Consider the following 55664-nt stretch of genomic DNA (forward strand, 5'->3'; position numbering starts at 1 on the left):
TGGCCTACGGGCGGGCGATGTTGGAGTGCAACGAGAACACGTGGTGCCTGCCGTCCGATCTCACCGATGTCGCGGCGACGCTGGAGACGGCCGGGCGTTATCTCGATCTGCGGGAGCCGGTCGGGGCCCTTTTCGGCGCGGTGCTGCACCATATCTCCGACGAGCAGTGCCCGGCGGCGATTGTCTCCCGCTATATCGACCTGTTGCCCGCCGGGTCGTATGTGGCGATCAGCCACTACTGCGATCCCGGTACCGCACGCCCTGAGCTGCACGCGCTGGCCCGCCGGCTCGAAGGTGCGCATCTGGAAGCGGGTGTGGGGTCGGTACGGTTCCGGAGCTCGGAGGAGATCCGTGATCTGTTCGGATCGCTCGAACTCGTCGAGCCGGGATTGACCGAGCTCGACGATTGGTGGCCGCCGGGACCACCGAGCGGGATCCGGGCACCCGAAGCGCAGCTCATGCTCGGTGGGCTCGGCCGGAAAACGCGGCCGGGGATCGTGCGGGCGCTGCCGTCGCGGCGCTGAACCCGGTTGTTGCTCTCTCGCTTCGAGCAGAATCAGGGAAGACCGAAGGCCAGCAGGACATTGCCCGGCATACCGGTGGTGATCTGCCGGCCGTAACCGGAATTGGTGAACAGCATTCCGTTCGCGACGACGGCGCCGTGCCCGTTGATACCGCCGCCGGCGCCCGGCACCCCGTTCACGGTGTGGAAGTGCCGTGCCGTGTTGTATTCCCAGAGAATGGCACCGGTCTCGGCGGAGAAGACGCGCATCTTGCCGTCCAGGCTGCCCTCGTAGACCAGGCCGGGTGTCGACGAGACAGCGTTCGGCATGGCGAGCTGGCACAGCGGAAGCATCGGTAGCGGCGGTGGATCGAACAGGCAACCGTGGGCGGGGTTCGGCGTGCTCCAGATGACCTCGCCGGTCGCCGGGTGCAACGCGAAGAGTGTGCCCGGCGTGCCCTGGTAAGTGGCGACATACAGGCGGTGGCCGTCATAGCTGGCGCCCCATTGAATGCCTTGCAGCGATTCCGAGCCGGGGATGGGCAGCACCGGAACCGGCGTGTTCAACCTGGTCTGCCAGATGATCTCGCCGGTGACGGCGTCGAGTAGATGGTAGACACCGCTCTTCTGGCCCGCGCCGACGACCGACCGGTCACCTATCTCGAAAATGTTCGGCTGCGAACCGAAGTCGAAATCGTGGCCCGGCTCGGGGCAGTTACCGCCCGGTGGCGGGTAGGTGCAGCGGCCGTTCCAGGGGGCTTCCCCGGGAGTCATCCGCCGGACCCACCGGGCGGTTCCGCTGTCGACGTCCAGCGCGCCGATCGCTTCCGCACCCTCGGGATAGCCGGTGTAGGCGTTGCCGGCGGTGTAGTACAGCGTGCGCGACTCGGGATCGACCGTGGGTGAGGACCACACCGGCGCACCGCTGGGAGCAAACGGCGGCGACCCACTGGGGGTCGGTTCCGGTGCCGGGATCGTGTGGTGCTGCCATTGCACCTCGCCGGTCGCGGAGTCGAGCGCCACAACACTTCCCCGGAAGGTGCAACACGGGTACAGGTCGCTGGTGGCGGCACCCAGCTCTTGACTGGACACACCGACATAGACGTGACCCTCGAACACGAGGGGCGAACCGGTGATGATCGCGTAACGATGGTTGTCCAGTTGCCGAACCCAGCGCTGGGCACCGGTCTTCGCGTCGAGGGCCCACATCCTGGCCGAGTTGTCGCCGAAGTAGACCGTTCCGTCGACGACCGCGGGCCCGTTGCGCAGCCCGTACGTCGGGAGGTTTCCGCCGAGGGGCGTCTCGGCTCGGAACGACCACCGGGTCGCACCCGTGTACGCGTCCAGCGCATAGAACGTCCCGTTGCGACCACCGACGTAAACGGTTCCGTCGACGACCGCCGGCTGGCTGGACGCCGCGATCGAGTCGGGAAACGCGAACGCCCACTTCAACTGCAACGAGGACACTGTGGCCGGCGTGAGGGCGGTCTCGTGGGGGTTGTACCGGGAACCGGCGAGGTCGAACTGCCACATCGGCCAGTCGCCGTCGGCGCCGGCAGCGGGAGCGGCGTTCCCTACGCCGGACATCGGCAACAGCAAGGAAGCAACGGCCACGAAGATCACTGAACGCAGGAACGATTTCTTCCGAAGTCCGAATGCCCGAGCCGCGAAGATCATCGCCAGAGTCTTTCCGTTTATGGTGATGAAATCGTCCCACTCGGGAGGCCGGGAATTCTCGGACCGGAGGCGAATTGTCGAAAATGTTATCCGGCGGCCCCGCGCGGCAGGGAGGGCGGCGCCGAATCATGGGAGCGCAGTCGGAGCTTCAACACCAAGGAGCTCGCAAGTAGCGCCAGAGCGACGGCGCACCACGGCACGGCGAGCCCCCAGCCGGTGGCCGGCAACAGGTCGATCAAGACTCCGGTGAGCACCGAGCCGACCAGGACGGCGAGTCCGCCGATCGAGGCGAAAAGCCCATAATAGGTCCCGAGACGGCGTTCAGCGGCCATGCGTGGCACCAGGTCTCGGGCGAGGGGCATGGTAGTCATCTGACCCAGTGTCAGGAGGAGAGTGAATACGGCGGGCGGGATGAGTGCGGGCACGCCGTGGAGTTGCCGCGGGGCCAGGAGAGCCATCACGACGAATGCGGCAGCCGTCACGAGCAGACCCCCGGGCAGGGCCGCGGCGGTGCGCACCCGCCGGGTGATGGGTAGCTGGGCGATGACGACGAATATCGACGCCAGGGCGAAGTACCAGCCCAGCGGCGCCTGCGACCCCCAGGTGCGGTCGAGCTCCAGCGGTAACAGCAGGTACAGCTGGTTGTACGCCACCAACTGAGAGCTCATCGCCACCGCGAACAGCAGAAAGGTTCTGTTCCCGGCCACTTCCCGCCAGCCGTCGAGCCATCCTTCGGCAGCGTGGGCGCCGGGCTGTGTGGGGAGCCGTCGCAGATGGACGACCAGGATTACCGCGAAGACACCGGCCGCAACCAGGCAGGCGGCGGAAAAGCCGACCGCCAGCAGGAGCGATCCGAGCAGCGGGCCGATGAACGTGCCGATCTGGCCGTACGCGGCGAAGAGCGCGAAAACGTCCTTTCTGGACTGGCCGCCGTCCTCGGCGCTTCCGGCGGCGGTAGCGAGGGCGGACTCGACTGCCGGGGAGAACAGCGCGCCGGCGAATCCGGTCAGGACGGTCGCCACCACGATTCCGGGCACCGACCCGGCGAAGGCCAACCCGGCGAAGCCGAGGATCCGGCACACACAACCGGCGACGACCACGGGTTTCACACCCCACCGATCCGCGAGCGAGCCTCCGATGAAGAACAGGCCCTGCTGGGAGAACGTGCGGAGCCCGAGTACCACGCCGACGAACGCCGCCCGCAGGCCGAGGTCCTCCGTCAGATGCACCGACAGGTACGGCAACACCATGAAAAAGCCGATATTGAACGCGAGTTGGGTCAGAACGAGTAGCCGGACGGTCTGGGTCGCGGCCGTGAGGCCGGTCAGCAGCGACCATCGGCGGCCGAGCGCCCGGGGAGCACGTGCCGCCGCGCCGGGCGGTGGCGAGGCCGGCCGGCCGCTACCGCGCGGGGACGGCAACAGGCCCCGGTTCGAACAGGATCGAGAGCCGCCCCTTCGACTCGTCGACAAGAACCTCGGCGCGGACGTTGTATACCTGGGCGATCAGTTCGGAGGTCAGCACCTCCGCGGGTTTTCCGCCGGCCACGACCCGGCCCTCTTTCAAAACGACGACGGTATCGCAGAACATGGCCGCGAGGTTGAGGTCGTGCAGGGCGATCACACTGGTGACGGGCAGCCGGGTGACCAGCGCCAGCAACTCCAGTTGATGATGGATGTCCAAATGATTGGTCGGCTCGTCCAGCAGGAGCTCACGCGGCTCCTGAGCGAGGGCGCGGGCGATCTGGACACGTTGCTTCTCCCCACCGGAAAGCCGGTGCCAGAGCCGGTTCGCTTTCGCGGTGAGGCCGGTGTGCTCGAGCGCGGCCGCCACCGCGGCGTCGTCGGTGGTGGGGTTCCCGCCGAATGTCGTCCGGTGCGGGATGCGCCCGAGGCGTACGACGTCACCGACCGTGATGTCGAGGTCGGTGTCGGCGTGCTGGGCGACGACGGCCACCGCGCGCGCGATCTCTTTGCGCCGCATGGTGGACAGGTCGTCGCCGTCGAGGGTGACAACACCCGCGGTGGGGCGTACGACACCGTTGAGCAGATGCAGCAGGGAGGATTTCCCGGACCCGTTCGGACCGAGCAGGCCCACGGTCTCGCCCGGTGCCGGAGTCACCGTGACTCCGTCGACAACGAGCGCACCGCCGCGGTTCCAGCTGACGGTATCGGCGTGCAGGGTCACCGGACTCTCCTCCTGCGCGACAGAATGACGATGAACGCGGGCACGCCGACCAGTGCGGTGCCCACACCCACCGGCAGCGGGGTGGGCGCGAAGGCGACGCGGGACACGGCATCCACCCACACCATGAAGACCGCCCCCAGTAACGCTGTCGCGGGAACCAGCCGGCTGTGCCGGGGCCCCAGTAGGAATCGCGCCGCGTGGGGGAGCACCAGCCCGACGAACCCGATGGCACCGGCGACACTGACGAGGGTCGCGGTGATGATCGCCGTGCACACCAGGAGCATGAGCCGGAACTTCCCGACCGAGATGCCGAGCGATGCCGCGACCTCGTCGCCGAACGAGAACGCATCGAGGACGTGCGCGTAGTACAGGCACACCGCCGTCCCGGCGAATACCACCACCGCGCACAGCCGGACGTCGTCCCAGCGGACGCCTTCGAGCGAGCCGAGGAGCCAGAACATCACACCGCGGGTCTCGTCGGAGTCCGCGAACGCGAAGATGACGAACGAGGTCAGCGCCGAGAACAGCTGCGTACTGGCAACACCGGCGAGGATGACCCGGTCGTTGCTGCCGCCGGAGAGGCGGGCCAGCAGCAGCACCAGCCCGAACGCGATCAGCGCTCCGATGAACGCCCCGCCGGACAAACCGAGCGCGGCGCTGCCCACGCCGAGAACACCGACGATGACGGCACCTGTCGACGCGCCCGACGAGATGCCCAGGACGAACGGGTCCGCCAGCGGGTTGCGCAGTAGCGACTGCATGATCACGCCGCAGATTCCGAGCCCCGCGCCGCACGCGGCAGCCACCAGCGCGCGCGGGAGCCGCTCCTCCCAGACGATCGCGTTCTTCGCCGCCCGCACCGGAATATCGGTGAGACCGAGGTGATTGAGCAGGACGTCACGGACGTTCACCAGTGAGATGTCCGCCGGGCCCAGGGTGACGGCGACGAGGACCGACAGAGTGAGCGCGACGACCCCGCCGACTGCGATCAGCGACCCGGCGACCCATTGTCGCCGCCGAGCCCGTTCGGGGACGACGGTGCCGGCGCGGTCGCGGGTGGCGGTCAGTTGGGCACCTGCCCGTCGCGAAGCCCGGCGACGATCTTCTCGAGTCCGTCGACGGCCCGGATGGACGGGTTCATCTCGGCGCCGTGCAGGGCGATGTACCGCTTGTTGCGCACGGCGTCGAGGTTGCGCGTGACGGGATCGGATTCGAGGAAAGCGATCTTGTCGGCCAGCAGGTCCCCGGGAAAGCGGTTGCGCAGCAGATCGCCGAGGACGAGGACATCCGGATTGCGTTCGACAACGGTTTCCCAGCCGACCGCGGGCCAGTCGTCGGTCAGCTCCGCGAAAGAGTTGGTCGCACCGACCGAGGTGGCGAGCAGGTTCGCCGAACCCAGCCCCCCGGCCACGTACGGGCTCTTGGTATCGGCGAACCAGAACGCCATCGACACCTTCGACTTCTCTAGGTCGGCCAGGGCCGCGGTCTCGCGGCTCTTCAGTTCGTCGATGAGTTGCGCGCCCCGGTCGTTCACATCGAAGACCGCGGCGAGCTCACGGATCTCCTGATACAGGGAATCCATCGTCAGTGGTGTGGTGCGCTTCCCGCCACCGTTGACGCTCACACCGTTATCGCAGTCGGTCGGCGACAGATACGTCCCGATCCCGGTCTCTTCGAAACGGTTCCGCTCCGCGACGCCGCCCTGTGCGAAATGCCGGCCGAACGATGCGGTGACGAAGTCGGGATCGGCGCCCAGGACGACCTCGTAGGTCGGTGCGTTCTCCGCGAGGCGCGGAACCGACGCGTTCGCTGCGGCCAGGTTCTCGCGAATGGGGTCCGTCCACGACGCGGTTCCTGCTATGCGGTCGCCGAGCCCGAGCGACAGCAGGATCTCGGTCGAACCCTGATCCAGTGACACGACCCGCTGCGGTGCAGCGTCGACGGTGACTGTCTCACCACAGTTGTCGAGGACTACCGGGTAGGTGGTACTGCCTTCTCCGGCGGATACGGTGCCGCGGTCGTCGACCTGCTCGGATTGGCCGCAGGCGACGAGTGTGCTCGCCAGCACGGCGGCGACGGCCACGAGACCGATCCGGCTCACGAAAGATTTCACGTTCGTCACGGCTTTCTGCTTCTCGGCGACAGGTGGTGCTCCGCGCGATCACTGTGAGGCGGAAACCGCAACCTGAACCGAGCAAGCAAGCGAACGCTAGCATAGTAAACCTATCCTAAGTATCGGGGTGTGGCCGCTGTTCGAAGTCGATCGGCTGCGGATCGGGCATCGGTGGCCGGTGTCGCATGGATGCGTATCGCCCCTGGTCCACTCGGGGCAGGGTGCGAGACAATGGGGAGTCGTCGATCAACGGATCGATCAGACCGATAAGGCGCACGGCTATGGGCTCTCGGACAGCTGGTAGTACCCGGTCGGACCCCAGGACGGCCCCGGTGTCCTGCTTCGACCTCCCCGCAGGAAAGGACCGGCGGAGATGACCGAGTTGCAGCCGCTGGATACGGGCTTCATCGAACTGGAGGATGCCGATCCCCGGGTCAGCCTGGGTATCGCCGTCGTCGCGATCATGGCCGGCGAGCCGCCGCCGCGGCACCGGCTGGCGGAAACGCTGAATCGGCGGTTGTCCGCCGTGCCGCGGTTGCGGCAGCGGGTGCGCCGGACACCCTTGGATCTGACCGCACCGGTGTGGGAGGACGACCCCCGGTTCGATATCGCGCACCATCTTCGGTGGACCGCGCTGCCCTCCCCGGCCGACGAGACGACACTGTGGGAGCTGGTGGCCGCGGAAATCGAAGAGCGCCTGGATCGCGACCGTCCGCTCTGGTCCTGCACCGTGGTGGAGGGGCTGGCCGGCGACCGCTGGGCACTGCTGATGAAGGCCCATCACAGTCTGGTCGACGGGGTGTCGGGCGTCGGTGTGTTCGAGAAGCTCTGCGATCCGTGGCCCGCGGCCACCCCGAGCGATGCGCCCGCTGTCCGCCGTGAACGTCGACGGCCGGGGATTTCGCGGATGCTGACGTTGCCGATGGCGGTGCCGGGGGCGGTGCTCGGCACGGTTCGTAGCCTCGTTCCGGTCGGAGCTGCCGTGGTCGGGCCCGGCCCGGAGTCGTCGCTGAACGGGCCGATCGGTCACCAGCGCCGATACGTCGCGGTGCGGTTACCGCTGCGGTCGGTGCGAGAGATCGGCAGCGCCTACGAGGTCACCGTCAACGATGTGGTCCTGGCGGTACTCGCCGCCGGGTACCGCGAGCTGTTGCTACGCCGCGGCGAGGAAACCGGCGCACCCGGATTACGAATCCTGGTGCCGGTATCCATGCGGGCCGAGCATGCGAAATACGTTATGGACAATCGCGTTTCGGCGGTACTGCCGTATCTGCCGGTCGACCGGGCCGACCCGGTGGAGCGTCTGCGCACCGTGCACCAGCGGATGCGGCACGAGAAGTCCGGCGGGGCGGCGGGCGCCGAGCACACGGTTCTGGGGCTGGCACATCTGCTGCCGTTCGCCGCCGTGGCCTGGACTCTGCGCGCGGTGGCCCGGTTTCCGCAGCGCGGTGTCGCCGCGCTGGCAACCAATGTGCCGGGGCCGCGACACCAGCTCGGGCTGGACGGGCGACCGGTGCTGGAACTGCTGCCCGCGGTCCCGATCGCCATGCGGCTGCGCACCGCGATCGCCATACTCAGCTACCACGACCAGTTGGTATTCGGGATCACCGGTGACTACGACACGACCCCCGATATCGAAACCCTCGCCGAAGGGATCCAGCGGGCCATAAGCGAACTCGCCGATCGCGCCGGCTGATGGAGCTACTGTCGCGGGCAATCGAATTCGAGTGGGTGTTCTACCGCGACTCGGTCAGGCACTCAGCCCAGCCCGGTCACGATCGGAGGGGCCTCGGGGCTCAGCCGCAGCGACTCGAGGAACAGCACGATCGTCGCCGCGACGGAGCGGTGCGCGACATCGTTGAGCACATCGTGGCGGCCGCCCTGCACGAGGCGGACATCGGTGCGCGCGGCCCGCGCGTACACCTCGAGCGCCGGAGCGAGCGGGGTGACGCGGTCGTCGGTGCCGTGCAGGGCGAGCGTCGGCCGGTCCTGCGCGCCGATGGCGATCGTTTCCCACGGCAGCGGCGAAGCTATTGCGCCGCGGGCGAACTCCTCGTCCGTCGCGAGCACGGCACGGTGCACCGGGCAGGCCGTGCGGGCGTCGACTTCGTCCGCCCAGTCGGCCCCGACTTCGCCGTGCGCGGATCCCGGGAGGGCGATCGCCGCCAGCACAGCGCCGTCCACCGGCAGCTCCGCGACGAACTGCCCCGCGAGCGCGGCCCCGCTGTCCGAGCCGAGCAGGACTCGGGGCGCCGGCAGCGATTCGTCGGCCAGCAGCTCTTCGACGGCGGCGCGGGCGTCGGCGATGTCATCGAGCGTCACGGGCACATACCGCACCCGGTACCCGTCGGCGGCGAGCCGACGGCCCAGGCGCGCGTATGATGCGGCGGTTTCACCGCGTCCGGGGAGCAGTGCGACGGTGCCGCGCGGTGTGGCCCCCTCGGGCTCGTTCCAGGCGCCGGTGGCCGCGTATTTCTGCGTGGTTGTCATTCGGTCGTTCCTCCTGCCCAGGCAGAGGTGAACCAGTGCACCGCACCGGTTTCCGGGTTGTAGGACCGGCGCGGGAGAGTTCCGATATCCGCGCCGTACACGTGTATTCCGATCACCGGTTCGTCGCCGCCGCAGCGCACCTGGTGGATATCGTCGTCGGTGGTGCAGCACACCGTCACCTGGCCGGTTGTCCACTCCGAGGTGCCCGCCTCGACGAGGGGAGCTCCCTCGGCCGGCGGCTTCCGGAACCGGGTCTCGATCTCGGTACCGCGGTGGATCCCCACGACTCCCCATGTTTCGTGGCCGTGGGCCGGGGTCCCCTGACCGACATTCCATACAGCGCTGGCGATCGAGAAAGCGCCGTCCGGGGCGACGTGCAGCGGGTACATGACGTAGTGGTCGGGGTCGGGTCGCGTCTTCTCCGCCGGCAGGTCGAATCCGGCGGCCAGGACCGCGGCGAGCTCGTCGCGGATGGCGGCGGCCAGCGCGCGCTCGCCGGGTATATCGCGGATGAGCTGTGCGACGGTGTCGGCGAACGCCGCCAACTCGGGTACGTCGGTCTGGACCGAGACGATCGGGGGTCGGGTCATGACGGCTCCTTACTCGGAGTTCGGGACGATAGGACGCGGTGCCGGTATGCGGTCAGGCGTTCGTGCAGACCGGGCGCGGTGACGGATCGGGTGAGGGCGGCGAGTGCGGCGTCGGTGCTGTGCACCGGACGCGCCGCCGCCAGCAACGCGGGGCGGGTCTCCGGATCGGTTCGCGCCCAGGCGTCGAGGATCCCGGGTAGCTCGCCGGGTGCGCCGGTCACCAGTCCCCGGGCATCTCGGGCGGCGACCGTATCGCCGCCCAGGAACATCAGAGGATCGGTGATGCTGCCCAGGCGGGCGGTTCCGAGGACCACACCGAACCGCGCCCCCGGGAAGGCGAAGCGGGCATCCGGTCCGGCGAGCCGGTGATCGCAGGCGGCGACCAGATCCGCCCCGGCCCCGATCGCGCTGCCCTCCACCACGGCCACCGTGAGATACGGCGCGGTGGACAGCTTTTCGAGTAACAATCCGATCCGCAGGAACCGGCAGGCGAGCGAGGCGTCCGATTCGCGGGACAGGCCGGTCAGATCGAACCCGGCGGCGAAGTGCCGCCGATTCCCGGTGAGTATCAGGGCTTCCGGGCGGGCTGTCGCCGCCTCGTCGAGTACCTCGTGCAGGGCGTCGACGAGCGCGGGCGACAGTGCATTGGCCGCCGCCGGGCGATCGAGGCGGACCTCCCAGACGGCACCGCGCTGCACGACGAGGGTCATGCGCCGCACCACTCGTCGAAGACCTCGTCGTCGCCGCCCAAGCGCGGTGCCGCCCGGTCGAGGCGTGCGTCCTGGCCCTCGATCCGCACCGGGAAGACGACGGTCGGGGTGGGCCCGGCGACCGGGACATCGAGTGAACCGACCAACCCGGCGCTGCGCACGTGCTCGTCGGACAAGATGTCGCCGAAGGAGTTGACCGGCCCGCACGGCACTCCGCGCGCGCGGAGTTCGGTGATCCAATGGTCGCGTTTCTCGGTCGCGAACCGGCGCTGGAGGATTGCCGCCAGTTCGGCGTGGTGCGCGACCCGGTCCAGCTGGGTCACGAAGCGTGGATCGTCGACCAGCTCGGGTGCCCCGACCACCTCGGCGACCGCGGCCCACAGCCGATCGTTGCCCGCGGCGACGGTGAAATCACCGTCTACGGCGGTGAATCCCTGGTACGGCGCATTGCGGGGATGCGCGGTGCCCAGCCGCGCCGGCTCCACCCCCGACCCCCAGTACTCGCTGGTCTGCAGCGCCGAAACACCGATCAGGCAGTCGAGCATCGGGCAGTCCAGTCGCACGGACCGGCCTTCGGCGCGGGCCTGGGGCAGTACGGCGGCGATACTGTAGGCGGCGTACAGCCCGGCGGTGAAATCACCCACCGGGATCCCTGCCTTCACCGGCCCGCCGTCCGGCTCGCCGGTTACGCTCATCAGTCCCGACATCCCCTGGATGACTACGTCGTAGGCGCCGTGGTCGACGTAGGGGCTGGTCAGGCCGTAGCCGGAGATCGAGCAGTACACGAACCCGGGATGGCGCACCCGGTCGTAGCCGACGCCGAGGCGGTCCAGCACCCCCGGCCGGTAGTTCTCCACCAGCACATCGGCGGCGGCGACCAGGTCGCGGACCCGCGCCAGGTCGGCCGGGTCGCGCAGGTCGGCGACCACCGACCGTTTGTTGCGGTTGACCGAGGCGAAATTGTGGCTGAACCGCTCGTCGCCGTTGTCGGCGAAGGGCGGCCACGCGCGCATCTGATCGCCCGTGGGCGGTTCGATCTTGACCACATCGGCGCCGAGATCGGCGAGCAGCATTCCCGCGAACGGGCCGGCCGCGACGTGGGCGAACTCCACGACGCGCACACCGTGCAATGGGCGCATCCGCTAGACCGCCGCCCGGTCGGTACGGGTTGCCTTGCGGTGGGCCAGCTCCTGGCGCACCAGTGGCAGCAGATCGCGGCCGTAGTCGATCGCGTCCTGCAGTGGTTCGTATCCGCGGATCAGAACGGCATCCACCCCGATCTCGATGTAGTCGAGGAGGGCGGCCGCCACCGTCTCGGGCGAACCCACCAGCGCGGTGGAGTTCCCCCCACCCCCGACCGCCTTGGCGGTGGGGGTCCACAGGCAGCGGTCGTGCAACTCGCCCTTCTCGGCGACGGCCAGCAGCCGCTGTGAGCCCGCGTTCTGCGGTTCGGCGCCACGCGGGTGAAGTTGGGCGGCACGCGTGTTGTGTGCGCCGCCGACGCCGGCGGTGAGGGTGTCGAGAATGCGGTGTGCCCGTTCCCAGGCGGCGGCGTCGGTGGCGCCGAGGATCGGCCGGAACGACACCGAGATCCGGGGCCGGCGCTCGCGGCCCGCCGCCACCGCGCGGTCGGTGATGGTCGCGATCTGCTCGGCCGTCTCGCGCAGGGGTTCACCCCAGAGCATGTAGGTGTCGGCGTGCCGGGCACCGACGGCGTAGGCCGCCGGGGAGCTGCCGCCGAAGAAGAGTTCGAGGTGCCTGCCCTCGTAGGGATGGACCTGCGGGTGGTAGCCGTCGAATCGGTAGTAGTCGCCCGCGAAGTCGCGGGGCCCGGTGGTATCCCAGGCGGCACGCAGGATCTGGAGGTATTCGTCGGTACGGGCGTACCGCTCGTCATGGGGGAGATAGTCCCCCTCGCGCCGCTGTTCCGCGTCGGTGCCCCCGGTGACGATGTTGAGAGCCACGCGGCCACCGGAGAACTGGTCGAGAGTGGTGAACAGGCGCGAGGCCAGAGTGGGGTGCACGACCCCGGGCCGGTGCGCCACGAGCAGACCGAGTTGTTCGGTGTGGGCGGCCACGGCGGCCGCCACCTGGGAGCCCTCGGGCCAGCCGGAGCCGTACCCGATCAGCACCCGGTCGAATCCGCCGTCCTCGTGGGCGCGGGCGAACCTGATCGTGTAGTCGGGGTCGATCACGGTTCCGTCGCCCGGCCGTGTTTCGGAGGCGTCGGCGGTGCCGATCATGCCCAGGATCTCGACGTCGTCGTAGCTCATCGGTCGCCCTTCTCGAGTGTGCCGGTGTCACCCGGCGGGGTGTGCGTTTTGTCCGGTGACCCGGGCCACCGGGCGGCGAGATGGCAGGCGGCGGACCACCGCTCACCCACCTCGAGCAGTGGCGGCTCCGTGGCGCAGCCGGCGAAGGCGAACCGGCACCGGTCGGCGAACACGCATCCGCCGGGATCCGGTGTCCCGGCGGTACCGCGGTCGACGCGGACGTCTTCGGGCCGGATCGCGGACTGTTCGCCGAGGCTCGGCGCGGAGGCGACCAGCAGGGCCGTGTACGGGTGGGCCGGCCGCGTCAGGACTTCGTGCAGATCTCCCTGCTCGACCAGCCGGCTCCGGTAGAACACGGCCACCCGGTCGCCGATACCGGCCAGCGAGGAGAGGTCGTGCGCGATGATCACGACCGCCAGGCCGAGGTCGCGCCGTAGCCGGTCGAGCAGGTTCAGCACCAGGTTGCGGTTGGAGACGTCGAGCGCACTGACCGGCTCGTCGCAGATGAGCAGCCGGGGTTCGGTCACGATGGCGCGCGCGAGGGACACCCGCTGCCGCTGGCCTCCCGACAGTTCCCGCGGGCGGCGATCACGCACCGCCGCCGGATCCAGCCCGACCTCACGTTGCGCGCGGTCGATCCGCTCGCGGCGGGCCGTGGTGCCGAGACCGCCCGCCACCTCGAGCGGTTCGCCGACCAGCCGCGCGACCGTGAGGTCGGGGTCGAGCGAGCGGAGCGGGTCCTGGAACACCAGCTGGATCCGGCCCTCCCGCCGGAAGGTGCGCAGCGCGCGGCCGCGCAGCTCGGTCAGATCCCGGCCGTCGAATTCGATGGTGCCGGCCGCCGGAGCCGTCAGCCCGACGGTGGCGCGGGCCAAAGTCGTCTTCCCGGAACCGGTTTCGCCGATGATGCCGACGATCTCGCCCGGATACACCTCCAGGCTTGCGCCGTGCAACGCCGCGCCGGTGCCGAGCCCCACCCCGCGGCGTGGCACCGCATAGGTGACGGACAGATCGGTGATCCGTAGCAGGGGTGCGGTGGTCGCGGTAGTCATGCGGCCACCCGATCCCGGATGCACCGTGCGAAATGGGCCGGACCGGCCGCGCGTAACGGGATCACACCGTCGGTGCAACCGGGCGCGGAGTGTGCGCACCGGGCGGCGAAGCGGCAACCGGTGATCTCCGCGGCCGCGGCCGGCGGCTGCCCGTCGATCGTCTCCAGGGTGCGTCGCGACCAGTCGCCCAGCGAAGCGACACGCAACAGGGCCTGCGTATAGGGGTGGCGGGGATGGCGCAGTACCTCTTCGGCCGGCCCGCTCTCGACGAGTTCACCCGCGTACATCACCAGGACGCGATGACTCATCCGGGCGACCACGGCCAGGTCGTGCGTCACCAGCAGCAGGCTGAGCCGTTGGCTGCGCTGCAATCGCTCGAGCAGGTCCAGGATCTCGGCCTGGACCACGGTGTCGAGCGCGGTCGTGACCTCGTCGGCGATGAGCAGTTCCGGTCCGAGTGAGATCGCGATGGCGATGAGAACCCGCTGCAGCATGCCACCCGAAAGCTGGAAGGGATACAGACGCTCGACCCGCTCCGCATCGTGGATCCCCACCTCACGCAGGAGTTCGAGGCTGCGGTCCCGAGCGGCGCGCCGGCCCGTGTTCCCGCGCACGCGCAACTGCTCAGCGACCTGGTAGCCGATGGTGAGCGAGGGGTTGAGGTACGAGCCGGGGTCCTGGAAGACAGCGGCGAGCCGGGTGCCGCGTAACCGCCGCCAGGTGGCGGGCCGGGCGCCGGTGAGGTCGACCGCGGACTCGCCCGACCCCAATGTGACGGTGCCGCTTTCGATCGCGACGGCGGGCGGCAGCAGCCCGAGGACGGCTCGGCAGGTCAGCGTTTTGCCGGAGCCGGACTCGCCGACCAGTGCGACGGTCTCACCCCGCGGAATCTCGAACGAGACCTCCCGCAGGGCTCGCCCGCCGCCGGCGACACCGGCATTCAGGCCGTCGACGCGCAGCACCGGCCGGGCGGTACCGGTGATCGGTTCATCGGGCAGGGACACGATCGAGCTCCTTGGTGGGGAAGGCGGGGTCCGCCGCGATGGCCGGGCGCGCCGGGGTGCGGCCGACCAGCCGCGCGAGCAGTCCGCGCCGCGCACGGGGCGTATCGGCGGCCGCCTCGCGCAGGCAGTCGGCCAGGATGTTGAGGGCACCGACGGTGAGCAGCATCGGTATGCCGGGGAACAGCGGCGCCCACGGCTGTAGTTCCAGGTAGCCGAGGTCCGCCGCCAGCATGCCGCCCCACGTCGGGGCCGGCGGTGTGACGCCGATACCGAGGAAGGCGAGCGAGGCGATGACCAGCAGTGCGGCACCGGTGGCCTGCGCCGCCGCCACCGCGACGTTCGGCGCGACCTTGCTCCACACATGCGTGCGCAGGATCCACCAGGTGGAGGCACCCATCAACTCGGCGGATTCGACGTACTGGGTGGTGCGCAGACCGAGGGCGACGGCGCGGCTGATACGGAAGAAGGCCGGCGCCGAGAGGATCCCGACCGCGATCATGGCCTGGGTCATACCGTTGCCGAGGGTCGCGGCCACCGCGATCGTGAACACGGTGAACGGCAGCACGGTCAGCGTCTCGGAGAGGCGCAGCGCGAACCACTCGCCGGCCCGCCCCGCCCACACGGACGCAAGGCCGGTGGGCACGCCCAGGAGCATCCCGACGAGGACCACCTCCACCGCGCCGACGACCGAAAGCCGCGTCCCGGCCATCAGACGGCTGAGGACATCCCGGCCGACGTAATCGGTGCCCAGCAGATGGCCGGTGCTGGGGCCCTGCAGGATCTGCGGGGATTGGCGGAGCGCGTCGTAGGGAGCCAGCGCTTCCCCGAAAACGGCGAGGAATACCACGCCGGCGAGGATCACCAGGGAGACCTGTGCGCTGGGGATCGAGAGGAGTCTGCGCAGCGTCGTCATCGCCGGACTCCTGCGTTCTGCGGGACACCCGCACCCGGTCGCACCGATGACCAGCTGCGCGATTGCCGGTTATCGGTGTTCCGTGCGGCGGCGCCGCGGCGTGCGGCCGGGTCGAGCAGGAGCTGCAGCGCGCCGAGAATCAGGGTGCCGAGCAGTACGACGGCCGAGGTGACCATCAGCGTGCCGAGCACGACCGGCACGTCGCCGCGCTGGGCGGATTGCAATGCCAACTGGGCGACCCCCGGCAGATTGAAGAGTTTCTCGGTGATCACCGCGCCGCCGATGATCAGCGGGAGTGCGTTGGTCACCACGGCGAGCGTCGGCGCGACAGCGTTACGCAGCACATGGCCGAAAAGCACCCGGGCCCGCCCGTATCCGCGCATGCGGGCGCCGATCGCGTAGTTCTCCGCCTGCGCGGTCACCAGTGTGGTGCGTAGTTGGCGGGCGATATTCGCCGCGACCTCGAGCCCCAGCGCGAGCGCGGGCAGTGTGGCGTAGCGCAGCCATTGGACCGGATCGACGGCATACGGTGAATAGCCGCCGGCCGGGAAAAGACGGATCTTCACCGCCAGCAGCACGATCAGTGCGATACCGATGACGAAGGGCGGCATCGTGGCCAGCACCGAGCAGAGGACGGTGACGACCCGGTCGACCACGCCGCCCGGGCGAGCGGCCGCGGCGATCCCGGCGCCGAAGCCGATGACGAGCGCGAGCAGCAGCGCGTAGAGCGCGATCGAGAGATCCACCGGGAAAGCGAGCCGAATCGACTGGGCGACAGGAACCGTGGTGAACCACGACTGTCCGAGGTCACCGTGGAGCGCGTTCCACACCCAGCTCAGATACTGCACCACGAGCGGCCGGTCGAGCCCGAACTCGTGGTTGAGGCGCGCGATATCCTCCGGCGTGGCGGTCTCGCCCAGCACAACGGCGGCGGGGTTGTTCTTGCTGAGCGCACCCAGCGTGAACGTGATCAGCGAGGCGAGGACCAGCACGGTGACCGACGTAAGGAGCAGACGCGCCGGCCCGCGCACCGAGGCCGGCGGCAGGCCGAAAGACCGGCGCCTCGACACGACCGGCGAATCCGGCGGTGCCGCAAGTACTTCCGTCATGCGGGTACACCTTCCCAGCGGATCAGGCTCGGGTGTGGCCGCAGCGGCGCGAGCGATTTGCGACGGACAAGGATGCTCGGAACCTCGAACAGAAAGGTGTTGGGGAAACGCGTGACCGCGAGGCGCGTCGCCTCCTGCAGGGTCGCGGGGTAGGACGGGTCGTCGGTCGGGGTCGCGGCGACCTTCGCCAGCTGCGCGACCAACTCCGGGTCGCTGGTGCGCGCCGGGTTCATCAGCCCGGTGGCGCTGAACAGCACCTGGAAGGCCTGCACGGGCGATTCCCGGCCCGCGAAGCCGTCGTAGCCGAGCGGTTTCGCACGATTGATGTACACGACCTGGGTCCACTGCGACCGGGGCACCGGGTCGATCTCCAGCTCGATTCCGATCTCGCCGAGCTGGGCTTGGATCTGTTCCACCGCGGCCGGAATCGGCGCCGCCGCCGACAATGTGGAGCGCACACCGCCGGACAGCCCGGCATCCGCGAGGATCTTGCGGGCCCTGGCGGGGTCGTAGGCGAACGCAGTACCCAGCGTCGCGTCGAAACCGACGTATCCCTCGGGGAAGGGCTGGTAGCAGACATCGCCGATGCCGAAGTTGGCGATCTGCTTGATCGCCTCGCGGTCGATGCCGTACTTCATCGCCTCGACCACCGCGGGGTTGTCGAACGGCGCCTTCGACGTATTGACGTCGAGCACCGCGACATACATCGAATCGAGCACCTGCACCTCGAGACCGCTCGCCTGGGCCGCCTTGATGCCCGAGGCCGGAATCTTCGCCACGTCGTACTGCCCCGACGCCACCGAGGCGACGACGGTCGCCGGATCGGCGGCCGGGTAGAGCAGGAACCGGGTGATCCCGATCTGATCCGCGAGGTGGAAATGCTCGTTCTTGCGCATTTCCCCGTGGTCGTTGTCGACATAGGAGGTGAGCGTGAACGGCCCCGACCCGGCGGGCCGCGTCGCGAGGGCCTGGGCGTCTTTCTCGAATACCGCGGGGTTGACCACCATGCCCGTCTTCCCGGCGAGCAGCAGCGGGTACTGATAGTTGGTCGCGGTCAGGTCGAGGACGATATCCAGCTCGCCGTGTGCCGCAACAGTTTTCAGGTCGGCGATCTGCGGAGCGATGAGCGATCCCGGCGCGGATCGCCCACGCTCGATGGATCTGGCCACCGCCGCGGCGTTCAACGGCGACCCGTCGGAGAACTTCAGCCCCGGGCGGAGAGTGAACGTGACCCGGGTGCCGTCGTGGTTGTAGGCCCACCGCTCGGCGAGCCAGCCGACCGCGTTACCGTCACCGTCCAGCGCGGTGAGCGCGTCGTAGGCGAGCGCGAGCATCGTGACGTCGGAGCCGGCGGAGGAGGTGACGGGGTCCCAGGTGGTCGGCAGCTGCCAAGCCCACGACACGGTGCCCGGACCGCCGCCACCGACGGAGCCGGCACCCGCATCGCTACAGGCCCCGAGCGCGAAGAGGGCGCCGGCACCGAGGCCGAGGCGCAGCATCGCCCGGCGGCTGACGGTGGTGGGAGCGGAGCGGTCGGACCGCTGAACGCGCAGAGACATGGGCAGGCTGGTTCCTTCTCGGGGTGGCCGGTATATCCGGCCCGGTCAGACGGCGGTGCTGTATCGGTTCGGCGGGATCGGCAGGCCGAGATGGCCGCGCAGTGTTGCCGAGGTGTACTCGGCGCGGAATACACCGCGCTCCTGCAGGATCGGCACCACCTCGTCGACGAACCGGCGGAAGTTCGCGGGGTGGTCGACGGCGATGTTGAAGCCGTCGCACGCGCGGGCCTGCCACCATTCGACGAGCTTGTCCGCGACCGTCGCCGGAGAGCCGACGAACTCGCTCTTGCGCCGCTCGCGCGTGGCCTCCACGGCCTGTCGCAGCGTCCATCCGTTGCGCTGGGCGCGTTCGGTGATCGCCTTGGCCTGGGTGTAGAAAGAGCGCTCACCGTGGGCCAGCGCCTCGGCGGGAAACGGTGCGTCGAGGTCGTAGCCTGTGAAATCGTGCCACCCGAACGGCCGCCCGAACTCCTCGAGCGCCGCGGTGAAGGTGTGGTCTGCCGCGTGATTCGCGGTCTCGATCTCCCGCGCCTCCGCGTCGGTGTCACCCACCACGACCTGGACGCCGGGCATGATCAGCAGATTTTCGGGATCGCGGCCGAAGCGTGCGGCCCTGGTCTTGATGTCGTTGTAGAACGCCTGGCCGGCAGGGATATCGGGGGCGTGGGTGAAGATGCCTTCGCCGACGCGGGCCCCGAGGTCGCGGCCCTGGTCGGAATCGCCGGCCTGGAAGATCACGGGGTGTCCCTGCGGCGAGCGGACCAGGTTGAGCGGACCTTGGACCCGGAAGAAGGTACCGTCGTGGTCCAGCCGATGCTGTTTGGTCCGGTCGAGGAACTGCCCGGTCTCGCGGTCGCGGACGAAGGCGTCGTCCTCGTACGAATCCCACAGTGCCCGAGCGAGTTCGACGAACTCCTGAGCCCGGCCGTACCGGGTGTCGTAGTCGTAGTGCTCGTCGAGCCCGTAGTTGCGCGCGGTGCCCGCGTCACCGGTGGTGACGACGTTCCACCCCGCGCGACCACGCGAGATGAGGTCGAGCGACCCGAGCCGCCGCGTCAGATTGAACGGGCTGTTGAAACTCGTCGTCGCCGTGCCGACCAGGCCGATCCGGCCGGTCTGCACCGCCAGCGCGCTCAGCAGCGTCAACGGCTCCAGGCGGTTGAGGTAGTGCGGCGGCGAGTACGGCGTGATGAACTGGCTGTCGACGATGAACACCAGGTCGAACAGGCCGCGCTCGGCCAAACGCGCGATATCGGTGAACCACTCGATGCTCACGCTCGCGTCGCCGGGGATGTCCGGATCCAGCCAGAGCGTATGACTGCCCGGACCGCCGGTCCCATAGGGAACGGCACCCAGATGAATCTGTCGTCTGTTTCGCACGCCGCTCCGTCCGGTTGTTTCCTGCCTCGTCGAAATTACGGGAATTCACGCGGCCTATCCAACGAGCATTCATGATGGGAACGATCATGATTCGTAATGAGAGTGCATAATTGCAGGAATCATGCAAAAGAACCTCGACATTGCTCCGTTACGAAGCTTCGTCGCAATCGCGGATTGCGGCGGTTTCCAGCGAGCGGCGACATATCTGCACCTGAGCCAAGGGGCGGTGAGCCAGCACGTGCGCCGCCTCGAGGATGCGGTCGGCCGGCAACTGGTCCAGCGGCACGGCCGCGGCTCGCGGTTCACCGCGGACGGCCACGAACTCCTCGCCGCGGCCCGGCGGATCCTCGACCTGCACGACGACGCCCTGCGCAGCTTCGGCACGAAGATCGAGGGCACCCTCACGATCGGGTCGACCGAGCACGCCGCCGCACAGCTGTTACCGGCCCTCGCGGCCGCGATCAAGCGCGCGGCCCCGCAACTGTCCTTCCGGTTCCGTATCGACCGTGGGGTGGCGCTACGGGACGGCCTCGCGAGCCGCCGGATCGACCTCGCCTTGCTGCTCAACAGCGACGACCCGGGCGCGATCCAGGTCGGTGAACTCGAGCTGACCTGGTACTCCGCTCCGGGCTGGCGGCTCCCACCCCGGCCGGCTCCCGTGCCGATCGTCGCCTTCGACAGTCCCTGCGCACTGCGCAACCGCGCGCTGGAAACCCTCGCCGGAGCTGATCTCCCGGCGTCGATCGGCGCCGAGGCGCCGCAGCTGAGCGGCGTGCAGGCAGCGGTCGCGACCGGCGTGGGAGTGGCCCTGCTCGCCACGCTCGGCCAGACGCCGGAGGGGCTCGTGCCGCGCCACGATCTACCCGCCGCGAAGCCCTTGCGACTGTCGGTGGGCGCTCGGCCGGGACTGCCGGTTGCCACCGCGAAGATCGCCGCGGAAGCGCTGCGCCCGCTGCTCTCCCGTACCCCGGGGCCGGCCGCGGGGAATGTGATCCCCGGTGCGCCGAACACCGATGCAATCATGATGATTTAATCAGGTGCATTTTCCGAATGGGCATGCCGGGCATGAATTGAATTGTTCGAATCATCGCGATTTTATTTCTCCGGGCCCACCGGGGAAGGAATTCGAGGCGACCGTTCACATACGTGGAATCTCCGGAATCGGCCGTTTTTCGGAGACCGGTTCGCAATCGGTTCACCGCACCCGGGCGCGTGCCCGGCGGCGGCAATCCGCGAGCAAGGATCAGCGTGACTCATACCCTGTGGATGTGACCGTGAGCGTCCTACTGTCGGCGAGGTATCTTCGCCGACCACGGAGGACACCATGACGGAGACCGTTGACCCGCGACTCACCACCGCCGCCGCGCAGCGACGGATACTCGGCGACGATCTGCTCGCCCGCTTGCATTCGCGGGCTGCGGATTACGATCGCGAGAACCGGTTCTTCGCAGAGGATCTCGAAGACCTCCGCGAAGCGGGGTACCTGCGTGCGAACCGCGACGTCCGCGCCGGCGCCTTCCATCCCCCGAACAGCGACGCCGCGCGCGATTACATCGGCAAGTTCGCCCTCGGACTCCTCTGAGTCACGACCGGGGCACAGCCCGCGGTCTTCGCTTGCGCGAGACCATCAACCGTGCCGGCGTCACCTGCCGGTCTCGGCGTTTCCCGGGGTGCTCGGCCTCCTGGCATGCAGGTGCCTGCGCGGGGCTCCGGGAGTCTCGTGCACCGCCGGGTCAGGCCACCAGTTCCTCGCCCGCGAGGGTTGTGCGGTGCATCAGGCGCCGTGAGGTCGGTTCGAACGGCATGGCGCGATGCAGCATTCCCGTGTTGTCCCAGATGACCAGATCGCCCCTTCTCCAGCGGTGATGCAAGACGAACTCCGGACGCGTCGACCAGTCGAGCAAACTATCGAGCAGCGTGCGGCTTTCCTCGGGCGCCATCCCGATCACCTCGCCCGCGGTCGCTCCCACGAGCAATGACCGGCGCCCGTTTCGCCGGTTCCACATCAGCGGATGGGTTCTGGTGGGGACACGGTCCCATGCCTGCCGCTCCTGCTCGGTGGCGGACGGATTGGCGCGGGCTTGGGCGGCGGCAAAACTGTGGACCACCTGCAACCCGGCCAGCCGGGCCTTCTCCTCGTCCGGCAGTGCGTCGTACGCCAGATAGGTATCGGCGAATTCGGTGTCGCCCCCGGCCTCGTCGACCTCACGTGCGGTGAGCAGGGTCGCTCGTTGCGGAGTGTGGCCGGTGGCGCCGTCGATATGCCAGAGGAAATTGCCGCGCCGATACGACGCCAGAGTGGCGGCAGTCTTCGCCGGGTCCAGCGTGATGGTCTCGATCTCGGAGAGGCGGTGCTCTCCGGTGCGGGCGGCTACCGGCCGGCCCAGCGCCCGGGTGAGAGCGACCAGGTCGTCATCGGTGATGTCGAGATCGCGGTAGATCACGACCCCGTACTGCTCCAAGGCGGCCTGGCATTCGGCGGCTGCCGCTCGGCCGGCCAGTTCACTCCCGTGGGCTCCGATGATCTCGACGCCGAACGACGGTAGCGGGTTCACCGTGGCGCTCATCTCTGCTCCTTTATTGGTGATACGTACAAGAAGACAATATCTCATTCATGAGAGTATGATTTCCGTTTATGGAGAGTGGGTCGGTGGAAGGAGCCGGACGGCGGAGGCGCCAAGGACCTGGACGAGCATCGGCGAGAACCGTGGACCGTCACGCTGGCAACGAGTTCGGCTCCGAGACAACGAACTCCGCGCCCGCAGCGCGTGGCGTCGGCTCGCGAAGCGCGGGCACTCGGGCCGAGCTCATCGCGGCGACCAGGAGATTGATGCTCGCGCAGGGATACGCCGCGATCACCTATCGCGGCGTGGCAACCGAAGCGGGAGTCACACCCGGACTCGTCCAGTACCACTTTCCGCTCCTGGACCAGCTGTTCGAAGCCGTGCTGGCGACCGGAACGGACCGGCTCGTCGAGCGGCTGGGGCGGGCAGCGGAATCCGAACAGCCGTTACGGGCGGTGTGGGCCTACGCCAGTGACCCGGCGGGCACCGCATTGCTGCTCGAATTCATGGCCCTGGCCAGGCATCGCAAATCCATCGCACCCGCGCTGGGCGCCGGCGGCGAACGCCTGCGCAAGGCGTTGCTGGCCGCGCTCGAGCCTACTCTGCGGCGGTATCGCTTCGGCGGCCACGACGTTCCGGCATCGGCAATCGTCTTCCTGATGTCGGCGATCCCGCGAATGATCCATCTCGAGGAGTCCCTCGGCACCTTCACCGGGCACGTGGAAGTGGTGGACCTGATCGAGAAGTACCTGGACCAAGTGGAACCGAAAGCGCAGGAACAGCGATGAGGATTGCCAGCCAGCGGCGTTTCGGTGGCCCGGAAGTGCTGGAAACCGTCCAGGCCCCCAGGCCGGTACCCGGCCGGGGGGAAGTTCTTCTCCGGCTCGGCGCCACCGCGGTGAACCCGGTCGACTGCAAACTCCGGGCAGGCCGGGTGAAATTCCTCGGTGACCCACCCTTCACTCTCGGCTTCGACGTCTCCGGGACGGTTGTCGAAGCCGGAGCCGACGTCACCGGAACAGGCCCGGGCGACAGCGTTTTCGGAATGATTCACAGCCGCACCGGAGCCTACAGCGAGTTCGTGACTGCGCGCGCCGACCTGCTGGTACCCCACCCGCCGGGCTTGGACCACATGACAGCCGCTGCCGTGCCCACCGCGGCACTCACCGCCTGGCAGGCTCTGGAAGCGGCGGACCCGAAACCCGGCGAGACCGTTCTCGTGCACGCCGCCGCCGGTGGGGTCGGGCATTTCGCCGTCCAGTTCGCCGAACGTCGCGGCGCGCACGTCATCGGCACCGCACGGGCCGTCAACCATCGGTTCGTGCGCAGTATCGGCGCGGCCGTGGTCGTCGACTACACCACAACCGATTTCACCGAGGCGATCGATCGGGTCGACGTTGTGCTGGACCTGGTCGGTGGTGAATACGGCAGACGATCGCTGCGTGTGCTGCGAGACAACGGCCGCTACATCACGGTGCAGGAATCCGACGCCCATGGTGATCCGCGCTACCGGATGGTCACCGGTAAGCCATCGCCTGCCGTACTGACGGAAATCGGGGCGGCGGTCGCTCAGGGGCAGGTGCGAGTCCATATCGACCGGGTACTGCCGATGAACGACGTGCGGGAAAGTCATCGGCTGAGTGAATCCGGACGAGTACGCGGAAAACTCGCACTCACTCCGTGGTCTTGACGCTGGTTCGGATGGCCGCTGTGACACGGGCGGCCACCGATGTCGTTCGACTTCGTCGACGCGGAGCCCGAAAGGATTCACAGGGCGGCTGAGGAATGCCGCGGCAAGTCCGTGCAACCGCTTGCCGGCCGTCTCGTGACCGTGTTTCTCTGGGCTCGTTTTCGCTGGCGTATGTCTCCCACCGGATAGGGGAGACCCCGGAAAGGATCTCGATGCTCAAACCTCGAGTCACCGCAACTCGCGAACTGGTGAACCTGGACGGTATGTGGCGTTTCGCCATCGATACCCGTCTCTCGCCCGAACCGTGGAAGTGGCCGTTCGACGCCGCGTACGAGGCTCCGGTGCCGGCCAGTTACAACGACCTCTTCCTCGATCCCGAGGTTCGTGACCATGTGGGCTGGGTGTGGTACCAGCGCGAGGCGCGGGTCCCGCGCGGCTGGGCCGGGGAACGGATCCACCTGCGGTTCGACGCGGCAACTCACCACGGCAAGGTGTATGTCGGGGATGTCCTGGTGGTGGAGCATTCCGGCGGCTACACGCCGTTCGAGGCGGATATCACCGATCTCGTTGCCGCAGGCCAGGAGTTCCGGCTCACCGTGGGCGTCAGCGGCGAGCTGACCGAGACCACTATTCCGCCGGGCCATATCGAGATCACCGAGGATGGGCGGCGCCGGCAGAAGTACCACCACGATTTCTACAACTACGCGGGACTCGCGCGGTCGGTCTGGCTCTACAGCACGCCCGGATCCCATATCGACGATGTCACGGTGGTCACCGATGTCGAGGGTGCCACCGGGCTCGTCGACTACTCGATTACTGCAGTGGGAGAGGGGGAGATTCGGGTTCGGCTTCTCGATGAGCAGGGCGGGGAAGTAGCCACCGCGGAGGGGGCATCCGGCACTCTGCGTGTTCCGGATGTGCGGCTCTGGCAGCCCGGCGCGGCCTACCTCTACACACTCGTTGCCGAATCGGTCGTCGACGGCGTGGTGGTGGACGAGTATCCCTTGCCGGTCGGCGTGCGGACAGTCGAGGTGCGAGGGACACAGTTCTTGATCAACGGAGAACCGTTCTACTTCACCGGATTCGGTAAGCACGAAGATACGCCCGTGCGCGGCAAAGGCCATGATCCCGCATATCTCGTACACGATTTCGAACTCCTGAAATGGACCGGCGCCAACTCGTTCCGTACATCGCACTACCCGTACGCCGAAGAGGTCCTGGAGTTCGCGGACCGGCACGGCATCGTGGTCATCGACGAGACTGCGGCCGTGGGCCTCAACCTTTACGTCACCGCGGGACTTCTGGGCGGTGCTCCGAAACCCACCTTTTCCGAAGAGACGTACGGCCGGGCCACCAGGGCCACGCATGAGCAGCACCTACGAGAACTCATCGCCCGGGACAAGAACCACCCCAGCGTCGTCATGTGGTCGATCGCGAACGAGCCGGCGACGAATGAAGAAGGTTCACGAGAATACTTCGAGCCGCTCGTCGCGCTCACCCGCCGGCTGGATCCATCGCGGCCGGTGACCTATGCCAACTACATGTTCGCGACACCGGAGAACGAGCTGATCGCCGACCTGTTCGATGTTGTGATGATCAACCGTTACTACGGCTGGTACATCGACAACGGTGATCTGAAGAGCGCCGAGCTGAAACTCGAAGACGAATTGCGCCGGTGGGTTGCCGAGTACGGTAAGCCGATCATCATGGGGGAGTACGGGGCCGATACCGCGGCCGGGTTGCATTCGCTGTTCGGCAACAGTTGGACGGAGGAGTACCAGGTCGCTCACCTCGAGATGCATCATCGAGTATTCGACCGCTGCCCGGCATTCGTCGGGGAGCACGTATGGAATTTCGCCGACTTCGCGACCGGGCCGGGAATCCACCGTGTCGACGGCAACAAGAAGGGCGTGTTCACGCGGGACCGCCGGCCCAAGGCGGCCGCCCATGCGCTGCGGGCCCGATGGTCGACACTGCGGAACCGGAAGCCGGACGCCACCGGTGCGGACCCGAGCTGACGACCCGCACACCTTTAGGTAATGCAACCCGCGGCAACTGCTTGTGGGTTCATGGGGCGAGAACGCGTAATTGACGCACGTCACAGCAGAAGGAAGTTCGACATATGTCCGGTCCAGTGCCACGACCCACGCTGTTCGCGCGAATTCTCGCCTTTGCCACCGTTCTGATCACGGGTGCTGCCCTCACTACGGGATGTGCCGGCCAGATGGGCTCCAGTTCGGTCCCGGAGGGAACGCTGGCGATCTCCATCCTGGGCGCCCCCAATTCGTTCGATCCGGCCCACCTCTCCGAGAGCGAGCCGGCCCTTATCTGGAGCGCCGTCTACGACACCCTGCTGTTGACCGACAATTATGGAAAGTTGCAGCCCAACGCCGCTGCGAGCTGGGAATACACCGACGAGGCGCAGACCCTGACCCTGCGCCTGCGCCCCGGGATGAGATTCAGCGGCGGGGCTCCTGTCGATGCCACCGCGGTGAAAGCGACGATGGACCGCACCAAGGCGACCCCCGGCCAGGTTCAGGGCCTGCTGAAGAACGTGGCCGCGGTCCATGCGCCCGGCCCGCTGACCGTGGTGCTGGAACTCGCCCGGCCGGACGCGGGGTTGTTGCCCGCACTGGCCTCGAGCGCGGGGGTGATCGCCGATCCGGCGACGGTGAGCACCGAGCGCACCCCGCTGAACCCGGTCGCGTCAGGGCCCTACACACTGGACACCGAGCAGACGGTGCACGGTTCGAAGTACGTCCTCCAGCGCCGTGACGACTACTGGAACGCCGCAGCCCTGCCGTTCCCGACCATCGAGGTCCGGGTGATCGCGGACCGCACGGCGGCGCTCAACGCCCTCCAGTCCGGGGAACTGAATGTCGGCAGTGTCGAGGGCGCCTATGTCGACCGATTGAAGGCCTCCGGCTTCGCGGAGTTCCGGATCGAGGCGAACTCGCTCGCCTACGTGGCCCTGGTCGACCGGGCCGGTGAGATGGTGCCACCGCTCGGCGATGTGCGGGTGCGTCGGGCCATCAACCTCGCGTTCGATCGTTCGCGGATCATCGAGACGCTGTTGCGGGACCAAGGGACCGCAACGAGCCAGCCGTTCAACCCGGACGGTCCCGCCTACGATGCGGCTCTCGAGAAGACCTACCCGTTCGATGTCGACGAAGCGAAACGGTTGCTGGCGGAGGCCGGATACCCGAACGGGTTCGCCGTCACCATGCCGGAGATCTACTACTCCAAGACATTCGTGCCGACGGTGACCCAGTCGCTGGCCGCGATCGGGATCGAGGTGACCTGGGAGCCGGTCCCGCCGCAGCAGACCAACGCCGTGCTGTCCTCGAAACGGTATCCGATGTACGTCGCCGTCGAGGGGGTCAATGTCTTTCCGCAGGAGTTGGCGTGGCGGTATCTGGTGGACAGTCCGCGAAATCCGTTCGACAGCCGGAGTCCGGAGCTCACCGCGTTGATCGACAGGTACAACCGGGAACTCGACGAGACCGCGAGCGCGGCGATCGCGCGGCAGATCAGTGCATTCATGGTGGAGCAGGCGTGGGATGCTCCGCTGTTCGCGGTGCCGCGCCACTGGGTGACCAAAGACGGCGTGGTTCTGCTCGGCGACGGGACACGGATCATCTCGACCGTCCGGCAGTTCGGACTCGCGCAGTGAGCGGCCTTCGAATCGAGTACCGACCGCGTGCCCGGCCGGTCTCCCTCAGCCGTCCGGGCTCCGAGAGAGGCTGCGCCGCAGGAATTCTCGAGCCGATGTCATGACGGTGATCGTGGTGATGGGGGTGTCCGGTTCGGGTAAATCGACAGTCGGTGTCCGGCTCGCCGAGCGGCTCGGTACCGAGTACGCGGACGGAGACGCCTTTCATCCGCCGGTGAACATCGAGAAGATGGCCGCCGGTATTGCGCTGACCGATGACGACCGCGCGCCCTGGCTGCGTTCGACCGCCTCCTGGATCGCGGACCGGGGCGAGCGCGGTGGCGTGGTCTCGTGCTCGGCGCTCCAGCGCCGATATCGTGATGTACTGCGTACCGGCGGCGACGTGTGGTTCCTGCACCTGGCCGGTCCGATGGCCCTGCTCGCCTCCCGGATACAGGCGCGCACGGATCATTTCATGCCCGTCTCGCTGCTGGAATCCCAATTCGCGGATCTCGAGCCGCTGGGACCTGACGAATTCGGCCGTGTTGTACAGGTGAGCAGCCCCGTCGAAAGTGTCGTTGCCGAAGCGGTCGCGGCTTATCGCGGGGCACGAGCGGATATCGAAGCCCGGCGGGCCGGCCGATGACCCTGGTATGGATCGATGCTTCGGCCGGAGTCGCCGGCGATATGTTGCTCGCCGGCTGTGTCGATGCCGGTGCTCCGCTGGAGGTGGTGCAGCGGGCGATCGATGCCGTTGTCCCCGGCTCGGTCGAATTGCGGCGGACCGAGGTGATGCGCGCCGGGATGCGCGCCTGCAAGATCGACCCGGTGGTCCTGGTCGATGATCCGCCACACCGGCATTGGTCCCGGATCCGGGAGATGCTGGAAAATGCGGATTTACCGGAGTCGGTCCGAGCCGGCGCTCTCCGGGTGTTCCGGCGGCTCGCCGAGGCCGAAGCGGGGATCCACGGCACCACGGTGGACGAGGTCCATTTCCACGAGGTCGGTGCCCTCGACGCGATCGCCGATATCGTCGGCACCTGCGCTGCCCTGGATCACCTCGGTATCGACCGGGTCGTCGCGAGCCCGATCGCGGTCGGCTCCGGAACGGTCGGCGCCGCGCACGGGCAGATACCGGTGCCCGTCCCCGCGGTCCTGACCATGACCCGAGGATGGCGAATCCACGCGGGTGGAAGCGGAGAACTGGCGACGCCGACCGGAGTCGCGCTGGTCACCGCGCTGGCCGTCGAATGCGGTCCGATCCCCGATATGCGGCCGGCTGCTGTGGGTATCGGTGCGGGTACCCGCGATTTTCCCGGCCGCGCCAATGTGGTCCGGATCCTCGTCGACTCCGGCGCCGTGGACTTCGGGGAAACCCGGACCACACGGGTGCTGATCGAAGCGAATATCGATGATCTCGACCCACGGGTATGGCCGGTGGTCGTGCAGCGGCTGCTGGACAGCGGAGCCGACGACGCCTGGCTCGTCCCTGTTCTCATGAAGAAGGGCAGGCCGGCGCACACTGTCACCGCGCTTGTTCCGGCCGAGGCTGTGACTGCCGCGTCGGAGGTGCTCTTCGCCGAGACCAGCACGATCGGCGTGCGGTACCGCGAAGTACGGAAAACCGAGTTGGCCCGGACCTGGGTACCGGTACCGGTGGATGGCGGGCAGGTACGGATCAAGGTCGCGGGCCGCCGCGGCGGTATCGACCAGGCGACGGTGGAGTTCGAGGATGCCTTCGTGGTGGCTCGGGAAACGGGCCGGCCGGTTCGAGCGGTCCTCGAGGAAGCCGGTGCTGTAGGCGTCGCTCGCGGGCTGGTCGCGGGAGCGCCCTTCCCCTCTGGGGCGAAACCGACCCATCCGGCCGAATGAGGACTGCACGGACTTCCGGGAAGGTTCCTTCCTTGTCAGGCGTGCGGTGCGGCTATCTGTGCGGCGAGATGTCCTGCGCCGTAACCGTTGTCGATATTCACCACACCGACACCCGGCGAGCACGAGTTGAGCATCGACAGCAGCGGTGCGATACCTCCGAATGCCGCACCGTATCCGACCGAGGTGGGTAAGGCGATCACCGGCGCGGTGACCAGGCCGGCCACGACGCTGGGTAGTGCGCCGTCCATACCGGCCACCACCACGAGCGCTCGTGCGCGGCGCAGCACCTCGAGATGAGCCAGTACTCGGTGGAGTCCGGCTACTCCGACATCGGCGATCAGCTCGGATTCGCGGCCGAGGTAGGTCGCGGTGAGATGTGCTTCGAGGGCTACCGGCAGATCGGAGGTGCCGGCGGTGAGGACCACGACGCGGCCCCCGCTCGGTCGTGGGGGCCCGGGTGGCCAGGCGACCAGACGAGCGTCGGTGTGGTGGGCGGCGTCGGGAAGTACGGTCCGGATCGCCTCGGCTTGTTCGGGCTCGGCCCGGGTGAACAATGTCGCCGTATGGGGGTATTCACGGACCTCGGCGGCGATGGCGGTGAGCTGCGCAACCGTCTTGCCGCGACAGTAGATGGCCTCCGGGTATCCGCGGCGGTCTGCGCGGTCGTGGTCGAGCCGGGCGAAGATCGGTGGTTCCGGCCAGGACGCAGTCACCGGATATCCACCAACGGCAGGGTGAACGCGCCGGACTGAATGCCCCCGAGGTCCAAGGTGACGAACCGGAATCCTGCCGCTCGTATCGCCGCACGGATCCGGGTGCGGGCCGGCTCGGCGGCGGCTTTCTCGAACTCGTCGTCCGATAGTTCGATGCGTGCGATATCGCCGTGATGTCGCACCCGGAGGTCACGGAAGCCCAAGCATCGCAGCGCTTCCTCCGCATGTTCGACCTGTGCGAGTTTATCGGGGGTGACTTCGGCGAAATGCGGTATCCGCGACGCCAGGCACGGTGCGGCCGGTTTGTCCGCACAAGGCAACTCGAGAGCGAGCGCCAGCTTGCGGACGGTGAACTTGTCCACGCCCGCCTCGGCCAGCGGACGCAGGACATCGAATTCGGTGGCCGCCCGTGCGCCGGGGCGGTCAGGTCTACGGAGATCGTCGGCGTTCTCTCCGTAGGCGACGGCTTCCAGGCCTTCCTGGTCCAGCACGGTTGTCGTGATGCCCTGGAACAGTGCATGTTTGCAGTGGTAACAGCGGTCCGGGCCGTTGGCGCGGTAGGCGGGCACATCCCCTTCATCCGTCGTCAGCTCGACGAGGCGCACGCCGAGAACGGCTGCGAGTTCGTGTGCGCTGCGGCGTTCGGACTGCGCGAGGCTCGGGGATACGCCGAGAATCGCTACCACCTGGTCCGGGCCCAGTTCCCGTACGGCCAGCGCCAGCAGCACCCCGGAGTCGACGCCCCCCGAGATCGCCACCCCGAGCCGTCCGCAGTGCCGTAACCGGGCGGCGACCCGGCGTTCGGCCCGGGCGAGTGCGCTGGAAAGCCGGATCGGTGCCGCGATGCGCCGCTGACTCATATGCCGTTCTCCCTCACATCCGGTAACTCCGTGTGTTCGCCTATTCAGACCCAGGCCGCCCAGGGGCGGCAAGCGGTTGCCCTGACTTGTTTTCCCGGTGCGGAGTCCACGCAAAGTGGGCATCCGCGCAGTCCTGGCGCGCTAAATTCTTGTAGTGCTAAATTTTGGTGCCCCCGAGTATGCACGCGGCGCCGCGGCCACAGAACCGGTGCGACAGCGGACCTCGTCACCGACCATCTACGACATCGCGCAGGCGGCCGGTGTCGCACCGTCGACGGTGTCCCGCGCCTTCTCCCGGCCGGGCCGCGTGAGCGCGGCGACCTCGGCGCATATCCACGAAGTCGCCGAGCGAATGGGCTACCGGACCGCTCCGCGGACGGTCGCACCGGCGAAGGGCCGGACCGGCACACTGGCACTGGTCGTTCCCGATGTGACGAACCCGGGCTTCTTCGCCACTATTCGCGGTGTGGAAGCCGCGGCGGCGGAGGCTGGCTACCTGGTTCTGCTGGCCGAGACACAAGAATCCGCGATACTGGAGCGCAAGTTGCTGGACCGCCTCATTCCGGATGTCGACGGGGTCGTACTGGTCAGTTCACGTCTCCCGGACCGCGCCGTGCGCACGATTGCGAGCCAATGCCCGATCGTCATCCTGAATCGGATCGTTGCCGGGATGCGCTGTATCGTGCCCGACACCGCCGTCGGTGTTCGTGGCGCGCTCCGGCATCTGGCCGGACTCGGGCATCGGTCGGTGACCTACATCGCCGGACCGGAGGCGTCCTGGGTGGACGGTATGCGGTGGCGTTCGGTGCAGGATCTCTCCGCCGAGTTCGGCTTGAAGGTGAGCAGACTCGGGCCGTGTCCGCCGACGATGTCGGGTGGGCGGGATATCACGACGGCGGTATTGCGTCAGTCGTCGAGCGCCGTACTGGCCTACAGCGACCTGATCGCTATCGGCCTGTTACGCGGACTGCGCGGCCGCGGGATGCGGGTACCGCACGATATGAGCGTGATCGGATTCGACAATGTCATCGGTTCGGACTTCTGTTCGCCGCCGCTGACCACCGTGGCCGCGCCGCTGCGCACGATGGGCGCGGCGGCATTTCGCGAACTGCGCCACCTGGTTCGCAGCGAATCGGCCGATGCGCGATCGGTGGTCTCGGTACCGCCGCAACTCGTGGTCCGGGAATCCACCGGGCCGTGCGGGTGACCGCGGACCTGTCCCGGGACGGCCGGCTGTGCCATCAGGCCTGGTCACCCCACGGGTCTGTGCGACGGGAGCACATGGCGACAAAGGTGTCGACCATCGCCGTCATATCGATCGACGAATCCATGAGCCACTGGAGCTGTAGACCGTCGATCACCGCGAGGAGAAGGCGGGCCATATGCTCGACGGGAACGTCCTCGCGCACCCAGCCGCCCCGCTTGCCGTCCTCGAGCGACCGGGTCACCGAGGTCCCGATGGTGCGATACCGGTCGACGAAGTAGCCGTGTGCGTGATGTCCGGGATCGGTAGCTGCCGCCGAGAGGGCGACGAACAACTTGATGATGCCGGGCTCGTCGAGTTTGCGTCGTACGGATTCGGTGGCCGCGGCGATCGGATCATCGGACCGGCGGGCGATCGCGATCCCGAGTTCGTCGCGCCGTTGCAGAATCGCGAGCAGAAGCTCCTCGCGCGACCCGAAATAGTGCAGCAGCGCCGGCTGGGTCACGCCCACCCTGTCGGCGATCTCCTGGAGCGAAGTACCACGATCGCCGTACTCGGCGAAAACACTCAGTGCGGTCTCGAGAATCTGTTCCCGCCGTTCGAGCCCCTTACGGTAAGGGCCACGCCGTTGTCGAGTCGTCACCGGGCCGACGCTACCCCCGGTCCCAACATCGTTGTCGCGGTTGTCGTTCATTGTGCGCCCTTCACCCAGAGCTGGGAATCTCGGCAGATCCACTCTGCATGGACGATCGGTACCGATAATTCAGCGGGGACTTCGATCGTCCGGGCAACGGATTGCCACCAGTTGCCCGCTCATGGCAATCGGTTGCCACCGAGGTCGCCGCAGGGCTAGCGTCACCCACATCATGACGAAAGCCGGGCGCGCACCCACGATCTACGATGTCGCCGCCGCTGCGGGGGTTGCGCCGTCGACGGTGTCACGGGCGTTCGCCCGGCCCGGCCGGGTGAGCGCAGCGACCGCCGCACGAATCCACCGGGTCGCCGAGGATCTCGGCTACCGGGTGAACCCCCTGGCCCGCGCGCTGCAGAACGGGGCGTCGTCCACCGTCGCGCTGGTGGTCTCCGATGTCACCAATCCGGTCTTCTTCGCCATAATCCGCGGTGTCGAGGCAGCGGCCGGTGCGGCCGGCTACACGATGATGCTGGCGGACACCCAGGAATCGGAATCCCTCGAACGGACCCTGCTCGACCGTCTCCTGCCCGCCGTCGGCGGGATCGTGCTGGCGAGCTCACGTCTGTCCGACCGGGCGATTCGAGCAGTGGCGGCCCAACGGCCCACCGTAGTCCTCAACAGGGTCGTCGCCGGGACTCGATCGGTTGTCCCGGACACCGCCTCCGGTGTCGAAGCAGCCCTCCGGCAGCTGTCCGAGATGGGACATCGGTCGGTGACCTATGTGGCGGGGCCCGAGGCATCGTGGGTCAACGGTGCCCGCTGGCGCGCGGTTCTCGACGTAGCCGGTGAACTGGGGCTGCGAGTGGCCCGTACCGGACCCAATCTGCCGACGGTGTCCGGTGGGCTGGCAGCGGCCGAGGCGATGGCTCGCCGGGTGCCGTCGGCGGTGCTGGCCTACAACGACCTGCTGGCTATCGGACTGCTCCGGGGCTTCGGGCAAGCCGGCATCCGCGTACCCGACCGCACGAGCGTTATCGGGTTCGACAATGTCTTCGGCTCGGATTTCTGCTCCCCGCCGCTCACGACGGTGGCGACGCCGTTGCGAGCGATGGGTACCGCCGCGTTCCAGGAGCTGGAGCGGGCGATGAAGGCGGAACCGCTGCCCGCGTCCCCAGTGGTCTCGCTGACCTCTCAGCTCGTCGTGCGTGGGTCGGCCGGTCCACGCAGCCGGAAGAGGACTTCGCCGGCTTCGCGCACGACCAGAGTATCGGCGTCGGCTTCCCAGAATCCCGGCTCCACCGTGGTGGGGTCGACGTAGTCCAGATTCGCCGCGCGCACACGGTGTTCCGGGATACCGGTGGCCAGCGCAACGGTGACCCGGCACTGTTCGCCGGTGTGCTCGTCGTAGGTGCCCGCCCCGCGCAGGTGGGTGGAATGTGCGAGTACGCCCCAGTGCAGATGCCGGAAACGGTCCCATTGCTTCACGAAATAGTCGCGCGTGTGGTATCCGATCTCCTCGATCTCCGGATGTATCTGTGAGATCACGGAGATGTGCGGGGCGTACAGGACGACGGACCCGCCATCCGCCACAATCGGTTCCACCTTGTAGAAGCCTTTGGCGGCCGTCCACATATCGTCGTACTTCGCCGGGATCAGGGAGAGTACGCGACGTACCGGTGCGTCGAGGTAGCGCACGTGAGTGTCCGCCGATATCTCAGCCGCGGCGGCCCAGGCGGAGAGGGGGTCGCCGAACGTCGCGCTGCGCAGGCGTCCGGTGCCGGATTGCACCACCAGGCACAGCGCATGGTGTTCGCCGGGTACCAGAGCAGCGGCCTCGTGAATGAGCGCCCGGACCGGTGTGATGCCCGTGGTCCCGATGATGTCCCGGCTCGTGATCAGGGCGCCCAGCCAGTGCGATACATCGATCACCTCGGGGCCGGACAGCCCCGGGAAGAAGTATTTGTACCCGCCGGAGAATCCGACCACTTCGTGGGGAAAGACCGGTCCCAGAATAATCGTCGTATCGTGTTCCACTACTGCCCGGTTGATCCGCACCTCCACGTCGACGTGCAACAAACCGCCGGACAGTTCCCCGATACGATCGGCCGGGATCCGGCCCACGGTGACGAAAGTCGCCGGATCCCACCATTCGTGGTTGCGGACGATGAGGCCCGGGTAGCGGTCCGCACAGCCGCCGGGCGGATAACCCAGCCAGGTGGCCAGCCGTTCCTCGTCCATTGCCGCATGGGTGCCGAGCGCGATGAGCACGGTGATCCGGCTTGCGCGCCCGGACAATTCGGCGTGCAGGATCGACAGCAGCATCGGCAGGGGACAACTGCGGGTCGCGTCGGGAACCACGAGGCAGACGCTGCACCCGTCGAGGTACAGCCCATCCAGTCGCTCCGCGAGAAAGGCGCTCACATCGTCTTCGGACAGGTCGGCGCCGTTGTGGCCGGTAAGGGATACGCAAGGCACGGTCGCACCCTCGCTTTCTACGCATGGTCCGGTCGGACGATGCACGCCGGCGAGCGAATCGGCAACGTACTGTGGCAACTGGGGGCAAGGGGTTGTCGGTCGCCACCGGTTCCGCACAGCATGGCGGACATGGTTGCTCATTCGCGGACGTCCCGCGGAACACATCCGGATCGCTTGTTCCCGGCCGATCCCGGTGTTCGCGCACTGGCGCGCCGCCTGCACGCGACCGTGCGTGATCAGCCCATCATTTCGCCGCACGGTCATGTGGATGCCCGGCTGCTGGCGGACAACGAACCATTTCCCGATCCGGTGAGCCTGCTGATCACGCCGGACCACTACGTCACGCGTTTGCTGCACGCGCATCGCGTGCCGCTGGACGCACTCGGAGTAGGGCGGCAGTTCCTGGACGAAGCCGAGGCCCGCGCGATCTGGCGGATAGTCTGCGACCACTGGTGGGTATTCCTGGGAACACCGGTCCGCTACTGGCTGGAGAGCGAACTCAGCGAGATATTCGATGTCGCCGAGCTCCCGGGCCGAGGCCGGCCCGACGAGATCTACGACCGGATCGCCGCATGCTTGCGGCAACCGGATTACCTGCCGAGGCGGTTGTACGAGCGATTCGGCATCGATGTGCTGGCCACCACCGACGATCCTTGTGACGATCTGTCGGCGCACAGACAGCTGCGCTCGGATCAGGCGTGGCGGGGCCGGGTGGTACCGACATTCCGGCCCGATCGATATCTCGAACCGGCGCAGCCGCAATGGAATCGGGACGTCGAACGCCTCGCCGCCGTCACCGGTGTCGACACCGGTGACTATGCCGGGTACGTGACGGCGCTCGAAGAGCGCCGACGCTACTTCGTTTCCCACGGTGCCACTGCGAGCGATCACAGTCACGAAGACGTGCGCGCCGATCCTCTGGCGCCCGCCGAAGCGAGCCGCATCTACCGTGATGCCCGAGCGGGCACCGTATCCGAGGCGGCGGCGACGGCTTTCCGTCGGCATATGCTGTTCGAAATGGCCCGGATGTCGACGCAGGACGGCCTGACCATGATGCTGCATCCCGCGATCCGCCGAAATCATCACCCGCCGACCGCAGTGGCATTCGGTGCGGACACCGGGCACGATATTCCGCTGCGGGTGGAATTCACCGACGCCCTGCGCAGTCTGCTGGAGAATTTCGGTACTCATCCGAAATTGAATCTCGTCCTGTTCACCGCCGATGAAACGGCGTTCTCCCGGGAGATCGCACCGCTGGCAGGCTTCTATCCCACGGTATTCGCCGGTGCGCCCTGGTGGTTCCTCGATGCTCCGGACGCGATCGGACGCTTCCACCGGGCGGTCACCGAAACCGCCGGATTCGGTAAACTCGCCGGGTTCGTCGACGACACCCGCGCTTTCTGCTCGGTCCCGGCTCGGCACGATATGGCCCGGCGGCTCGATGCGAGCCGGCTGGCCGAGCTGGTCGCCCGGCACCAGCTGTCCGAGGACGAGGCGGTATCCACACTTCAGGGACTCGTGCGCGAGCAGCCGCGCCGGGTGTTCAAGCTGTGACGCCGCGGCCGGGGCGTCCCGCGTCGGTGCGAATGATTCACCTGGGACTGGGCAATTTCTTCCGCGCCCATCAAGCCTGGTACACCGCACGGGCCTCCGACGCCGAGGAATGGCGAATCGCCGCATTCGCGGGCCGCGGTTCCGATCTCGCCGCGAGACTCGATGCCCAAGGTGGGCTGTACACGCTGATCACCCGAGGTGGAACGGACGAATTCGAGATCGTCTCCGCTATTTCCCGGGCACACCGAGCGACCGACCATGCGGCCTGGCAGACCTACCTGGCGGAGCCGACGGTAGGCGTGGTGTCGCTGACGGTCACCGAGTCCGGTTACACCCGGAACGCCGACGGCGGTCTCGATCACTCCGACCCGACGGTGCGGGCCGACCTGTTGGCACTCCGCACCGAGGTGAATGCGCCGGGAGCCACCGCCGTGGCCCGCCTGGTCGCAGGGCTGGCGGCGCGGGCCGCCGGGGCGGCCGGCCCGATCGCAGTGGTGCCGTGTGACAATCTGCCCGGAAACGGGGCGGCTTTGAAACGGGTAGTCCTGGAGTTCGCCGGATATGTGGCTCCCGATCTCGCGACGTGGATAGAGTCGAACGTTTCCTTCGTCACCACTGTGGTGGATCGAATCACGCCGGCCGGCGGTGGCGAGGATTCGCTACTGGCCGAATCCGTCACGGGTTACCGCGATGCGGCGCCGGTGGTGACCGAGCCGTACCACGAGTGGGTGTTGTGCGGCGAGTTCCCGGCCGGTCGTCCGCGCTGGGAGACGGCAGGTGCCGTCTTCACACGGGATATCGCCGCCTACGAACAGCGAAAGCTGTGGATGCTCAACGGTGCTCATTCGCTACTCGCGTACACCGCGCCGCTGCGTGGGCATCGAACCGTGGCGGCCGCCGTGGCGGATCCGGTGTGCCGGGCCTGGGTCGAACAGTGGTGGTCCGAGGTGACACCCCATATCGATCTCCCGGCCGGAGAACTACATCGGTACCGAACGGAGCTGATCGGCCGTTTCGCGAATCACCGTATACAGCATCATCTTTCCCAGATCGCCGTAGACGGTGCGCAGAAGCTCCCGGTGCGGATCCTGCCGGTGTTACGCCGAGAACGGGAAGCCGGGCGCCTGCCGGCCGGAGCCGTCCGGGCGCTGGCGGGCTGGGCCTGCCATGTCGAGGCGCGCGGTGCCGGCCTATCGGATATCCGCGCGCCCGGGCGACCGGAAGTTCGGTCCGCCCTGGTCCGCTTGGATCCCGCGCTCGGCGCGGATAGCGACCTGATGGCGGCCGTCGTCCGGGAAGCCGAACGCTTGCGCGGCAGAGTATGACTGCGCCGGAACCGGTCCGGGTGGTGGACGTGGCACTCGTGGAAGCCGGGGTTCCGCAACAAGAAATGCACACGTCCACCGCTCGAAGGGGTGAACGGTAGTGGTCAGCCGAGGCTGAACGGTTGACCCCATACCGTGACGACCTCTTTGGCGGTCCCGGTCTCCACCTCCGCCTCCACGAATGCCCGGGCCTGCGCGTAGCCCGCGCAGCCGGCGAGGCCGATCGTACTGTTGCTCCAGGTGACGCTACCGGTGGTGCCCCGGAACGGCGCGAAATTCCGATGCGATTCCGCGCCGAACGCATCGGGCGCCTCGAGGTCGAGGAGGTAGAACTTTTTCGCCTGTCCGGGGCCGAGGCTGAGATTTCCGCCGAGACTGCCGCCGGCCGAGGGGCTCCGGCCTTCCCAATCGGAGCTGTAGTTCGCGCCGCCGTTCGCCCCGCCGCCGGCGATATTGACCTGGCAGCCCACGACGTACCCCGGTTTGATCTTTGCCGTGCGGGCCGGTGCGGAAAGCTCGACCTGCGCGCTGGCCGATACCCAGGCATTGCGATGCAGGGGTGTCGCGCCGAGCGACGGGCTGATCGTGGCGGATTCGGCGGCGATGCGCACGACGACGGTGGTGCCGTCGCCGAGGCTTTCGGTGACGCTGCCGCCGGGTAACGGGACGAAGGTGTCGGCTTCGGCGACACCGGTGGTCGCGAATCCCAGAATTGCCGTGGCGGCAAGCCCGATGAGTGTGGATTTCCTGTGGTGGATCATGGTGGTAACCCCTCCGGGTTCGAATCGGCCAGGCCGAGAGCTGTGCTGAAGATGCGTTCTGATCAGCCGATACTGAACGGCGCCCCGTACAGAGTGGTCTTGGAGTAGTGGTCGCCGATGGTCTCGAGGACCGTGTAGGAGCGGGCCTGGGCGTAGCCGCCACAGCCCTGGATCTGCATTTCGACGTCGCGGTAGCCGAGGCTGTAGACGCCCGGCTCGAGAATGTCCTTGAAGCCGACACGGACGAACGCGACGTCACCGGGACCGAGTTGGATACCCGCGGAGCCACTCAAGCCGCCCCCATTGGTGCTGACATTGCCCGACAGGCCCGCGGTGATGGCCTTGTCGCCGATACTGACCTGGCAGCCGACGATGTAGCCCGTGTTCACCTGGGTAGCGCCGTGGGTGGAGGAGTTGTTGGTACCGGGCTGGTTCCCGGGGCTGCTGTACGGGCCGGGGCGCTCGACGGTAGGAGTGGCGCGGACATCGGCGGTGACGGTGCCGGACACCCACACCACCCGCCCCGCGCCATTGGCTGCCATCGAAGGGGATACGACAGCCCGCTCGGCGGTCCGGGTGAGCGTGGCCCCGGGGGCATCCGTTCGGCCGTCGGGCAGCGGTACGAAGGTATCGGCGTCGGCCGCGCCGGCAGACAACAGGCCGACGATCACCGTGACGGCCGTACCGATTCCTGCCAGGCGTGCACCGTTACGGAATACGGCGGTGCGCGCGCGGTCCGGGATAGTTGCTTTCATTTGCTGGACCCTCATCTCGATGGGAAACCGGTCGTGCCGGAGATCGGAAAGTGCCTGTTCCGGCGGATGACGCCGGAAGCTGGTGACGGGCGAAGTTCCCGGACTTTCCTGAATGGGCTGTCTTTTCCGGGCTGAGCGCCGCGCCGCCGGAAAGCGGTCTGCCGGATCGAGTGGCGCCCGTCACACGGTGTGGTCATGGTTGATGACAGGTGGGATCAGGGGCAACCAGTTGCCGCGAGTTGCCGTACGGCGCGGGCGGGCACGTGGCCCAGGAGCTGGACGTCTGTCCGGTGCACTGCTCAGGCGCGGCAACACACGGCAACTCCTTGTGTGACGGGGGTCTCCGGCCGCGTAATGGACCTACATCGCAGAACAAGGAAGTTCGCCCCATATGTTTGATCAACCGCCCAGTCCACGGTTGCTCGTGCCTTCCCTCGCTGCTCAGAACGCGGGAACCACCTGCTCCTCTTTCGTCCGCCGCCCCGCACCAGCTGTGGCCGGACGGCGCCCCGCACACACATTCCGCCCGGAGACGGATCGGCTTACGAGATGCGTCGACGACAAGGCCGGCCGGTCCGGCGCAGTGGCGGGTGCTGCCGGCGTCCGCGGACCTGGGAACGAGGCCCCACGATGATCGGATATGCCGGGCGTCGCCTCGCTGCCGGTGTTGTGCTGGCGTTGCTCGTCACGATGATCACCTTCTCGATGCTGAGCCTGACCTTCGATGACGTCGTGGCCGGCCTGCTCGGTCCGGCCGCCACCCCGGAGACCATCGAAGCGCGGAAGACCGCGATGGGGCTGGATCGGCCGCTGCCGGTGCAGTACGTCGACTGGCTGCTGCACGCCGTGCGTGGTGACTTCGGCGTCTCCTATTTCACCAGTGAACCGGTCGAGTCCGCGGTCACCGCACGGTTGAGTGTCACGCTGTCCATCGTGGTGGTCGCCCTGTTCTTCACCGCGGTCGTGAGCCTGACCCTCGGGGTGCTGGCAGCCACCCGGGGTGGTGCGCTCGACCGGATCACACAAGGAATCTCGATGACCGGCCTGCTGGTGCCGAACCTGTTGCTGGCCATCGTTCTGGTCTATGTGCTCGCCATCTGGCTGCGCTGGTTTCCGGCTACCGGTTTCGCGCGCTTCGGCGACGATCCCGCGCGGTGGGCGAGCACCATCGCCATCCCCGTGATGGCGCTGACGGTGGCCGGAATAGCCGGCCTCACCGCGCAGGTGCGTGGCGCGATGATCGACGAATTGCGCAAGGACTACGTCCGCACCCTGCGGACACGGGGGTTGCCGATGCGATCGATCGTGCTCCGGCATGCCCTGCGCAACGCGGTCGGGCCCGCGCTGACGGTCCTGTCCCTCGAATTCATCACCATGGTGGGCGGCGCTCTCATCATCGAGAACATCTTCGCCCTCCCCGGGTACGGCAGCTACGCCTTCAACGCCTCACTGCAGGGTGACGTGCCGGTCATCATGGGCGTGACGACCTTCGTGGTCATGCTGGTCGTGGGGGTCAATCTCGTCGTCGATCTGTTGAACGGCTGGCTCAACCCGAAAGCGAGGATCCATTGAGCACGAAGTTCTCCGGTCCGGAGATCGCCACCTCGCCCGATACCGTCGAACGGACCTCCGTACTGCGCAGACTTTCGCGGGATCCGCAAGCAGTCGTCACCGTCGGGTTGCTGCTGGTCATTGTGCTGTCGGGAGTGATCGGCTCGGTACTCGCCGCACATGAGCCGAACGTCGCGTCGCTCGATGCCATCAATGCCGACCCCGGTAGCCCGGGCTACCTCCTCGGCGGTGACAAGGACGGCCGCGATATCCTTGCGCGACTGCTTCATTCGATTAATACCAGCGTGGTTTCCGCGCTCATCGCGCCGGGGATCGCACTTGCCATCGGAATAACCTTCGGGCTCATAGGCGGATACTTCGGCGACCGCGTCCGCGGTGCCACGGAATGGGTGTTCAACCTGTTCATGACCTTCCCCGGACTCCTTTTGCTGATCATCCTGATGCCGGTCACCCACGGCGACTATCGGGCCAGCATGGCGATACTCGGCGTCATACTGTCCCCGGGCATCTACCGAATCGTGCGTAACCAGGTACTGGGGGTGAAGAACGAGCTCTTCATCGATGCGGCACGGGTGTCCGGGCTACCGGACCACCGGATCCTGGCGAGGCACATCCTGTTCCGGGTGCGTGGACCGGTGATCATCGCCTCCGCGTTCCTGGCCGCCACCGCTATCAATGTGCAAGCCGGTCTCGCCTTCCTCGGAGTGGGCTCCGGTACCACCCCAAGCTTCGGCGCGATGATCGCCGAGGGATTCGCCAACATGTACGTCGAACCGGTGCAGTTGGTCTGGCCCAGCGTTCTTCTCGGGGTGATCACCTCGGCGCTGGTGCTGTTCGGCAACGCGCTACGTGACACCCTCGAAGGCGGTACGAAACCCCGGCCACCGCGGCTCACCGGGGCGCCCGGGCCGACGGCACGTTCATCGCCTGTGGACGGGTCCGGCGGCGTGCTGGCGGTGCGGAATCTGAGCATCTCCTATCCGGCACCGACCGGCGAGTTGCGCGAGGTGGTCAGCGATCTCAGTTTCGACTTGGCGGAGGGAGAGACGCTCGGTCTGGTCGGTGAGTCCGGTTCCGGGAAAACGCAAACCGCGTTCGCCGTGCTGGGTGTCCTTCCCGGCGACGCCGTGGTGACCAGCGGTTCCATCGAGCTGGACGGGCGCGAACTGCTCGGATTGCGGGAGCGGGAACTGCGGGCGCTCCGCGGGCGCACGATCGCCTACATCCCGCAGGAGCCGATGAGCAATCTCGACCCGTCTTTCACGGTCGGAGCGCAACTCGTGGAATCCGTGCGAGCGGCCACGCCGATGCCGCGGCGGGACGCGCGACGCCGGGTGCTGTCGATGCTCGACCAGGTGGGAATCACCGATCCCGAACGGACTTTCGATTCCTATCCGCACCAGATCTCGGGAGGTATGGCACAGCGGGTCCTCATCGCCGGCGCCGTGGCCGCACGGCCGCGGGTGCTCATCGCCGACGAGCCGACCACGGCGTTGGATGTCACCGTTCAGGCCGAGATCCTCGATCTACTCCACGACCTGCGGCAGCGTTTGAATATGTCGGTGCTGCTGGTAACGCACAACTTCGGGGTTGTGGCGGATCTGTGCGATCGCGTGGCGGTGATGCAGCGGGGCGCGATCGTCGAAACCGGGACCACGCCTGAGCTGTTCGCCGGTCCACGGCACGAATACACCCGGACGCTGCTGGACTCCATTCTCGACGACACCGTGGTGCGCGGCGACCGGCCCGGCAGTGAACCGGGGGACGAGACCACGGCGATCAGGGAGACGGTGCGATGAGCTCGTTGCTGGAAGTGAACGATCTGCACGTCACCTATCCGGGCCGTGGTCTGCGGGCGCGGCCGGTGGAGGTGCTGCACGGTGTTTCGCTGACGGTCGGTGTCGGCGAAACATTGGGACTAGTGGGCGAATCCGGTTCCGGCAAGTCGACAATCGGCCGCTCCGTGCTCGGGCTGGCCGCCGCAAACGCCGGTGCCATCCGGTTCGGTGGCAGAGACATCACGCATGTGAAGGGAAAGCGCCGCCGGGAGCTGGCCCGCGATATCCAGGTGGTGTTCCAAGACCCCTACAGCTCGCTCAACCCTTCCCTCACGATCGGTGAGATCCTGAGCGAACCGCTGGTGGTACAAGGAATCGCGCCGGCAATCGCGCGGTCGCGAATAGCCGAATTGCTCGATCAGGTCGGTTTACCCGGTAATTCTGCCGCTCGGCTGCCCCGGGAGTTCAGTGGCGGCCAGCGCCAGCGGATCGCCATCGCCCGGGCGCTCGCTCCCGAGCCGAAACTCATCGTCTGCGACGAGCCGGTTTCGGCGCTGGACCTCAGCACTCAGGCCCGGGTCCTCGAGCTGCTCGACGGAATACAGCGGCGGACCGGCGTGTCCTACCTGTTCATCTCCCACGACCTGGCGGTGATCCGGCACATCAGCCATCGTGTCACTGTGCTGTACCGGGGCGACATCGTGGAAACAGGCCCTGCGGGGGTCGTCACCTCGACCCCGGACCACCCGTATACGCAGCGCCTGTTGCTCGCTGCCCCGGTCGCGGACCCGGTGCGGCAGCGGAGCCGCCGAGCCGAGCGGCGCCGACTGGCGGAACAGACCGGCCCTGCCGCGGGCCGGTGACCTGGCAATGCCCCGGGCGGATTCCGTCCGGGTGAATTCGAGCGCGGCCGATACCGGTTACTACCATGGGAGCGAATATCGTGGTTGATCTGTCAGCTGGCTCTGCCGGTCGAAACGCCTGGCGTGTGTATTCGGGCGAGGGTAAAGACAATGGTGTGGCCCGAAGGCGAACGCTACGGCCGCGACTGGTCGCCCTCGCGCCGTCCGCCGGCACGGTGGTGCGTGACGCCGGGGGATGGCTGTTCGACCGGGCGATGTCCGGCTGGGATGTGACCGTGCTCGTCGCCGACTGCGCCGATACGCGCCCACTGGACATCCTCGGCGTACGCGTGGTGGATATCGAGTTCGGCCTGACGTCCGCGAAGCCCGGAGCCAGACCACAGGCTGTCGCCGTCGACGCCGGACTGCTCACCTCGGACACGCGCGTCCACGAAGGAATGCTCCGGCTCCTCGACAAATCGCTGGCGCAGGAGGTGACATTGTGGGGAACTCGCTGGCCGGGGGAGTTCCGGGCACACGCGATACCGGCGCGGCATCGACTCACCGCGGCTGCCCGTGCATTCAAGTCCGCGGCCCTGACCGCCGCGTGCGTACCGGTTCGCACCGACACAGTCGAACGGTTCCGCCGTTGTGAACTCTCGGCCGGCGGTGATCGCGGATGAAGATACGCGTGTCTGGTTGCTTGTTCACAGGGAGCGGATCGGATCCCTGCCGTCCCACTCTTCGCAGGCGTTTCGGACCATCTCGGCGAGCTGGGCTGTGCCCCGGGTGTATTCGCTGACTTCGATGATCGGCGCGGGACCGGACGGCGGTTCGAAGTAGGCGTAACGGGCTCCCCCGGGGGCTCCGCCCGACCAGACCACGGGATGGCCGGCGGCGTGAATCGATTCGAGTGCCACATCGAAATCGTCTGCCCACCAGGCGAGCTGATGAAAGCCGCTGTTTCCGCCGCGGAGGAACTCGGTGTAGATGCTCGGGGTGTCGTGATGCTGCTGAATGAGCTCGACCTGAAGGTGTCCCGAGTGGGAGAACGCCAGCGTGACCGTCACTTCGCAGGGCGATCCGCGATAGAGCGAGCGCTGTGACAATCCGCGCAGGACGTACCAGGGCCCGATGCCGAGCCCGAGCCACGAGTCGATCTGCTCCTCGATATCGGTGACCACGTAGCCGATCTGCCGTACTGGGCCGGGTAACTGCACCGGCACGCTCGAACTTCCCATTGGCCTCTCGGATCGCTGGTGAACGCTATGGCTTGTGAACCCTCTGAAGAGTATGACAATCTCTATGGAGAGAATAGCATTCTTGAAATAGAGAGTTCCAATCTGAGGTCTGGCCGGTAAGAGCCCGGCCTCCCGGCCGGAGTTCGAGGTGCAGGTGTCATGGGCTATGCCGACAGGCTGTTCGATCTGAGCGGGCGGGTGGTACTGATCACCGGTGGTAGCCGGGGGCTCGGCCGTGAGATGGCCTTCGCGGCCGCGCGGTGCGGTGCGGACCTGGTAATCGCAAGCCGGAACTACGAGAGTTGCGCGGCAACGGCCGCGGAGATCGAGCGGGAAACCGAACGGGCCGTGCTGCCCTACAGCGCGCATGTGGGCCGGTGGGACCAGCTCGACGGTCTGGTCGATGCCGCCTACGCCCGCTTCGGCAGAGTCGATGTACTGATCAACAATGCGGGTATGCAGCCGGTCTACGATTCGCTGGGTACGGTGACCGAGAAGCTGTTCGATTCCGTGCTGAATCTCAACCTGAAAGGCCCTTTCCGGCTGTCGGTTCTGGTGGGGGAGCGGATGGTCTCCGCCGGCGGCGGCTCGATCATCAATGTCAGTTCCTCGGGGTCGATCCGGCCGCGGCCGTCGATCGTCCCGTACGCGGCCGCCAAAGCCGGGCTCAATGCGATGACGGAGGGGTTGGCGCTGGCATTCGGGCCGACGGTGCGGGTCAACACCTTGATGGCAGGGCCCCACATGACCCAGGCCACCGCCGGCTGGAAGTTGGAGGACATCGCGCCCGAGGACAATCCGTTCGCCGCCCACGCGCTGCAACGTCCAGGGCGCCCCGAGGAGATCGTCGGTGCCGCGTTGTTCCTTGCCTCGGATGCCTCCAGTTTCACCACTGGTGCCACGCTGCGCTCCGACGGTGGCATGCCCTGACTGGCCTCTTTTTTGCATGGAGATCCGGCTCGTGACCCCATTCCCTCAGCACAGCGGAGTTCCCCAGCAGCATCGGCGAGACGAACAGCTGAATGCGAACTTCGTATCACGGTTCTGTGGCGCGGTGGGTGCGCAGGTGATCACGATAGGGATCGACCGAAATCACCCGGTATTGCGTTGGGTGGCCTAGCTTTTCGGGTTCGCATATGTGAGGGGATCGCCGGCGGCGTTCTCGGATCCGAGCGCGGTCCCCCGTGGCTTAGCGTGTGCTTCACCGGGCGACCGAGTTCGCCACTCGCCCCGGCCGCAGGTCCCTCATCATCGGCAACTGCGGTTGAGGTGAGTGGCGTCGTCGACCCAGTGAGGCCGGTCGTCTGTCGGGCCTACGGTTGCGCGCCGAGGAAACTCGCGTCGTCCAGCGACAGGACCAGGGCGGTGAGTGCACCGATGTAGGAGTACTGCCGTAGGCCCATGCACATGCCGGTGGCGGTGTGGGTGAGCGTGGACTGGATCGCCCCACCGCCGAGACCCCGGGCCCCGCCCGCGCCGGAGGTGATGTTGGAGAAATGGACCTCCACCACCGGCTTGGTGGTTTCTTCGAGGGCGTGGCGGACCGCTTCTCCCACGGTGGTGAGCCCCGCCGGGTTGATGATGTACCCGTCGACCTGTTCGGCCGATTCGTGGATGAACTCGAGGATCGCGCCCTCGTAGTTGGACGAGAAGGTCGACACCTCGACGCCGAGATCGCTGCCGAAACCGACGACGAATGCTTTCAGGTCGTCCAGGCTCGCGATCGCGCCGTAGACCTTCTTGCTGCGGGCGCCCAGGTTCGACATGTTCGGACCGTCGATGACAGCGATCCGATGACGTCTATCGCTAACCCGCTTGATCGAATGGGACATGAGAATCCTTTCTGCATGGCGTCTAGGTGTAGCGGAGGCCGGCGTCGACCAGCAGGGTCTGCCCGGTGATGTAGCCGGCGCCCGGGGAAGCCAGGAACTTCACCGCTCCCACGACGTCCTCGGCCGAGCCCTTGCGCTTGATGGCCTGCTCGGCCAGGATTCCGGCCCACTGGTCGTCGGTGATGGTGCCACGCGGGATCTCGGTGACGATGCCGTGCGGGCTGACGACATTGACGGTTACGTTGTATTCGCCCATTTCCGTGGCCAGCGATTTGCTCAGCGCCGATACCGCGCCCTTCGAGGCGACATAGTGGGCGTAGTTCGCGCGGCCGGTGGTCACCACCGACGACGAGATATTGATGATGCGGCCGGATTTCTGAGCCTTCATGTACGGGGCCACGGCCTGCACACACAGGAAGGTCCCGCGGGAGTTCACGGCGAAGACCTTCTCCCATTCGTCGATATCGATCTCGTCGAACGGCTTCATCACCAGGGTGGAGAAGATGGCGGCATTGTTGATCAGCACATCGATGGTGCCGAACTTCGCCACCGCGGCGGCGACCATGGCATCGACGCTGCCTTTGTCGGCGACATCGGTGGTCACTGCGAGCGCCGTCCCGCCGGCCGCCTCGACCTCGGCCTGCACCGCGGCCGCCTTCTCGCCGTTGAGGTCCGCGATGACGACGGCGTCACCGTCGGCGGCGAATTCGAGGGCGTACCGTCGGCCGATACCCTGGCCGGCTCCGGTGATGATCACCGTGCGCTGTTCCGACATGATTGGATCCTTTCTGGAGGGTTTTCAGGCCTGGGTGATGTGCAGGCTTGCGATACCGCCGTCGACCGTGACCACGGTCCCGACGGAGGAGCGGTTGACCGGGTCGGCGAGGTAGAGCACCGCGGCGGCGACCTCGGCCGGGGCGACCATCCGGCCGGTGGGCTGGCGGCTCTCGTAATCGCGGCGTCGCTGGGCCGGGTCGTCGGCGCGGGCGGCGAGTTCGGCCATGAACGGGGTGTCGACCGTGCCCGGGTTCACCGCGTTGACGGTGATGTTCTCGGCGACGAGATCGGCCGCCGAGGATCGGGTGAGCGCTTCGATCGCGCCCTTGGTCGCCGAATACGCGCTGCGTTGCCGGAAGCCCGATGCGGCGGTGCAGGAGGACATATTGACGATTGCCGCGGCGGACGATCTACGCAGGTAGGGGAGCGCGGCGCGGGTGACCCGGACGTAACCGAGCACATTGATATCCCAGAGCCTGTTCCAGTCGTCGAGGGTGCCGTCCTCGATGGTGCCGACACCGCTGACCCCGGCATTGTTGACCAGTACGTCGATGCGGCCGTGTTCGGCGCCGATCGCTTCGATCGCGGCATCGACGGCGGCGTCGTCGGTGACGTCCACCCTATGGGCCCGGACACGGTCGGGCAGGTCGATGGCTTTGTCGCGGTCGAGCACCGTGACGAGCGCGCCCGCGGCGCTGAATGCCTGGGCGCACGCGCGGCCGATGCCGGCGTTTCCGCCGGTGACGACCACGATGCGGCCGCTGTGGTTGGTGGTCACTGCTGTTCCTCCGTTGTCTGCCAGAACCGGCACGAGATGGTTGCGAGTTCGTCCGCGTGATCGAAGATCAGCATGTGGCCCGCGTCGGCGACGATCTCGTGGCCGACCGCCCTCGGAACATGCGGTCGAATGGCTCCGACCTGCTCGGGTGATGTGGACTGGTCCGCCGCGCCGGAGATCAGAAGGGTCGGCGGCAGTGCGGCGCCGAGTTCGGCATAGCCGCCGAACTGTGCGAACGAGCGCCACGCTGTGATCCAGGTGTTCGGCGGCAGCGAGGTCAGCCGGTCGCGGCAGTATCGTATCGACGGAGTATCGGCTGCCGGCTCGGCGGGGTCGAACCAGCGGTGCAGCGTAGGTTCGACGACTGGTGCCATGGAACCTGTGGCGGCTACCGGCTCCGCGCGTTCGGCGAACGACGGGAAACCCTGCGGTGGTGTAGCGATCAGGATCAGCGAACGCACAGCCCCGGGTGGTGCGGCCGCAGCGGCCAGGGCGGCGACCGCCCCGCCCAGCGAATGGCCGACCAAATGTACGCCGTCGAATGCGCTGATACGGTCGCCTACCATACGCGCCATCGTGGCCAGCGTGGCGTTCCGCAGTCCGGCCCGGGAGCCGTGACCAGCGAGATCCTCACCGTCCCAGCGGTATCGCGGCGATACGGCGTGCGCCCACGCGTCGAAGGACCCGGAATCCAGCCCGAGCGAATGCAGCGCGACGACGGTCGGAGTACTCACCGCGAACCCGCGGAGACGGCCCCCGAGGACAGCAATTCATCGATCTCGGCGGCGGTCCGGCCCAGTTCGGCAAGTATTTCGGCCGAATCCGCGCCCAGCACCGGCGGGTAGGCAGGCTCGACCACTGGCGAATCGAGGAACTTGATCGGATTACCGAGCACGGAGACCGAATTGCCCCGATTATCATCGAGGTCGAGTACCATCTCGCGACCGGCCGTGCGGGCCTCGGCCAGTGCCTCGGGAACATTCGTGATCAGCGCCGCCGGAACCCCCGCAGCCTGGAGCAACTCCACCCATTCCAGTGCGCTGCGCTCGGTGAACGCGCGCTCGAACAGCTCCCACAGGTCGATCTTGTTCGCCAGCCGGGCGCGCTGATCGGCGAACCGCGGATCAGTGGTGAGCTCCGGAAGTCCCAGAACATCGCACATCGCACGCCACATGCGGTCGGTGTTCGCGGTGACGACGAGTTCACGGCCGTCGCCACCGACGAACGAACGGTAGGTCGGGATGGAGTCGTGCCGGGCGGCTTGCGGGGCGGGTGCCCGGCCACTGATCATCGAGTAGACGCCCTGGTAGGACAGCAGGGAGATCAGTGAGTCCAGCATCGACACATCGATGTGATCGCCCTGGCCGTCCACCGCCCGGGAAGCCGCCGCCGCGCAGATACCGATCGCGGCGTACATACCCGCCACAACATCCCCCGCGGGGATGCCGAGGCGGACCGCCGGCTGCCCCGGTTCGCCGGTGAGGCTCATCGCGCCGGAGAGCGCCTGGACGATCATGTCGTAGGCCGGTCGCTCCTTCCAGGGCCCGGTCTGGCCGAAACCGCTGATGGACGCCCAGATAAGGGCCGGATGGCGGCGCCGCATCTCGGCGGGATCGAAACCGAGCCGCGCGCTTACTCCGGGCCGGTAGTTCTCCACCACCACGTCGGCCTGTGCGATCAGATCGCGCAGGACGGCCAGGCCCGCAGCGGATTTGAGGTCGACGACGATACTCTTCTTGTTCCGGTTGTTCCCGAGGTAGTAGGCGCTGTCGCCGTCGATGAAATGCGGCGGGATGGACCGGCTCGAATCACCGGCCGGCGCTTCCACTTTGATGATCTCGGCGCCCATATCGGCGAGTACCTGCGTGCAGAAGGGGCCCGACAGGAAGGTCGTGAGATCGACAACCTTCAGGCCCTGTAGCGGTGAGCGGGACGGCGTCATGGTGAAACAACTCCTGGACTGAAATTCGCTGCGGTGGACCCGAGGTCGCGCGATATGGACCGGGCGGCATCGATGAGCGCCGCGGCGATGGTGCTGATCTCTCCGTGTGGGAGCCGATCCTTCGGTGAGGTGAGCGTGATGGACCCGACCACGCCTCGGGCGTCGAAGACAGGTGTGCCGATACCACGTGCCTGCGGCAGCTTCTCGCCCTCGCTGATGGCGTAACCCGCTGCACGCACTGCCTGCAGGTCGCGCTCGAGTTCGTCGAGGGTGGGTAGTTCCGCCGCCGAGCCGGGCGCCCGGCCGCCGCCGGCGAGCCCACGCTCGTGCTCGAGTACATCGGCGACCGTGGCGCTGTCGAGCTGTGCCAGTACGGCTTTACCCGAGGCGCCCCATACCAGCGAGAGCGGACGGTGCAGTTCGATGCGATAGCGGAGCAACTGGGCGCCGTCCGCGCGGGCTGTGAAGGAGAGTGCCTTGTTCGCAGGCATGTAGATGCCGAAGATCACCGTCTCGTCGAAGGCGTTCGCCACGTCCTCGAGATACGGCCGCACGATGGCGGTGATATCGACCTGGGCAGTGACGCGCGACGAGATCCGGTACAGCTCGGCACCGATCGAGTAATTGTGGGTATCCGGATCGCGAACCACCACACCTTCCTCGGTGAGGATCTTCAGCAACCGGTGCACGGTCGAAGCGGGTAGCGTCATATGGTCAGCGATCTTGCCGACACCGGCCTCGCCGCCGAGGTCGGCGAGCGCGGCCAGCATACGGACGGTGCGCTTCACCGTTCCCGCCGCCGAATTGTCCTGCTTCTGCCCGTTGTTCTTGTTGCCGTTCTCGCCGTTGCTCGCGTCGTCGGTCGCCATATCAGTCCGCTCGCTCGAAAATGTGTACGGCGCAGGCCCCGTGATCGAATCCGGAGATACCTCCGCCGGTGACGTGTGTCAGGGCAATTTTCGCGTCCGGCACCTGCCGTTCACCGGCGGCCCCGGTCAGCTGCCAGAACATCTCCACCACTTGCGCGACGCCGCTGGCACCCACCGGGTGTCCCTTGGAGAGCAGGCCACCACTGGGGTTGACGACGACAGAACCGCCGAACGTGGTCTCGCCGGAACGCAGCAGTTCGAGCGACTCGCCTTCCGGGCACAGGCCGAGGGCCTCGTAATAGACGAGCTCGGCGATGCTGAAGGCATCGTGGAGCTCGACGGTATCGAGATCGGCGGCGGTTATCCCCGCCTGGGCGTAGGCTTCCCGGGCCGAGTGGTAGGAGATCTCCGGTCGCAGCATGTTCCGGGCGCCGCTGGTCGCGGTGCCCGAATGCAGTACCGACGCACTGATCCGCATCCCCGGCCGGTTCATGGTGCGGAACACCTTCTCCGAGACGACCATGACGGCAGCGGCTCCGTCGCCGGTGGGGCAGCACTGCAGCAGCGTGAGCGGATCGGCGATGACGCGGGAGGAGAGCACCTTCTCGACGTCGACTTCCTTCTGGAACTGCGCGTAGGGATTCAGCACGCCGTGCCGGCGGGCCTTCACGCTCACCTGTGCCAGATCGGCGGGTTCGGCCTTGCGCTCGTAGAGGTAGCGCCGGGCCCGCATGGCGTACACCGCTGGCATGACCATGCCCTGCCGGACCTCGGGGTCCTCGGCCACCAGCGGTAGTGTGCCGCCACCGAACTGGGTGAGCTTGTCGACGCCGATCACCAGGACGATTTCGTGCTCGCCTGCCGCGATCGATTTCTGGGCCAGGTGCAGTGCCGTCGCGCCACCGGAACAGGCGTTGTCGGTATTGACGATCGGGATACTGCCGAGACCGAGTTCCTTGGCGATGCGCTGGCCGGTGAGCATGCCGCCGAAGGCATGTCCGCAGAACACGGCGTCGATATCGCCGCGCTCGACCCCGGCGTCGAGGACGGCCTGCCGGGCCGGCGGGGCCGCCAGGCCCGCATATCCCGAGCTGAGGTGCTTACCCATCGGCAGCATCGCTGCCGAGATCACGAATGCGTCGGTCATCGATTCTCGTCCGTTCCGTCTGCGGGGTTCTCGGGGCCGAAGCTCCAGGTGCCGTCTGCTGCTGTCGTCAGCGTCACCGGCAGGTCCGGGACGAGCCGGTCTTCGGGGACCGAAATATCCGCGAGCACCCGCGTACCGCTGTCGAGGTCGATGTAGCCGAGCGTGTACGGCGTGATCCGGGAAGAGGAGAGCTCGACTCGCGTGTAGGAGTAGAGGATTCCGGTGCGGCCCAGCCCGATATCGCGCACCGTGTCGGCGCCGCATTCGAAGCACAGCTGCCGGCGGGGAAAGAACCGGGAATCGCAGGTATCGCAGTGACTTCCCAGCAGTTCGGTCCCGTCCGGGGTCAGGGCCACCACCTCGTCGAGGTCGTGGAGCGGTTCGAGCAGGGTCATGACTTCCGACCTCCGTTGTCTGGATGGGGTGAATTCGGTGGGGTGGCCCACCACGACACGAGTTCTCGCGCGATGGCGGCGGGCTCCTCGATGACCGGGGTGTGACCCGCGGTCTCGAGGACGACGAGACGACTGCCCGGGACTCGGTCTGCGATGGCCGCCATATCGGCGGGCCGTTTCGCGCGATCGAGTTCGCCGGCGACGAGCAGCAGCGGCAGCGGAATCGCGGCCAGTTCCGCGGTCATTGCCGGGCGGGTGTAGACGCCGTGCAGCGCGTCCGCCACCTCGGGTACATGCGCGGCGAATACCTGTGCCCAGTGCCGCCGAGTGGCTGACCGGGCTGTATCGCCCAGGAACACATCACCGAACATGGTGTGTTCGATCCGGGCCACAATATCCGGCTCGTTGCCGCGGACCGCGGTCTCGAGCGCCCGGAAAATCTCCGGGCGGGCTTCTGCCTCCGCGGTGGCGCCGAGCAGAGTGCAGGAGGCCAGCAGGTCCGGGCGCCGGGAAGCCACGCGCAACGCGATATAAGCTCCCATGGAGCTACCCACAAGGTGAACAGGCCGGGTACACCGGGATTCGATGAGCGCTACGGCGTCGTCGAAGAGCACATCCATGGTCGGCGCCCGGCCGCTACCGGTGAACGAACCTTGGCCCCGCAGATCGGGCCGGATGTAGCGGTGCCGTGCCGGAAGTTCGGCGATGAGCGCGTCGAACATTGATCCGTCGAAGAACAGTGAGTGCAGCAGCACCACGGCAGATCCGTCGGCCGGCCCGGTGTCACGGACCGTTTCGGGGGGCGGGTTCAATGGTCTCCTGCTTTCGGTCGGCTGCTCTACTTCTCGGACACCAGCTGGTGATCCCCGGCGCCCTCGAGTTCGGGACTCCGGTCGTATCCGCGGGCGGCGAGGACGGCGGCGACGGCCGCGCTCGCGATCAGCGCGAATCCGAGGACGTAGAAACCGCCCGCCAGCGAATCGCCCCCCGCAGCCCAGCCGACCACGATCGGTCCGACGATGCCGCCGAAGTTGCCGACGAAGTTGACCAACCCCACCGAGGGGCCGGCCTGGTTACGCGGCACCTGACTCAGCACCCAGGTCCACCACGTGCCGAACGACGAGTAGAGGCCGACCGCGGCCACGCACAGCAGGATCATCTGCCACAGAACCCCGCCGCTGATGTAGTGCTGAGCCAGGATCGCCAGGCCCGCCACACTCAGCGAGGTCGCGATGATCCAGCCGCGGGACAACGAGGTCTTGTCCGACCAGCGCGAGTTGAAATACATCGCGACCGTGGCGAACGCGTACGGAATCGCGGTGAGCCAGCCGACCGCTTCGATGCCGTTGGACGAGATCTCCTTGATCAGCGTGGGCAGCCACAGCCCGAAGGCGTACATCCCGGTGATCCAGAGGAAGTACGTCACGCACAATCCGGCGACGATGGGCCGGGTCAGGGCCTTGAGCAGCCCGGATTCCGGTTTGGTCTCCTCATCGCGTTCGGCGAGGATGAGCCGCAGTTCGGCCGGGTCCAGCCGTTTGTCCTCGGCGGGGTCGTTCGGCACGAGCAGATAGAACACCGCGGCCAGGATCAGCGCCGGAATGCCCTGCAGCACGAACATCGTCTGGAAGTGCCAGGTATCGATCATCCAGCCGGCGATCGGCGCCATCAGGGCCGAGGACAGTGGCAGTGCGTACTGTGTGAGGCTGACGGCCCGACCGCGTTCCCGGCCCGGGAACCAGCGCACGAACATCACCGCGAACGAGGGGAACACCGCGCCTTCGGCGAGGCCCATCACGAAGCGGATGGCCAGCAGTGCCGGCAGATTGGGCGCGAAACCTGTGACGCAGGCAGCGACACCCACCACGGCCAGCGACGCGATGATGACCTGTTTCGGGCCGATTTTCGTGGCCAGGAAACCACCCGGGACCTGGGTGATCACGTAACCCCAGAAGAACGCCGACAGGACGACGCCGGTGATGGTCCCGGACAGTCGCAGATGTTCGACCATATCCGGCACAGCGACGCTGATATTCGAACGATCTGCGTAGCAGACCAAGTAGATGAGGAACAGCAGGACACCGACTCGCCACCATCGAGCGCGTGGTGGAACTGCTGTGTCGGCCGTCATCGGTGACGCCACGGGTACCTCCGGATTGAGCGAGGAGTGTCGAGAAGTACGGAAACCGCACCAGGGATAATTCCGCTGAGCGGAATCAGATTCCGCTCAGGATCCGACCATACGACGCAGGTCACACAGAACGCAAATGCTTCTGGTAGCGCGTGCCGCATTCATGGGGCACCACCAGGGGAAATGTGGTTTGCCGCCGGGGATCGGCCCGGTGCCGCCCACCCGATGCTCCCGCCGTTCCGTTTGCCGTGCGGTTTCGCCGACCGGCGCTGGTGTCCAGCGTTCCTCGGTAACCCAGCCCGGAGCCGTCAGTCGCCGTCGGCGGGAACCCGGGCACGGTGGTTGCCCGCTCCCGCGGAAGCACATCGGATAGGCGGCCGACCCGGTTCCAATTGGCCGTCGATCCGCGCCGGTACCCACACACCCGGCAACGCCGAGAAGGTGACCGCACCTACCCATGGAGACAGGTACTGGAGGCGCAGGAAGGCTGGCCGACAACGCCCATTTCGCAAGACTCGACATGACGAAGGACCGCCAGGCGCCGACGCCCCTCCGCGGTCCAAGACAGGCTCACTCACCCGAGTCCCAGGGGATCCGAGTGTCAAGCATCTCCGTAAGTTTTGTATTTGACACCACTACGAACTCCGTGTCGCTTCCGCCTGAAGACTGACCCTCTGATTCCGGGTGAATGCTGACCCACCCCGTGAACGATCATGAGGTGCTGAACGTGGAGGACTGGGCG

General features: G+C 67.3%; 52 protein-coding genes and 1 pseudogene (1 of these 53 only partly in view). 19 read left to right on the top strand and 34 right to left on the bottom strand.

Features of this window, described 5'->3' with window-relative positions; genetic code table 11:
* On the top strand, nucleotides 1-524 hold the 3' portion of the coding sequence (locus ABZ827_RS21935; RefSeq protein WP_357239461.1) for an SAM-dependent methyltransferase. Its footprint begins 352 nt before the window's first position; 524 of the gene's 876 nt are visible here — the last part of the coding sequence; its start codon lies off the left edge, out of view; it ends in the stop codon at nucleotides 522-524.
* 32 nt (nucleotides 525-556) lie between these two features.
* Here ABZ827_RS21935 and ABZ827_RS21940 read toward each other — a convergent pair whose 3' ends face one another.
* From ABZ827_RS21940 to ABZ827_RS21960, 5 genes are all read right to left on the bottom strand, one after another.
* On the bottom strand, nucleotides 557-2179 hold the full coding sequence (locus ABZ827_RS21940; RefSeq protein WP_357239464.1) for a PQQ-binding-like beta-propeller repeat protein: 1623 nt from the start codon (nucleotides 2177-2179) through the stop codon (nucleotides 557-559).
* 86 nt (nucleotides 2180-2265) lie between these two features.
* Nucleotides 2266-3600, bottom strand: coding sequence for an MFS transporter (locus ABZ827_RS21945; protein ID WP_357239467.1), 1335 nt, complete (start codon nucleotides 3598-3600; stop codon nucleotides 2266-2268).
* Nucleotides 3581-4366: an ABC transporter ATP-binding protein gene (locus tag ABZ827_RS21950; protein ID WP_357239471.1), complete on the bottom strand. Its 786-nt coding sequence runs from the start codon at nucleotides 4364-4366 to the stop codon at nucleotides 3581-3583. Before ABZ827_RS21950 ends, ABZ827_RS21945 begins: the two co-directional genes overlap by 20 nt.
* On the bottom strand, nucleotides 4363-5358 hold the full coding sequence (locus ABZ827_RS21955; protein ID WP_357239617.1) for an iron chelate uptake ABC transporter family permease subunit: 996 nt from the start codon (nucleotides 5356-5358) through the stop codon (nucleotides 4363-4365). Before ABZ827_RS21955 ends, ABZ827_RS21950 begins: the two co-directional genes overlap by 4 nt.
* A gap of 71 nt (nucleotides 5359-5429) precedes the next feature.
* Nucleotides 5430-6479 (bottom strand): ABC transporter substrate-binding protein, encoded by a 1050-nt coding sequence (locus tag ABZ827_RS21960; RefSeq protein ID WP_357239620.1) that lies wholly within the window; start codon nucleotides 6477-6479, stop codon nucleotides 5430-5432.
* A 373-nt stretch (nucleotides 6480-6852) separates the two neighbouring features.
* Here ABZ827_RS21960 and ABZ827_RS21965 point away from each other — a divergent pair, with 373 nt between their 5' ends.
* The gene (locus tag ABZ827_RS21965) at nucleotides 6853-8175 is read left to right on the top strand and encodes a wax ester/triacylglycerol synthase family O-acyltransferase (RefSeq protein ID WP_357239474.1); all 1323 of its coding nucleotides are present in this window, start codon (nucleotides 6853-6855) and stop codon (nucleotides 8173-8175) included.
* A gap of 62 nt (nucleotides 8176-8237) precedes the next feature.
* Here the strand turns inward: ABZ827_RS21965 and ABZ827_RS21970 are convergent, their stop codons facing one another.
* From ABZ827_RS21970 to ABZ827_RS22020, 11 genes are read right to left on the bottom strand one after another with little or no spacing between them, the layout of a single operon-like run.
* Nucleotides 8238-8969, bottom strand: a complete 732-nt coding sequence (locus tag ABZ827_RS21970) for a lysophospholipase (RefSeq protein ID WP_357239477.1) — start codon at nucleotides 8967-8969, stop codon at nucleotides 8238-8240.
* Entirely contained in the window at nucleotides 8966-9559 is a 594-nt protein-coding gene (locus ABZ827_RS21975) for a hypothetical protein (RefSeq protein ID WP_357239481.1), read from the bottom strand. The genes ABZ827_RS21970 and ABZ827_RS21975 overlap by 4 nt, the downstream gene beginning before the upstream one ends.
* Nucleotides 9556-10269: an enoyl-CoA hydratase/isomerase family protein gene (locus ABZ827_RS21980; RefSeq protein ID WP_357239484.1), complete on the bottom strand. Its 714-nt coding sequence runs from the start codon at nucleotides 10267-10269 to the stop codon at nucleotides 9556-9558. Before ABZ827_RS21980 ends, ABZ827_RS21975 begins: the two co-directional genes overlap by 4 nt.
* A complete protein-coding gene (locus ABZ827_RS21985; RefSeq protein WP_357239487.1) occupies nucleotides 10266-11408 on the bottom strand; it encodes a CoA transferase in 1143 nt (380 codons plus the stop codon). Before ABZ827_RS21985 ends, ABZ827_RS21980 begins: the two co-directional genes overlap by 4 nt.
* Before the next feature lie 3 nt (nucleotides 11409-11411).
* Nucleotides 11412-12542, bottom strand: a complete 1131-nt coding sequence (locus tag ABZ827_RS21990; protein ID WP_357239490.1) for an LLM class flavin-dependent oxidoreductase — start codon at nucleotides 12540-12542, stop codon at nucleotides 11412-11414.
* Nucleotides 12539-13594, bottom strand: a complete 1056-nt coding sequence (locus tag ABZ827_RS21995; protein WP_357239493.1) for an ABC transporter ATP-binding protein — start codon at nucleotides 13592-13594, stop codon at nucleotides 12539-12541. Before ABZ827_RS21995 ends, ABZ827_RS21990 begins: the two co-directional genes overlap by 4 nt.
* Nucleotides 13591-14598, bottom strand: coding sequence for an ABC transporter ATP-binding protein (locus ABZ827_RS22000; RefSeq protein WP_357239497.1), 1008 nt, complete (start codon nucleotides 14596-14598; stop codon nucleotides 13591-13593). The genes ABZ827_RS21995 and ABZ827_RS22000 overlap by 4 nt, the downstream gene beginning before the upstream one ends.
* On the bottom strand, nucleotides 14582-15511 hold the full coding sequence (locus ABZ827_RS22005) for an ABC transporter permease (RefSeq protein WP_357239500.1): 930 nt from the start codon (nucleotides 15509-15511) through the stop codon (nucleotides 14582-14584). Before ABZ827_RS22005 ends, ABZ827_RS22000 begins: the two co-directional genes overlap by 17 nt.
* On the bottom strand, nucleotides 15508-16620 hold the full coding sequence (locus ABZ827_RS22010; protein WP_357239503.1) for an ABC transporter permease: 1113 nt from the start codon (nucleotides 16618-16620) through the stop codon (nucleotides 15508-15510). Before ABZ827_RS22010 ends, ABZ827_RS22005 begins: the two co-directional genes overlap by 4 nt.
* Nucleotides 16617-18179, bottom strand: a complete 1563-nt coding sequence (locus tag ABZ827_RS22015; RefSeq protein ID WP_357239506.1) for an ABC transporter substrate-binding protein — start codon at nucleotides 18177-18179, stop codon at nucleotides 16617-16619. Before ABZ827_RS22015 ends, ABZ827_RS22010 begins: the two co-directional genes overlap by 4 nt.
* Nucleotides 18180-18224: 45 nt before the next feature.
* The gene (locus ABZ827_RS22020) at nucleotides 18225-19559 is read right to left on the bottom strand and encodes an LLM class flavin-dependent oxidoreductase (protein ID WP_357239509.1); all 1335 of its coding nucleotides are present in this window, start codon (nucleotides 19557-19559) and stop codon (nucleotides 18225-18227) included.
* Between the two features lie 121 nt (nucleotides 19560-19680).
* Between ABZ827_RS22020 and ABZ827_RS22025 the strand changes: the two genes are divergently transcribed.
* A complete protein-coding gene (locus ABZ827_RS22025; protein ID WP_357239512.1) occupies nucleotides 19681-20592 on the top strand; it encodes a LysR family transcriptional regulator in 912 nt (303 codons plus the stop codon).
* A gap of 291 nt (nucleotides 20593-20883) precedes the next feature.
* Nucleotides 20884-21141 (top strand): hypothetical protein, encoded by a 258-nt coding sequence (locus ABZ827_RS22030; RefSeq protein ID WP_357239515.1) that lies wholly within the window; start codon nucleotides 20884-20886, stop codon nucleotides 21139-21141.
* 151 nt (nucleotides 21142-21292) lie between these two features.
* Here the strand turns inward: ABZ827_RS22030 and ABZ827_RS22035 are convergent, their stop codons facing one another.
* Entirely contained in the window at nucleotides 21293-22126 is an 834-nt protein-coding gene (locus ABZ827_RS22035) for a TauD/TfdA family dioxygenase (RefSeq protein ID WP_357239518.1), read from the bottom strand.
* 242 nt (nucleotides 22127-22368) lie between these two features.
* Here ABZ827_RS22035 and ABZ827_RS22040 point away from each other — a divergent pair, with 242 nt between their 5' ends.
* From ABZ827_RS22040 to larC, 6 genes are all read left to right on the top strand, one after another.
* Entirely contained in the window at nucleotides 22369-22911 is a 543-nt protein-coding gene (locus tag ABZ827_RS22040; RefSeq protein WP_357239623.1) for a TetR/AcrR family transcriptional regulator, read from the top strand.
* Nucleotides 22908-23813 (top strand): NADP-dependent oxidoreductase, encoded by a 906-nt coding sequence (locus tag ABZ827_RS22045; RefSeq protein ID WP_357239521.1) that lies wholly within the window; start codon nucleotides 22908-22910, stop codon nucleotides 23811-23813. Before ABZ827_RS22040 ends, ABZ827_RS22045 begins: the two co-directional genes overlap by 4 nt.
* 212 nt (nucleotides 23814-24025) lie before the next feature.
* Nucleotides 24026-25831, top strand: coding sequence for a beta-glucuronidase (gene uidA, locus ABZ827_RS22050; RefSeq protein ID WP_357239524.1), 1806 nt, complete (start codon nucleotides 24026-24028; stop codon nucleotides 25829-25831).
* A gap of 104 nt (nucleotides 25832-25935) precedes the next feature.
* The gene (locus tag ABZ827_RS22055; protein WP_357239527.1) at nucleotides 25936-27486 is read left to right on the top strand and encodes an ABC transporter substrate-binding protein; all 1551 of its coding nucleotides are present in this window, start codon (nucleotides 25936-25938) and stop codon (nucleotides 27484-27486) included.
* Nucleotides 27487-27586: 100 nt separating this feature from the next.
* A complete protein-coding gene (locus tag ABZ827_RS22060; protein ID WP_357239530.1) occupies nucleotides 27587-28111 on the top strand; it encodes a gluconokinase in 525 nt (174 codons plus the stop codon).
* Nucleotides 28108-29337, top strand: a complete 1230-nt coding sequence (gene larC, locus ABZ827_RS22065; protein WP_357239533.1) for a nickel pincer cofactor biosynthesis protein LarC — start codon at nucleotides 28108-28110, stop codon at nucleotides 29335-29337. Before ABZ827_RS22060 ends, larC begins: the two co-directional genes overlap by 4 nt.
* Before the next feature lie 35 nt (nucleotides 29338-29372).
* On the opposite strand, the gene larB is transcribed toward larC, so the two are convergent.
* A complete protein-coding gene (gene larB, locus ABZ827_RS22070) occupies nucleotides 29373-30050 on the bottom strand; it encodes a nickel pincer cofactor biosynthesis protein LarB (protein ID WP_357239536.1) in 678 nt (225 codons plus the stop codon).
* Nucleotides 30047-30910 carry an ATP-dependent sacrificial sulfur transferase LarE gene (gene larE, locus ABZ827_RS22075; protein WP_357239539.1) on the bottom strand — a complete coding sequence of 288 codons (864 nt, stop codon included), beginning with the start codon at nucleotides 30908-30910 and terminating at the stop codon, nucleotides 30047-30049. The genes larB and larE overlap by 4 nt, the downstream gene beginning before the upstream one ends.
* A 208-nt stretch (nucleotides 30911-31118) precedes the next feature.
* Here larE and ABZ827_RS22080 point away from each other — a divergent pair, with 208 nt between their 5' ends.
* Nucleotides 31119-32117: a LacI family DNA-binding transcriptional regulator gene (locus ABZ827_RS22080; protein WP_357239542.1), complete on the top strand. Its 999-nt coding sequence runs from the start codon at nucleotides 31119-31121 to the stop codon at nucleotides 32115-32117.
* A gap of 34 nt (nucleotides 32118-32151) precedes the next feature.
* Here ABZ827_RS22080 and ABZ827_RS22085 read toward each other — a convergent pair whose 3' ends face one another.
* Nucleotides 32152-32757 (bottom strand): TetR family transcriptional regulator, encoded by a 606-nt coding sequence (locus ABZ827_RS22085; protein ID WP_357239545.1) that lies wholly within the window; start codon nucleotides 32755-32757, stop codon nucleotides 32152-32154.
* A gap of 223 nt (nucleotides 32758-32980) precedes the next feature.
* Between ABZ827_RS22085 and ABZ827_RS22090 the strand changes: the two genes are divergently transcribed.
* Nucleotides 32981-34066 (top strand): LacI family DNA-binding transcriptional regulator, encoded by a 1086-nt coding sequence (locus ABZ827_RS22090; RefSeq protein WP_357239548.1) that lies wholly within the window; start codon nucleotides 32981-32983, stop codon nucleotides 34064-34066.
* A gap of 599 nt (nucleotides 34067-34665) precedes the next feature.
* On the opposite strand, the pseudogene ABZ827_RS22095 reads toward ABZ827_RS22090, so the two are convergent.
* Nucleotides 34666-35364: pseudogene (locus tag ABZ827_RS22095) on the bottom strand (lactate racemase domain-containing protein); the annotation flags it as partial.
* Here ABZ827_RS22095 and uxaC point away from each other — a divergent pair.
* Nucleotides 35263-36777: a glucuronate isomerase gene (gene uxaC / locus ABZ827_RS22100; RefSeq protein WP_357239550.1), complete on the top strand. Its 1515-nt coding sequence runs from the start codon at nucleotides 35263-35265 to the stop codon at nucleotides 36775-36777. The pseudogene ABZ827_RS22095 and the gene uxaC overlap by 102 nt on opposite strands.
* A gap of 32 nt (nucleotides 36778-36809) precedes the next feature.
* Nucleotides 36810-38102 carry a mannitol dehydrogenase family protein gene (locus ABZ827_RS22105; protein WP_357239553.1) on the top strand — a complete coding sequence of 431 codons (1293 nt, stop codon included), beginning with the start codon at nucleotides 36810-36812 and terminating at the stop codon, nucleotides 38100-38102.
* A 104-nt stretch (nucleotides 38103-38206) separates the two neighbouring features.
* On the opposite strand, the gene ABZ827_RS22110 is transcribed toward ABZ827_RS22105, so the two are convergent.
* The gene (locus ABZ827_RS22110; protein WP_357239556.1) at nucleotides 38207-38863 is read right to left on the bottom strand and encodes an MspA family porin; all 657 of its coding nucleotides are present in this window, start codon (nucleotides 38861-38863) and stop codon (nucleotides 38207-38209) included.
* Nucleotides 38864-38925: 62 nt separating this feature from the next.
* Nucleotides 38926-39618, bottom strand: a complete 693-nt coding sequence (locus tag ABZ827_RS22115) for an MspA family porin (protein WP_357239559.1) — start codon at nucleotides 39616-39618, stop codon at nucleotides 38926-38928.
* A 630-nt stretch (nucleotides 39619-40248) separates the two neighbouring features.
* On the opposite strand from ABZ827_RS22115, the gene ABZ827_RS22120 reads away from it, so the two are divergent.
* The 4 genes from ABZ827_RS22120 to ABZ827_RS22135 all read left to right on the top strand — a co-directional run bounded on the left by ABZ827_RS22120 (nucleotide 40249) and on the right by ABZ827_RS22135 (nucleotide 44493).
* Complete coding sequence (locus tag ABZ827_RS22120; RefSeq protein WP_357239562.1) at nucleotides 40249-41190, top strand: ABC transporter permease; 942 nt, start codon at nucleotides 40249-40251, stop codon at nucleotides 41188-41190.
* Nucleotides 41187-42989 (top strand): dipeptide/oligopeptide/nickel ABC transporter permease/ATP-binding protein, encoded by a 1803-nt coding sequence (locus ABZ827_RS22125; RefSeq protein WP_357239565.1) that lies wholly within the window; start codon nucleotides 41187-41189, stop codon nucleotides 42987-42989. Before ABZ827_RS22120 ends, ABZ827_RS22125 begins: the two co-directional genes overlap by 4 nt.
* A complete protein-coding gene (locus tag ABZ827_RS22130) occupies nucleotides 42986-43831 on the top strand; it encodes an ATP-binding cassette domain-containing protein (protein WP_357239569.1) in 846 nt (281 codons plus the stop codon). The genes ABZ827_RS22125 and ABZ827_RS22130 overlap by 4 nt, the downstream gene beginning before the upstream one ends.
* Before the next feature lie 155 nt (nucleotides 43832-43986).
* On the top strand, nucleotides 43987-44493 hold the full coding sequence (locus ABZ827_RS22135) for a hypothetical protein (protein WP_357239572.1): 507 nt from the start codon (nucleotides 43987-43989) through the stop codon (nucleotides 44491-44493).
* Nucleotides 44494-44517: 24 nt separating this feature from the next.
* Here the strand turns inward: ABZ827_RS22135 and ABZ827_RS22140 are convergent, their stop codons facing one another.
* Complete coding sequence (locus ABZ827_RS22140; RefSeq protein WP_357239626.1) at nucleotides 44518-45030, bottom strand: VOC family protein; 513 nt, start codon at nucleotides 45028-45030, stop codon at nucleotides 44518-44520.
* Nucleotides 45031-45210: 180 nt separating this feature from the next.
* On the opposite strand from ABZ827_RS22140, the gene ABZ827_RS22145 reads away from it, so the two are divergent.
* Nucleotides 45211-45981, top strand: coding sequence for an SDR family oxidoreductase (locus ABZ827_RS22145; RefSeq protein ID WP_357239575.1), 771 nt, complete (start codon nucleotides 45211-45213; stop codon nucleotides 45979-45981).
* Between the two features lie 383 nt (nucleotides 45982-46364).
* On the opposite strand, the gene ABZ827_RS22150 is transcribed toward ABZ827_RS22145, so the two are convergent.
* From ABZ827_RS22150 to ABZ827_RS22195, 10 genes are read right to left on the bottom strand one after another with little or no spacing between them, the layout of a single operon-like run.
* Nucleotides 46365-46883 (bottom strand): type II 3-dehydroquinate dehydratase, encoded by a 519-nt coding sequence (locus ABZ827_RS22150; protein WP_357239578.1) that lies wholly within the window; start codon nucleotides 46881-46883, stop codon nucleotides 46365-46367.
* 22 nt (nucleotides 46884-46905) lie between these two features.
* Entirely contained in the window at nucleotides 46906-47658 is a 753-nt protein-coding gene (locus tag ABZ827_RS22155; protein WP_357239581.1) for a glucose 1-dehydrogenase, read from the bottom strand.
* 24 nt (nucleotides 47659-47682) lie between these two features.
* Nucleotides 47683-48438, bottom strand: coding sequence for an SDR family oxidoreductase (locus ABZ827_RS22160; protein ID WP_357239584.1), 756 nt, complete (start codon nucleotides 48436-48438; stop codon nucleotides 47683-47685).
* Entirely contained in the window at nucleotides 48435-49172 is a 738-nt protein-coding gene (locus tag ABZ827_RS22165) for an alpha/beta fold hydrolase (RefSeq protein ID WP_357239588.1), read from the bottom strand. Before ABZ827_RS22165 ends, ABZ827_RS22160 begins: the two co-directional genes overlap by 4 nt.
* On the bottom strand, nucleotides 49169-50380 hold the full coding sequence (locus ABZ827_RS22170; RefSeq protein WP_357239591.1) for a CoA transferase: 1212 nt from the start codon (nucleotides 50378-50380) through the stop codon (nucleotides 49169-49171). Before ABZ827_RS22170 ends, ABZ827_RS22165 begins: the two co-directional genes overlap by 4 nt.
* Complete coding sequence (locus ABZ827_RS22175) at nucleotides 50377-51249, bottom strand: IclR family transcriptional regulator (protein WP_357239594.1); 873 nt, start codon at nucleotides 51247-51249, stop codon at nucleotides 50377-50379. The genes ABZ827_RS22170 and ABZ827_RS22175 overlap by 4 nt, the downstream gene beginning before the upstream one ends.
* Before the next feature lies 1 nt (nucleotide 51250).
* Nucleotides 51251-52396, bottom strand: a complete 1146-nt coding sequence (locus ABZ827_RS22180; protein WP_357239597.1) for a thiolase family protein — start codon at nucleotides 52394-52396, stop codon at nucleotides 51251-51253.
* Nucleotides 52393-52791: an OB-fold domain-containing protein gene (locus ABZ827_RS22185; RefSeq protein WP_357239600.1), complete on the bottom strand. Its 399-nt coding sequence runs from the start codon at nucleotides 52789-52791 to the stop codon at nucleotides 52393-52395. Before ABZ827_RS22185 ends, ABZ827_RS22180 begins: the two co-directional genes overlap by 4 nt.
* Nucleotides 52788-53603 carry an alpha/beta fold hydrolase gene (locus ABZ827_RS22190; protein ID WP_357239603.1) on the bottom strand — a complete coding sequence of 272 codons (816 nt, stop codon included), beginning with the start codon at nucleotides 53601-53603 and terminating at the stop codon, nucleotides 52788-52790. The genes ABZ827_RS22185 and ABZ827_RS22190 overlap by 4 nt, the downstream gene beginning before the upstream one ends.
* A 26-nt stretch (nucleotides 53604-53629) precedes the next feature.
* Nucleotides 53630-54922, bottom strand: coding sequence for an MFS transporter (locus ABZ827_RS22195; RefSeq protein WP_357239606.1), 1293 nt, complete (start codon nucleotides 54920-54922; stop codon nucleotides 53630-53632).
* Nucleotides 54923-55664: the final 742 nt, after the last annotated feature.

It is taken from the genome of Nocardia sp. NPDC019395, assembly GCF_040632335.1.
Classification (GTDB): Bacteria; Actinomycetota; Actinomycetes; order Mycobacteriales; family Mycobacteriaceae; genus Nocardia.

Coding starts and splice junctions, on each gene's coding strand:
- ABZ827_RS21975 (WP_357239481.1), bottom strand. CDS start 9,559: ATGACCCGACCCCCGATCGTCTCGGTCCAGACCGACGTACCCGAGTTG.
- ABZ827_RS22055 (WP_357239527.1), top strand. CDS start 25,936: ATGTCCGGTCCAGTGCCACGACCCACGCTGTTCGCGCGAATTCTCGCC.
- ABZ827_RS22045 (WP_357239521.1), top strand. CDS start 22,908: ATGAGGATTGCCAGCCAGCGGCGTTTCGGTGGCCCGGAAGTGCTGGAA.
- ABZ827_RS22030 (WP_357239515.1), top strand. CDS start 20,884: ATGACGGAGACCGTTGACCCGCGACTCACCACCGCCGCCGCGCAGCGA.
- uidA (WP_357239524.1), top strand. CDS start 24,026: ATGCTCAAACCTCGAGTCACCGCAACTCGCGAACTGGTGAACCTGGAC.
- ABZ827_RS21940 (WP_357239464.1), bottom strand. CDS start 2,179: ATGATCTTCGCGGCTCGGGCATTCGGACTTCGGAAGAAATCGTTCCTG.
- larE (WP_357239539.1), bottom strand. CDS start 30,910: ATGAGTCAGCGGCGCATCGCGGCACCGATCCGGCTTTCCAGCGCACTC.
- ABZ827_RS22120 (WP_357239562.1), top strand. CDS start 40,249: ATGATCGGATATGCCGGGCGTCGCCTCGCTGCCGGTGTTGTGCTGGCG.
- ABZ827_RS22195 (WP_357239606.1), bottom strand. CDS start 54,922: ATGACGGCCGACACAGCAGTTCCACCACGCGCTCGATGGTGGCGAGTC.
- uxaC (WP_357239550.1), top strand. CDS start 35,263: ATGCACGCCGGCGAGCGAATCGGCAACGTACTGTGGCAACTGGGGGCA.
- ABZ827_RS22115 (WP_357239559.1), bottom strand. CDS start 39,618: ATGAAAGCAACTATCCCGGACCGCGCGCGCACCGCCGTATTCCGTAAC.
- ABZ827_RS22150 (WP_357239578.1), bottom strand. CDS start 46,883: ATGTCCCATTCGATCAAGCGGGTTAGCGATAGACGTCATCGGATCGCT.
- ABZ827_RS22015 (WP_357239506.1), bottom strand. CDS start 18,179: ATGTCTCTGCGCGTTCAGCGGTCCGACCGCTCCGCTCCCACCACCGTC.
- ABZ827_RS22025 (WP_357239512.1), top strand. CDS start 19,681: ATGCAAAAGAACCTCGACATTGCTCCGTTACGAAGCTTCGTCGCAATC.
- ABZ827_RS22185 (WP_357239600.1), bottom strand. CDS start 52,791: ATGACCCTGCTCGAACCGCTCCACGACCTCGACGAGGTGGTGGCCCTG.
- larC (WP_357239533.1), top strand. CDS start 28,108: ATGACCCTGGTATGGATCGATGCTTCGGCCGGAGTCGCCGGCGATATG.
- ABZ827_RS22145 (WP_357239575.1), top strand. CDS start 45,211: ATGGGCTATGCCGACAGGCTGTTCGATCTGAGCGGGCGGGTGGTACTG.
- ABZ827_RS22010 (WP_357239503.1), bottom strand. CDS start 16,620: ATGACGGAAGTACTTGCGGCACCGCCGGATTCGCCGGTCGTGTCGAGG.
- ABZ827_RS22005 (WP_357239500.1), bottom strand. CDS start 15,511: ATGACGACGCTGCGCAGACTCCTCTCGATCCCCAGCGCACAGGTCTCC.
- ABZ827_RS22175 (WP_357239594.1), bottom strand. CDS start 51,249: ATGGCGACCGACGACGCGAGCAACGGCGAGAACGGCAACAAGAACAAC.
- ABZ827_RS22035 (WP_357239518.1), bottom strand. CDS start 22,126: ATGAGCGCCACGGTGAACCCGCTACCGTCGTTCGGCGTCGAGATCATC.
- ABZ827_RS22060 (WP_357239530.1), top strand. CDS start 27,587: ATGACGGTGATCGTGGTGATGGGGGTGTCCGGTTCGGGTAAATCGACA.
- ABZ827_RS22090 (WP_357239548.1), top strand. CDS start 32,981: ATGACGAAAGCCGGGCGCGCACCCACGATCTACGATGTCGCCGCCGCT.
- ABZ827_RS21980 (WP_357239484.1), bottom strand. CDS start 10,269: ATGACCCTCGTCGTGCAGCGCGGTGCCGTCTGGGAGGTCCGCCTCGAT.
- ABZ827_RS22155 (WP_357239581.1), bottom strand. CDS start 47,658: ATGTCGGAACAGCGCACGGTGATCATCACCGGAGCCGGCCAGGGTATC.
- ABZ827_RS22180 (WP_357239597.1), bottom strand. CDS start 52,396: ATGACCGACGCATTCGTGATCTCGGCAGCGATGCTGCCGATGGGTAAG.
- ABZ827_RS22105 (WP_357239553.1), top strand. CDS start 36,810: ATGATTCACCTGGGACTGGGCAATTTCTTCCGCGCCCATCAAGCCTGG.
- ABZ827_RS21995 (WP_357239493.1), bottom strand. CDS start 13,594: ATGACTACCGCGACCACCGCACCCCTGCTACGGATCACCGATCTGTCC.
- ABZ827_RS22130 (WP_357239569.1), top strand. CDS start 42,986: ATGAGCTCGTTGCTGGAAGTGAACGATCTGCACGTCACCTATCCGGGC.
- ABZ827_RS21985 (WP_357239487.1), bottom strand. CDS start 11,408: ATGCGCCCATTGCACGGTGTGCGCGTCGTGGAGTTCGCCCACGTCGCG.
- ABZ827_RS22170 (WP_357239591.1), bottom strand. CDS start 50,380: ATGACGCCGTCCCGCTCACCGCTACAGGGCCTGAAGGTTGTCGATCTC.
- ABZ827_RS22110 (WP_357239556.1), bottom strand. CDS start 38,863: ATGATCCACCACAGGAAATCCACACTCATCGGGCTTGCCGCCACGGCA.
- ABZ827_RS21965 (WP_357239474.1), top strand. CDS start 6,853: ATGACCGAGTTGCAGCCGCTGGATACGGGCTTCATCGAACTGGAGGAT.
- ABZ827_RS21990 (WP_357239490.1), bottom strand. CDS start 12,542: ATGAGCTACGACGACGTCGAGATCCTGGGCATGATCGGCACCGCCGAC.
- ABZ827_RS21970 (WP_357239477.1), bottom strand. CDS start 8,969: ATGACAACCACGCAGAAATACGCGGCCACCGGCGCCTGGAACGAGCCC.